This is a genomic window from Streptomyces sp. NPDC030991, assembly GCF_055571235.1.
In genome coordinates, this window is sequence record NZ_JBVIFR010000032.1 from 1 (window position 1) to 56305 (window position 56305).

A 56305-nucleotide genomic window follows, 5' to 3' on the forward strand; every position below is an offset into this window, starting at 1 on the left:
GTTTCCCCCCCCCCCCCCCCCCCACCCCCTCTCCTCCCTCCCCCCCTCCCCCCTCCCTCCCCTCTTCTCCCCCCCCCCCCCCTCCCCCACCCCCCCCCCCCCCCCCCCCCCCCCGGCACCACCCGCGGGCTACGGGACGACGACGATCTTGCGGCCCACGCCCGACGCGAACTGGTCCAGCGCCTGCGGATACGCGTCGAGGGGAAGCCGGTCGCTGATGAAGACCTCCGGGTCGAGGACCCCGCCCGCGAACAGCTCCGCGGCCCGCTCGTAGCTGTGCAGGACCGCCATCGAGCCGGTGATGGTGATCTCCTGGTTGTAGATGCGGTACGGGTCGATCGTCACGCGGGTCGCGTAGTCCGCGACGCCGAACTGAAGGAACGTGCCCGCCTTGGCGACGCGGCCGAGGCCGTCCTGGATCGCCGCCGCGTTGCCCGTCGCGTCGATCACCACGTCCCAGCCCTCGGGGCGGTCCAGCTCGTCGGGTCCGGCGGCGGACGCCGAGACCCCGAGCCGCTGGGCCGTCGCGAGGCGCTCCGGGTTCAGGTCGACGACATCGACGCTCGCCGCGCCGGTGCGCTTGGCCAGCTCCAGCATCATCAGCCCCATGGTCCCCGAGCCGTAGATCAGCACGTGCGAGCCGAGCCGCGAGCGCAGCACGTCGTAGCCGCGGACCGCGCAGGACAGCGGTTCGATGAGGGCCGCGTCCTGGGTGCGTACGTGGTCGGGGAGGCGGACGCAGTTGGCGACGGGGGCCAGCGCGTACTGGGCCGCGCCGCCCGCCGTCGTCACGCCGATCGCCGCCCAGCGCTCGCAGAGGTTGCCGCGTCCGGCGCGGCAGAAGCGGCACTCGTGGCAGTGCAGCGACGGGTCGACCGCGACCCGGTCGCCGACCCGCACCTCCGTGACGGCGCCGCCGACCTCGGCGACCGTGCCCGCGAACTCGTGGCCGGGCACGACCGGCAGCGTAGGGGCGAACTCGCCCTGCCTGATGTGCAGATCGGTGCCGCACAGGCCGCAGGCCGCCACCTCCACGACGACGTCGCGGGGGCCGGGCGTGGGGTCGGGCACCTCGCCGACGACGACCTTGCCCACTGACTCGACGATCGCGGCCTTCATTTCACTGCTCCCAACGACAGGCCCTGGACCAGCTTGTCCTGGGCGGCGAACCCTGCCGCGAGCACGGGCAGGGAGATGACGAGCGACGCGGCGCACACCTTCGCCAGGAACAGGCCCTGGCTGGTGATGAAGCCGGTCAGGAAGACGGGCGCGGTCTGGGCGACGACGCCCGTCAGCACCCGTGCGAAGAGGAGTTCGTTCCAGCTGAAGATGAAGCAGATCAGCGCGGTCGCCGCGATGCCGGGCAGCGCGATCGGGGCGACGACCCGGGTGAGGACCGTGGGCAGGCGCGCGCCGTCGATCTGGGCCGCCTCGATGACCGCGACCGGTACCTCGGCGAGGAACGACTGCATCATCCACACGGCGATCGGCAGGTTCATCGACGTGTAGAGGATGACGAGCAGCCAGATGTTGTCGAGGAAGCCCGTGTTCTTCGCGAAGAGGTAGATGGGCAGCAGGCCCGCGACGACGGGCAGCATCTTCGTGGAGAGGAAGAAGAAGAGGACGTCCGTCCATTTCCTCACCGGGCGGATCGACAGCGCGTACGCCGCCGGGAGGGCGAGGAGCAGGACGAAGAGCGTCGAGGCCAGCGAGGCGACCGTGGAGTTGATCAGCGCGGGCCAGGGGCTCGCGCCGCCGCCCGCGCCGAAGAAGTCGCGGTAGCCGTCGAGGGTGAGCGCGGCGGCGAAGGACGGCGGGTTGGTCGCCGCGTCCTCCTCGGAGTGGAAGGACGTCAGGGTCATCCACGCGATGGGCAGGAAGAAGATGATGCCGAGCAGCCAGGCGGCCAGTCCGAGACCTTTGCTCCTGAGAGAGGTCGAGTGGCTCATCCGCGTGACACCTCCTCGCGGAACAGGGACGACACGACGCGCAGCGCGAAGGTCGCGATGATGATCGAACCGATGACGACCAGGACGCCGGCGGCCGAGGCGAGGCCGTTCTCGTGCGCCTGGTAGAAGCTCTGGTAGACGGTGTAGGGCAGGTTCGCGGTGCCCAGGCCGCCGGAGGTGAGGGTGAAGACCGCGTCGAAGTTCTGCACGATGTAGATCGAGCCGAGCAGGGCGCCGAGTTCGAGGTAGCGGCGCAGGTGCGGCAGCGTGAGGTGGCGGAAGACCTGCCAGGGGCCCGCGCCGTCCATCCGGGCCGCCTCGATGAGTTCGGGGGAGCGCGACTGGAGGCCCGCGAGCAGGATCAGCATCATGAACGGGGTCCACTGCCAGATCAGCGACATCTCGACCGCGATCAGCGGATTGTTGGAGATCCAGTCGGGCTGCGGGCCGCCGACGTAGTGCAACACGCCGTTGAGCAGCCCGTACTCGGGGTTGTAGAGGACGTGCTTCCACAGCAGGGCGGCGGCCACCGGCACCACGAGGAACGGTGCGATGAGGAGCGTACGGACCAGACCGCGGCCCCGGAACCTCCGGTCCAGGAGCAGCGCGAGGCCGAGGCCGGCGACGAGGCTCACCAGGACCACCGTGACGGTCAGGACGATGGTCGTCACGACGGACTTGCGCAGGTCGGGATCGGTGAGGACCTCCGAGTAGTTTCCGAACCAGGTGAAGTGGCGGGCGTCCGGGTAGAGCGCGTTCCAGTCGAAGAGGGAGATCACCAGGGTCGCCACGAACGGCAGCTGGGTCACGATGATCATGAAGACGAGAGCGGGCAGGAGCGGCGCGCGGGTGGCCCAGGCGCGGAGCCGCTGCGGTGGGCGCCGGGCGGCGGAGGTGCGGGGGCGGGCCGCGGGGGCCGAGGTCAGGGTGGTCATCGGCCCTCGTACTCCTTCGCGATCTCGGCGGCGAGTTTCTGGGACTTGTCCAGGGCCGTGTCGACGGACTGGCGTCCGGCTATGGCCGCGCTGATCTCCTGCGACACCTTGGTGCCGAGGTCGGTGAACTCGGGGATGCCGACGAACTGGATGCCGGGCGCGGGCCGCTTCTGCACCCCGGGGTCGCGCGGCTCGGCGCCCTCGATGGCGGTGCGGGTCACGTCCACGAAGGCGGCGGCCTGCGAGCGGTAGTGCGGGATCTCGTAGGTCGAGGCACGCTTGCCCGCGGGGACGTCGGACCAGCCGACCTTCTCGCCGACGAGGTTCTCGTACCCCTTGCCCGACGCCCAGGAGATGAACTTCCAGGCGTTGTCGGGGTTGTGGGACGCCTTCTGCAGGCCCCACGCCCAGGTGTAGAGCCAGCCGCTGCTCTCCGTCTTCTCGACGGGCGCGGAGACATAGCCGATCTTGCCCTTGACGGGGGAGTTGGCGGACTCCAGCGAGCCCGCGGCGGAGGTCGCGTCATACCACATGGCGGTCTTGCCCTGGGTGAGGTTGTTGAGGCACTCGGCGAAACCGGACTGGGCGGCGCCCGCCTCGCCGTGCTCGCGGACGAGGTCCACGTAGAACGTGGTGGCGTCCTTGAAACCCTTGTCGTCCAGGCGTGCGGTCCAGTCCTTGTCGAACCAGGTGCCGCCGAAGGTGTTCACCACGGTGGTCAGCGGCGCCATCAGCTCGCCCCAGCCGGGCAGGCCGCGCAGGCAGATGCCCTTCATGCCCGACTGTGCGCCGTCCACCTTCGCCGCGAGCTCCGCGACCTGCTGCCAGGTCGGGTGCGCGGGCATCTTCAGGCCCTTCTTCGCGAAGACGTCCTTGCGGTACATCAGGAAGGACGACTCGCCGTAGAAGGGCTCGCCGTAGAGCTTGCCGTCGTCGCCGGTGAGCGACTCCCGCATGGGCCGCAGAATGTCCTGCTGGTCGAAGCCGCGGTCCTTCCGCACGTACGGGCCGAGGTCGCGCAGCCAGCCGTTGCGGGCGTAGATGGGTATCTCGTAGTTGCTGAGCGTCGCGACGTCGTACTGGCCCGCCTGGTTGGCGAAGTCCTGGCTGATCTTGTCGCGGACGTCGTTCTCCGGCAGGACGGTGAAGTTCACCTTGATGCCGGTCTCCCGCGTGAAGTGGCGGGCGGTGAGCTTCTGCAACTCGGTCATCTGCGGGTTGTTCACCATCAGTACGTTGATGGCGTCGCCGCCCGTACCGAGCCCGCCCGCGCCGGCCCAGCAGCCGGACAGGAGGGGGGTGAGCAGCGTCCCTGCGGCGGCCGTCGCGAGCAGGGCGCCCGGTGGCCTCCGTCGGCTCTGGGTTCGCATGGATGCTCCTGGACTTATGTCGCGTATGGGGATGGAAGGGGCACGCCTGGGCAGGCGGATGCCGACGGGTGGTGCGGCGGTGGTGTCGTACGGGGGTGGCGGGTGGCGTCGTGCGGGGGCGGTGGGTGGCGGTCAGACGCGGATGACCTGGGGGCCCATCAGCGAGTAGCGGTGTGCCTCGGACGTGGGCAGCTGGCTGCCCGTGACGATCGCCTCCAGCGCGCCCACCGGTGCGAACCGGCAGAAGCTGACGGCCCCGAACTTCGTGTGCACACCCGCGAAGACCGTGCGCCGCGCGGCCCTGATCGCCTGTGCCTTCACCTCGCTGACCGCGGGATCGGGGGTGGTCAGGCCGTGGTCGCGGGTGATGCCGTTCGCGCCGATGTAGGCGAGGTCGATGACGAAGCCGGCCAGCATCTTCGTCGTCCAGTGGTCGACGGTGGCGAGGGTGCCCGGGCGCACCCGGCCGCCGAGCAGCAGCACGGTGGTGTTGTCGGCCTCGGCGAGCGTCCCGGCCGTGGCCAGTGACGCGGTGACGACCGTCAGCGGCCGGTCGCGGGGGAGCGCCTCGGCGATCAGCTGCGGGGTGAACCCCTCGTCGACGAAGACGGTCTCGGCGTCGCCCAGCAGCTCGGCGGCGGCCGTGGCGATCCGCCGCTTCTCGGGGACGTGCATCGTCGTACGGAACGCGAGGGTCGTCTCGAACCCGGCGCTCTCCACCGGATACGCCCCGCCGTGCGTGCGCCGGACCAGGCCGTGGTCCTCCAGGGCGCGCAGATCCCGGCGGACGGTTTCCTTGGCGACGCCCAGCTCCGCCGCGAGCTCCGTGACGTCGACGGAACCGGTGCGGCGTGCCGTACGCACGATCTCCCGCTGCCGTTCCTCCGCGCTCATGCCGACCCGCCTCCCTGAAGAGCCCCGTTGCCCGTTCGGGCCCGGAAGGGCCCGCACCGGAAGTTCTACCGGCGTCGGGCCGCGGTGACCAGGTCTGTTGCGGGCCCGATGCTGCCCGCCTCGGCCCGTTCGGCGATCCCGTCGCCCGCCTCGGACCTGCGGGGGAGCGGAAGATCATGTGGGTTCGGGCAGCGCGGATGCCCGAACAGGACGGCGGACGGGCCCGTTCGGTGCCCGCCCGCCGTGTGGAGCGCCTGATCGCGTGGGGGTCAGTGGGGCCAGATCGGCGGGTCGTTGACGAAACGGCCGCCCATGTACCGGTGGGCGGGGTTCTCGTCGGAGAGCGGGCCGAACTCGGCGAGCAGGTTCTGCGCGTACTCCTCCGAGTCGTCCTGCGGCTCGTAGCCGAGCGCCCGGGCGCTCGACAGGTCCCACCACAGGCGGGTGTTGGCGGAGGAGCCGTAGACGACGGTGTGCCCGACGTGCTCGGCGCTGAGCGCCGCGTGGAAGAGGCGCGCACCGTCCGCCGGGCTCATCCACACCGACATCATGCGTACGTCGGTCGGCTCCTTGAAGCAGGACCCGATGCGCACCGACACCGTCTCCTGGCCGAACTTGTCCCAGTAGAACTGCGCGAGGTCCTCGCCGAACGACTTCGACAGGCCGTAGTACGTGTCGGGGCGGCGCAGCGTCTCCACCGGGACCACCGGGTCGCCGTCCTCGGGGCGCGGGCGCGGGGTGAAGCCGATCGCGTGGTTGGAGGAGGCGAAGACGATCCGGGGGGCGACGCCGTCCGCGCGGCTCTCGCCCTCGGCGCGCACCGCCTCGTAGAGGTGGTAGGTCCCCTTGATGTTCGATTCGAGGATCTTGTCGAAGGTCGACTCCAGGGAGATCCCGGCCAGGTGCAGCACGCCGTCGACGCCGCGGACCGCCTCCCGGAGCGCCTCCGTGTCGTTCAGGTCGGCGACGATCGCGTCCGGCGCGTCCGGGATGGGGCGCACGTCGAGCAGGCGCAGTGCGTAGCCGTGCTCGGGCAGCAGCTCCCGCATCAGGGTGCCGAGTCCGCCGGCGGCGCCGGTGAGCAGGATGGTGCGGGGCGCGGACGGCGTGGGCGGCCCTGACGGTGCTGACATGTGCGTGATCTCCGTATGTGTGAGCGATATTCACATTCGTGGACACGCTAAGGAGGAGGGTCCGGATCCGTCAAGGGTCGCGCGTACCCGCACGCGTATGCGGGGTGCGGTCCGGGGGTGCGCGCGCGATGTGATGCGTAGGGGGAAGTTCCGCTGGTTCCGGGCGAGTTCGGACGCTTGACCGCCTCCTTCGGCGCGGCTTACGGTGAGCGCGTTCAGAAATATAGACGCGGATCAGAAACGTGCACATGTTCAGGGAGAGCCCGTGACGTCAGCGCCCCTCGCCGATCGACTCAGCGTCCCCAGCGGGCCGCTGTTCTTCCCCGTCACCGCGTACGGACCCGACGGCGGCGGCGCCGTCCTCGACCTCGACACCTACCGCACCCATGTGCGGCGCGGCGTCGAGGCCGGGGCCGCCGCCGTGTTCGCCTGCTGCGGCACGGGGGAGTTCCACGCGCTCACCCCCGAGGAGTTCGAGGCCTGCGTCGCGGCCGCCGTGGAGGCGACCGAGGGCCGCGTGCCCGTCATCGCCGGCGTCGGATACGGCACGGCACTCGCCGTCCAGTACGCGCGCCTGGCCGAACGGGCGGGCGCCGACGGCCTGTTGGCCATGCCGCCCTACCTCGTCGTCGCCGGACAGGAAGGTCTGCTGCGGCACTACAGCCAGCTGGCCGAGGCGACCCCCCTCGACATCATCGTCTACCAGCGGGACAACGCCGTCTTCACCCCGGAGACCGTCGTCGCACTCGCCCGGCACCCCAAGGTCCTCGGCCTCAAGGACGGCCTCGGCGACCTCGACCTGATGCAGCGCATCGTCAGCGCCGTACGCACCGAAGTCCCGGGCGACTTCCTCTACTTCAACGGGCTGCCGACCGCCGAACTCACCGGTCTCGCCTACCGCGGCATCGGCATCACCCTCTACTCCTCCGCCGTCTTCTGCTTCGCGCCCGACCTCGCGCAGGCCTTCCACAAGGCGCTGAACACGGGCGACGACGCGACCGTGAACAAGCTGCTCGACGGCTTCTACCGACCGCTCGTCGAACTCCGCAACCAGGGCAGGGGCTACGCCGTGTCCCTGGTGAAGGCCGGTGTACGGTTGCGCGGGCTCGACGTCGGCGAGGTGCGCCCGCCGTTGCAGGAGCCGACCGAGGAGCACATCAAGCAGCTGACCGAACTCATCGAGCGCGGGCAGGCGTTGCTGGAAGGAGCCGACGAGTGAAGGCCTCCGCGTTCGTCTACCCCTGGGACGTGAACGGCGACCCGGACGCCGCCCGCCGCATCGCCGACCTCGGCGTCCGGCAGGTGACCCTCGCCGCCGCCTACCACTCCACCCGCGCCCTCACCCCGCGCCACCCGCGCCACCGCATCGTCACCGCCGAACACGCCGCCGTGCTCTACCCGGCCGCCGAACAGCGGTGGCAGGGACGGGAACTGCGGCCGTACGCCGCCGGGGAGTGGGCGCCCGCGGACGCGTACGGGGAGGCGGCAGCCGCCCTCGCCGACGCCGGGCTCGCCGTCCACACCTGGGTCGTCCTCGCCCACAACTCCCGCCTCGGCGCCGAACACCCGGACACCTCGGTCCGCAACGCCTACGGCGACCGCTACCCGTGGGCCCCCTGCATCGCCCAGCCCGCCACCCGCGCCTACCTCGTCGACCTCGCCGCCGAGGCCGCCACCCGGCCCGGCGCCGAGGGCGCCGAACTGGAGTCGCTCGGCTGGTACGGCCTCGCCCATCTGCACGCCCACGACAAGACGGCCGGCGTCGGGCTCGGCGAGGCCGGGCAGTACCTGATGTCGCTCTGCTTCTGCGCCGACTGCCGTCAGGGGTACGCACAACACGGCCTGGACAGCGAGGGGTTGGCGCACGCCGTGCGGGCCGCGCTGGAGCCCCTGTGGCGCGGGCAGGCGGACGACGAGGGCTGGACGACCGTCGAGAAGCTGCTCGACGCCGAGACCGCGGCGGCCACCCGCGCCTACCGCGACGCGACCGCCCGAAGCCTCCAGGAGGCCGCGGTGGCGGCGGTACGGGACGCGGCCCCCGCCGGGTTCCAGGTACTGCTCCACGCCGACCCGGTCTCCTACCACTGCGGCGCCAACGCGGGCGTCGACCCCGCGCACATCCTGTCCGTCGCCGACGGGGTCGTCGTGCCGTGCACGGGCGGCGCGGACCTGGTGCGGCCGTTCGCCGCGCAGGGCAGGGGCGTCGTCGCCGCGAACCTGACCGTCGTACGCGGCATGGGCGGCAGCCCCGGCACCCTCGCCGAGGACGCCCGCGCCGCCCGTGACCAGGGCGCGGACCAGCTGCGGCTCTACCACGCCGGGCTCGCGTCGGACGCGGATCTGAAGGCGGTGACCGAGGCGCTCGCGGAGCTCTGACGCGCCGCACCGATGACTTCCGGGACGCGGGCGGGTCCATACCGGTGGAGAACCCCGCACACCCACCGGAAGGCTCGCCATGAGTGACATCCAAGTGGACCTCGGCCCGCAGGCCCGCGTCGTCGCGCGCCTCGTCCACGGCGTCCGCGACGACCAGCTCGACCTGCCCACCCCCTGTCCCGACTACGCCGTACGCGAGCTGCTCGGCCACCTCATCGGCCTGTCCGCCGGGCTGCGCGCCGCCGGACGCAAGGAGCCCGAGGAGGCCGGGGGCGGCCCCGGCTCCGCGCTGCCCGCACTCGGCCCCGACTGGCGCGCCGCCCTCCCCGAGGCGCTGGACGCCCTCGTCGCCACCTGGCGGGACCCCGCCGCCTGGCAGGGCATGACGCGGGCCGGCGGCCTCGACCTGCCCGGCGCGGTCACCGGTCTGGTCACCGCCGACGAGCTGGTCGTGCACGGCTGGGACGTGGCCCGCGCCACCGGCCAGGAGTACGTCCCCGACGAGGCGGCGCTGCGGGCCGCCCGCGACCTCCTCGCGCCGGACGAGCGGAGCGAGGACGACGGCGACGACGGCGATGGCGGCGACGGCCTGTTCGGGCCGATCGTGCCGGTCCCCGACGGCGCCCCGCTGCTCGACCGCGTCATCGGCCTGAGCGGCCGCGACCCGGCCTGGAAACCCTAGGGCCTGTCTGACGATTCCCGTCTGCCCCCAGCCCGCCCGCCCGCCGTCGAAGAACGGACAGCTCCTCCCGTGCGCACGCCCGACGTCCAAGTCGGCCGTGCGCACGTTCAGTTGGGGCACCGGGGAAGTCCGCCGAACTTCTTTTGGCAGAAGCGTTGACGAAACATCGCGGTGCTTCTAGCTTCAACGCGTCGTACTTCGTACGTCATATATGAGACGCGATACGAGATACGCCATACGAGATACGCGATACGCGTCACGTCAGCCATCAGACGCGACGTACCCCCACGCCAGACCCGAGAGGCGCGCATGACCTCAGTGCCCACTCCGATCCCCTCCCGCACGCAGTACGTGCAGGAGGAGATCAAGCACCGCATCCTGACCGGGCAGTTGAGACCGGGACAGGCTCTGGTGGAGACCGACCTCGCCGCGCAGTTCGGGGTCTCCAAGACGCCGGTGCGCGAGGCGCTCAAGACGCTGGCCGGGACCGGACTCGTCGTGATGAACCAGTACAAGGGCGTCACGGTGCGCATGGTGGACGCGGACATGGCCCGCGAGGTCTACGACGTGCGGCTGCTGCTCGAACCGGAGGCGCTGCGCCGCACCGTGCACCGCCGTGCCTCCCTCGACGCCGCCCGCTCGGCCCTGGAGAGCGCCGCCACCGCGGCCGACACGGCCCAACGCTCGCTGGCCAACCGGGAGTTCCACCGCGCGCTCTACGTGCCCTGCGGCAACCCGCTGCTCGGCAAGATGCTCGACGAGGTCCGCGACCAGGCGGCCCTGGTCTCCGCCGTGGCCTGGGCCGCCGACCCGTCCTGGGAGCGGGAGGCCGCCGAGCACCGGGAGATCCTGGAGCTCGCCCTCGCCGGTGACGCCCAGGGCGCCTCGCGCGCGCTGCGGGACCACATCGCGTCGTTCGTACAGCGGGCCTTCCCCGAGGTCCGGGAAGAAGAGGGTGGACAGCACTCATGACAGCGCAGTCTGTTTCGTTCGAGACCCAGCGGGCCGCGCTGGCCGATGTCGTCGCGATCCCGGTGACCCCGTTCGCCGAGGACGGATCGGTCGACGAGGCCACGTACAAGGCACTGTTGGGGCGGCTGCTCGACGCCGGGGTGCGCACGCTCACACCGAACGGCAACACCGGCGAGTTCTACGCGCTGGCTCCGCGGGAGCGGCGCCTGGTCACGGAGTTGACCCTGGCAGAGGCGGGGGAGCGGGCCGCGATCCTGGTCGGTGTCGGCCATGACGTGCCGACCGCGGTCGACGCGGCGCGCCACGCCCGCGACCTCGGCGCCCACATGGTGATGGTGCACCAGCCCGTGCACCCGTACGTCTCCGAGGGCGGCTGGGTCGACTACCACCGGGCCATCGCCGAGTCCGTCCCCGAGATCGGCGTCGTGCCGTACCTCAAGAACGCCGCGCTGCCCGGCGCCCGCCTCGCCGAACTCGGCGCCGCCTGCCCGAACGTGATCGGCGTCAAGTACGCCGTGCCGGACGCCGCGCGGTTCGCCGCCTTCGCCCGGGACGCCGGCCTGGACCGGTTCGTCTGGGTCGCGGGGCTCGCCGAACCCTACGCGCCGTCCTACTTCTCGGCCGGCGCCACCGGTTTCACCTCGGGGCTCGTGAACGTGGCGCCCAGTGTCTCGCTGTCCATGATCGAAGCGCTTCGATCCGGCGACTACCCCGGCGCCATGAAGGTCTGGGAGCAGATCCGCCGCTTCGAGGAGCTGCGCGGCGCCGACGCCTCCGCGAACAACGTCACCGTCGTCAAGGAGGCCCTCGCCTCGCTCGGCCTGTGCCGCCGCGAAGTCCGGCCGCCCAGCCGGGAGTTGCCCGAGTCCGAGCGCGCCGAGGTCGCCGACATCGCGGCGGGGTGGTCCATATGAGCACCGCCCCGAGAGAGCGGCTCGCACCCGCCGAGCTCCGCTCCCACCAGTGGTACGGCACCGAGGGCACCCTGCGCACCTGGTCCCACAACGCCCGGATGCGCCAACTCGGCTACGAGGCCGAGGAGTACCGGGGCCGTCCGGTCATCGCCGTCCTCAACACCTGGTCCGACATCAACCCCTGCCACGTGCATCTGCGCGAGCGCGCCGAGGCCGTCAAGCGGGGCGTGTGGCAGGCCGGCGGCTTCCCGCTGGAGTTCCCCGTCTCCACGCTCTCGGAGACGTACCAGAAGCCGACCCCGATGCTCTACCGCAACCTGCTCGCCATGGAGACCGAGGAGCTGCTGCGCTCCTACCCCATCGACGCGGCGGTGCTGCTCGGTGGCTGCGACAAGTCGACGCCGGCCCTCCTCATGGGCGCCACCTCCGCCGACGTGCCCGCGCTGTTCGTGCCCGCGGGGCCGATGCTCCCCGGGCACTGGCGCGGCGAGACCCTCGGCTCCGGCACCGACATGTGGAAGTACTGGGACGAGCACCGCGCGGGCAACCTCACCGACTGCGAACTGCGCGAACTCCAGGGCGGACTGGCCCGCTCGCCCGGGCACTGCATGACCATGGGGACCGCCTCCACGATGACGGCCGCGGCCGAGGCGCTCGGTATGACGCTGCCCGGCGCCTCCTCCATCCCGGCGGTCGACTCGGCGCACGAGCGGATGGCCGCCGCGTCCGGCCGGCGCGCCGTCGAACTGGCCTGGACGGCGCTCAAGCCGTCCGAGATCCTCACCGGGGACGCCTTCGAGGACGCCGTCACCACGGTCCTCGGGCTCGGCGGCTCGACCAACGCGGTGATCCACCTGATCGCCATGGCGGGCCGGGCCGGGGTGCGCCTCACGCTCGACGACTTCGACCGGATCGCGCGCACCGTACCGGTGCTGGCGAACGTGCGGCCGGGCGGACAGACGTACCTGATGGAGGACTTCCACTTCGCCGGCGGCCTGCCCGCGTTCCTCTCGCGGATCACCGATCTGCTCCACCTGGACCGGCCGACCGTCAACGGGCGCCTCGGCGAGCAGATCGCGGACGCCGTCGTCCACGACGACGACGTCATCCGCACCCGGGAGAACCCGGTCGCGCCCGAGGGCGGGGTCGCCGTACTCCGCGGCAACCTGTGCCCCGACGGCGCCGTCATCAAGCACATCTCCGCCGAGCCGCACCTGCTGAGGCACACCGGCCCCGCCGTGGTCTTCGACGACTACAGGACCATGCAACGCACCATCAACGACCCCGAGTTGGACATCACCGCCGACAGCGTGCTGGTGCTGCGTGGCTCCGGGCCCAAGGGCGGCCCCGGCATGCCCGAGTACGGGATGCTGCCGATCCCCGACCGGCTGCTGAAGCAGGGCGTCCGGGACATGGTGCGGATCTCCGACGCCCGGATGAGCGGCACGAGCTACGGGGCGTGCGTGCTGCACGTGGCCCCCGAGTCGTACGTCGGCGGGCCCCTGGCACTGGTGCGCACCGGTGACAGCATCACCCTCGACGTGGTCGCCCGCGCCCTGCAACTCAACGTAGAAGATGCGGAGTTGGGGCGACGCCGCGCCGAGTGGACCGCACCACCCGAGCGGTACGAGCGCGGCTACGGGGCGCTCTACAACGAGCAGATCACGCAGGCCGACACCGGCTGCGACTTCACTTTCCTGGCCGGGCCGGGCAAGGTCCCCGACCCGTACGCGGGCTGACCCGCCCGCCCGCCCCGCACCTCCTGGCCGATATACCGAACAGCGTCTGCGAAGCGCTTCGAAGAACGGAGTCCCGTCATGGCCCAAGCCACTGCCGTGGCGAAAGCCCCGCCCGCCCGGCGCCGCAAGTCGGCCACCCCCCGCAGGCTCCCCTACCTGCTGATCGCCCCCGCCGGGCTGCTGATGCTGGGCTTCATCGCGTACCCCGTGATCAGCGTCTTCTACTACAGCCTTCAGCACTACAACCCCACCAAACCGTGGCGGAACGGCTTCGCGGGCCTGGACAACTTCGTCACCGCGTTCACCGACGACCCCGACTTCTGGAGCACGCTGGGCTTCAGCCTCCAATGGGTCGTCGTGCAGGTGGTGCTCCAGCTGCTGCTCGGCCTCGGCCTCGCACTCGTCGTCAACCAGACGTTCGTGGGCCGCGCGATGGCCCGCGCGCTCGTCTTCTCGCCGTGGGCCGTCTCCGGCGTGCTCACCTCCGCCGTCTGGATGCTGCTCTACAACTCCCAGACAGGCGTCACCCGCTACCTCGCCGACCTGGGCGTGGGCAGTTACGGCACCTCGTGGCTCTCGGACACTGCGACCGTCTTCCCCGCCGTCGTCACCGCCGAGCTCTGGCGCGGCGTCCCCTTCTTCGCGATCCTCATCCTCGCCGACCTCCAGTCCGTCTCCAAGGACCTGTACGAGGCCGCCGAGGTCGACGGCGCCAGCCGCTTCCGGCAGTTCCTGCACATCACGCTGCCGCACCTGAAGGACGCGATCATCCTGTCCACACTGCTGCGCGCCGTGTGGGAGTTCAACAACGTCGACCTGCTCTACACCCTCACCGGCGGCGGGCCCGCGGGTGAGACGACCACCCTGCCGCTGCGCATCGCCTCCATCGCCGTCGACAGCCACGACTTCGGCTACGCGTCCGCGCTGACCTCCATCGCCTTCGTGATCCTCCTGTTCTGCTCGATGGTCTATCTGCGGCTGAGCAAGTTCGGGGGCGAGGACAAGTGACCGTCAAGGAAGCCCAGTTGACCGCCACCACCGCACCCACCACCACGACCGGGGGCCGGCACCGGCACCGGTTCGACGCCGTCCCGCCCAAGAAGGGCCGCTCCTACGACGACGTGCCGCGCTGGCAGATCTACGTGCCGCTCGGCGTCTACCTCCTCTTCACGCTGATCCCGTTCTACTGGATGCTGCTGTTCGCGTTCCGGCCCACCGGCTCCACCTCGCTGGTGCCGTGGCCGCTGACCCTCGACCACTTCGACAAGGTCTGGAACGAGCGGTCCTTCGCGATCTTCTTCCAGAACAGCCTGCTCGTCGGCGTCGCCTCGATGCTGATGACGACCGTCGTCGCGCTGGCCGGCGGCTACGCCCTCGCCCGCTTCAACTTCAAGGTCAAGCAGGGCTTCATGCTGGCCCTGCTCTGCTCACAGTTCATCCCCGGCGCCCTGATGCTGGTCCCGCTCTTCCAGATCTTCGCCAACCTGAAGATGATCAACTCGCTCGGCAGCGTCATCATCGCCGAGACCGTCTTCCAGCTGCCGCTCACCATGATCCTCATCAGCGGCTTCATCAAGAACGTGCCATACTCCCTGGAGGAGGCCGCCTGGGTCGACGGCTGCGGCCGCTTCCGCGCCTTCTGCGCCGTCGTCCTGCCGCTGCTGCGGCCGGGCCTGATCGCGGTCGGCTCCTTCGCCTTCGTGCACAGCTGGAACCACTTCCTGTTCGCCCTGATGTTCCTCTCCGACCAGGACAAGCAGACGATCCCCGTCGGCCTCGCGACCCTCATGGGCGCCGACTCCGTCGACCTCGGCGCGCTCGCCGCGGGCGGCGTCGTCGCGGCCGTCCCCGTCGTGATCGTCTTCGCCTTCATCCAGAAGTGGCTCGTGACGGGCTTCAGCGCGGGGGCGGTGAAGGGATGAGCGCCGCCCCGCACGTCACGGAGCCCGTCCCCGTCGTCCTCGCCGGGGCGCGCGGGCACGGCCGCTGGCATCTGAACAACCTGCGACGCCTCGCCGACGCCGGCCGCGTCACCCTCGCCGGCGTGTGCGAACTGAAGCCGCTGGACGCCGAGGAGCTCGCGGAGTTCGGCTCCCAGCTCCCCCCGGTCGCCCAGGACGACGACTTCGGGGCGCTGCTCGACGCGACCGGCGCCCGCGCCGCGATCATCTGCACCCCGATCCCCACCCACACCGAGCTGGCCCTGACCGCCGCGCGCCGCGGCGTGCACCTCCTCCTGGAGAAACCGCCCGCGCCGTCCTACGCGGAGTACGAGCGGCTGGCCCGGGGCGTCGCCGAGGCCGGGATCGCCTGCCAGATCGGGTTCCAGTCGCTCGGCTCGCACGCCATCGACTCCATCAGGGAACTCGTCCGGGACGGGCTCATCGGCGAACCGCTCGGCATCGGCGCGGCCGGCGCCTGGGCGCGCGACGAGGCGTACTTCCGGCGCGCGCCCTGGGCCGGTCGCCGCCGCCTCGACGACCCCGCCGGCGCCGGACACCTCGACGTCGTCGACGGGGTCCTCACCAACCCGCTCGCGCACGCCGTCTCCACCGCCCTGGCCCTCGGCGGCGCGACCGGCGCCGACGACCTCGCCGCCATCCGCACCGAACTGTTCCGCGCCAACGCCATCGAGGCCGACGACACCTCGTTCGTCGAACTCACCACGCGGGGCGGCGCACGCGTCACCGTCGCCGCGACGCTCTGCGCCGAGCGCCCCGACGAGCCGTACGTCGTCGTGCACGGCAGCCGCGGCCGGATCACCTTCTGGTACAAGCAGGACCGGGTCCTCGTGCAACGCGCGGGGCACGGCCCGCAGGAGACCGTGCACGGGCGCACGGACCTCCTGGAGAACCTCCTCGACCACCTGAGTGCGGGCACGGAACTCCTGGCGCCGCCCGCCTCGACCGGCGCCTTCATGCGCGTCGTCGAGGCGATCCGCAGCGCCCCCGACCCCCGCCCCCTGCCCGCCGGGGCGTGGACCACCGCGCCCGGCGCGGGCGTCGGCACCGTCCGCCGCGTCGTGCGCGGCATCGACGGACTGGTCGCCGCAAGCGCCGACTCCCTCACCGGATACGCCGAGCTCGGAGCGGACTGGGCCCGGCCAGGACTGGAGGCAGCATCGTGAGCAGACTCGCCACCGCACCCCTGACGCTGAGCTGTGGGGGCCGCCCCGTCGCCCGCTACGACCTGCGCCCCGACGTCGGGCACGACCTGGCGCCCCGGCCGTGCCTGCACCCGGTCCACACCCTCGGCGGCACCCCGGTCACCGAGTTCGCCCCCGCCGACCACGTCCACCACCTCGGGGTGAGCGTCGCCGTGCCGGACGTCGCCGGGTACAACTTCTGGGGCGGTCGCACCTACGTCCGCGGCCAGGGCCCCACCGCCCTCGACAACCACGGCGAGCAGCGGCACCTCGAATTCAAGCTGTGCGACCCGGACGGCTTCGTCGAGGACCTGGAGTGGACCGCGGGCGGCTGCCTCGTGCTGCGCGAGCGGCGCACGGTCGCCGCCTCCCCGCTCGGCCCCGACGCCTGGGCGCTGGACCTCACCTTCACCCTGACCAACCCGGGCGCCGATGACCTGACCATCGGCAGCCCCGCCACCAACGGCCGGCCCGGCGCCGCCTACGGCGGGTTCTTCTGGCGCGCCCCCAAGGAAGCCGCCGCACCCGCCGTCTTCACCGCGACCGCCGAGGGCGAGGCGGCCGTGCACGGCCGCACCGCCGACTGGCTGGCCCTGGCGGGCGACGGCTGGACCCTGGTCTTCGCCGGGGCCACCGCCGAGACCCGCCGCGACCCCTGGTTCGTGCGCACGGGGGAGTACCCGGGCGTCGGCTCCTCGCTCGCCTCGGACGCCCGCCTGCGGATCGCCGCCGGGGCCACCGCCGTACGCCGCGTCGTCACCGTCGTCGCCGACGGCCGCCTCGACCGGGCCCGCGCCGCGGCCCTGGTCCGCAGGGCGGTGACCGCGTGAACGGGGACCGGCGCACCGGAGACCTGGGCGACGGGACGTACCGCAATCCGGTCCTCGCCGCCGACTGGTCCGACCCCGACGTGGTCCGCGTCGGCGACGACCACTACCTCACGGCGTCCAGCTTCGGCCGCGCGCCGGGACTGCCGCTCCTGCACTCCCGCGACCTCGTCAACTGGACGCTGGTCGGGCACGCCCTCGACCGGCTCGAACCCGCCGAAGCGTTCGCCACGCCCCGGCACGACTGCGGGGTCTGGGCACCGTCGCTGCGCCACCACGCGGGCCGCTTCTGGATCTTCTGGGGCGACCCCGACCACGGCGTCCTCCAGATCAACTCGCCCTCGATCAGGGGGCCGTGGTCCAAGCCGCACCTCCTCAAGGCGGGCAAGGGCCTCATCGACGCCTGTCCGCTCTGGGACGAGGAGAGCGGCGAGGCGTTCCTGGTGCACGCCTGGGCCAGGTCCCGGTCCGGGATCAAGAACCGGATCACCGGCCACCGCATGAGCCCCGACGGCACCGAACTCCTGGACGAGGGTCAGCTGTTGATCGACGGCGACCTGCTGCCCGGCTGGTTCACCATCGAGGGCCCCAAGGTGTACCGGCACGACGGCTGGTACTGGATCCTCGCCCCCGCCGGGAGCGTGGAGACCGGCTGGCAGGGCGCGTTCCGCTCCCGCTCCTTCTTCGGCCCCTACGAGGAGCGTGTCGTCCTGGAACAGGGGGACACCGACATCAACGGCCCCCACCAGGGCGGCTGGGTGCGGACCGGCGCGGGCGAGGACTGGTTCCTGCACTTCCAGCAGCGGGGCGCCTACGGACGCGTCGTGCATCTGCAACCGATGCGCTGGGACGCGTCCGGCTGGCCGGTCCTCGGCGACGGCGGCGCCCCCGTGCGCGTACACCGGAAGCCCGCCCTGCCGGCCCAGCCGGTGACCGCGCCCGCCACCGACGACGACTTCCCCGGCGGCCGCTTCGGACGGCAGTGGCAGTGGACCGCCAACCCCCGTGACGGCTGGGCCAGTTCCCACGCGGACGACGGACTCCGGCTCGCCTGCGTGCGGTCCGCGGAGGGGGTGCGCGACCTGCGCCGCGTCCCGCATCTGCTCACCCAGCGGCTGCCGCTGCTGCCGTCCCGGGTCGAGGTCGACCTCCGGCTCACCAGCACGACACCCGGCGCCAGGGCCGGACTCGTGGTCCTCGGTGACGCCTACTCGTGGATCGGACTCGAACGCGCCGGGGACGGCACCGCCCGCGTCGTGCACCGGTTCGCCGAGGCCGTCGCGGACGCCGAACGCGACGCCGCCGCCGGGCGCGCGGCGCCGGAGGGGACGGCGCGGCTGCGCGTCGACATCGCCGAAGGCGCGCGCTGCCGTTTCTCCGTCGACACGGGCGACGGCGCCGGATTCCAGCGCTCGGGCCAGGTGTTCGCCGCCGCGCCGTGGCGCTGGGTGGGGGCGCTGCTCGGCCTGTTCGCGGCGGCGCCGACCGGCCCCGGACCCGCCGGGACGGCCCTGTTCCGGCACTTCCGGATCGCCGCCACCGACTGACCGCCCCCGCCCCAGCCGCACGACCTGCCCGTTGATCGACCCTTCGCTTGTCGGGAGCCGCAACGATGCACCTCAACCGCGAGAACAGCTACTACGACGGGCTCCAGCACCCCTACCAGGCGGAGGCCACGGCCGAGCTGGTGCGGCGCGGCGCGATCCTGAGGAACACCGTCGGACGCACCGACACCCGGGGCGACGCCTTCGACCCCCGCGACTTCTACCGCTACCACCTCGACCCGGCGGCCGTCGTGTCTGCCCCGGTCAAGAGGTTCTCCGGCCCGCAGGCCGCCCTGGGCTCGCCCAGAACCCGCTAGTCACACCCTCAGTCGGATCCAGAAGAAGAGAGCCGATCATGAACATCCGTATGCGCAAAGGCGCGCTCCGTACCGGCACCGCCCTCGCCCTGACCACTGTCCTCGCGCTCACCGCGACCGCCTGCGGCGACGACGGCAGCGGCGCCGGCGGCGACAAGGGCGACGAGGGTTCCGGCAAGGGTGAGATCACCTTCTGGGACAACAACACGGCCGTGCGCCGCGACGTCTGGATGGAGATCATCAAGGACTTCGAGAAGGCGAACCCCGACATCAAGGTGAAGTACGTCGGCATCCCCGCCGAGAACGTGCAGTCCAAGTACGACACCGCGATCCAGGGCGGCGGGCTGCCCGACGTCGGCGGTGTGGGCACCGCGATGCTCGCCGCCATCGCCGCGCAGAACGCCCTCGAACCGCTCGACGACCGGCTCGCCACCAGCTCCCTCAACGGCAAGCTCAACGACGCCTTCGTGGACTCGGTGAAGGCCGCGGGCGGCTCCGGCTCGAAGCTGTTCACCGTCCCGACCTCCGCCAACAACGGGGTGCTGTACTACCGGACCGACCTGTTCAAGACGGCCGGCCTGACCGCGCCGACGACGTGGACGAAGTTCTTCGACGCCGCCGGCAAGCTCACCGACACCGGCAAGAACCGGTTCGGGTACACCATCCGCGGCGGCGAGGGCTCCATCGCCCAAGCCCTCGACGTGATGTACGGGCAGAGCGGCATCACCACGTTCTGGGACGCGGACAACACCAAGACCACGGTCAACGACCCGAAGAACGTGGCCGCGCTGGAGAAGTACGTCGGCCTGTACAAGAAGGCCACGCCCTCCGCCGACGTCAACAACGACTTCACCAAGATGGTCGCGCAGTTCGACAGCGGTCAGATCGGCATGCTCAGCCACAACCTGGGCTCCTACGGCGACCACGTGAAGGCGTTCGGCGACAAGTTCCGCGGGCTGCCCAACCCGACCGGGGACGACGGCACCCGCGTCCAGGTCTCCAACCCCGTCGACGGGCTCGGCCTCTTCAAGTCCAGCAAGAACAAGCAGGCCTCCTGGAAGTTCATCGAGTTCGCCGCCTCCCACGCGGAGAACAGCAAGTGGAACGAGTCGGCCAAGCAGATCCCGGCCAACACCGACGCCGCCAAGGACGCCTGGGTGCGCAAGTCCGAGCCGACCCGGCTCGCCGCCGAGGCCCTGACGTCCGGCTCCACCAAGATCGTGCAGCTGCCGTACTACCTGCCGGACTGGAACACCATCTCCAAGGCCGACAACGAGGACGACCTGCAGAAGGTGATGCTCGGCAAGCAGTCGGCGAAGAAGTTCCTCGACACGCTCGCCGAGCAGCTGAACAAGGCGCAGGACGAGTGGAAGGCGCAGGCCAAGTAGGGCCGCCGCGCCCGGCCGACCGGTCCGGCGGCGGGATGTCACCTGTCCCGCCACTCCCGCCGCCGGACCCTCCACCCCACCCCGTACGTCGACGAAAGGACGGCACATCGTCGTGTCGACCACCCGAAGAGCGACCCTGGCCGCGCTCGCAGGACTGCCACTGGCCGCGGCGGCCGCGTCCCCGGCGGCCGCCCGGCCCGCCCCGGACGGCAGGAAGGACGGCAGCCGGACCCTGTTCATCGCGGGGGACTCCACCGCCGCCCAGAAGTACGCCGACGCCGAACCGGAGACCGGCTGGGGCATGGCCCTGCCGTTCTTCCTCTCCTCGCGGGTCGAGGTCGCCAACCACGCCGTCAACGGCCGCAGTTCGAAGAGTTTCGCCGACGAGGGCCGCCTGGACGCGATCCTCGCCGCGATCCGCCCCGGCGACCTCCTGCTGATCCAGTTCGCGCACAACGACGAGAAGAGCGCCGACCCCGCGCGCTACACCGAGCCCTGGTCGACGTACCAGGAGTATCTGCGGCGCTACGTCGAAGGGGCGCGGGCCTCAGGCGCCCGGCCGGTGCTCGCCACCTCCGTCGAGCGCAGGAAGTTCGACGCCGACGGCACCGCGCTGCCGACCCACGGCGACTACCCGGCGGCGATGCGGGCCCTGGCCCGGCAGGAGGGCGTCGCGCTCCTCGACATCCAGGCGCTCTCCCTCGCCCTGTGGCAGCGGCTCGGCGTGGAGAGGACGAAGGTCTACTTCAACTGGACCGCCACCGAGCAGGACAACACGCACGCCAACCCGCCCGGCGCGATCGCCGTGGCCCGGCTCGTCGCCGGTGAGCTGCTGCGCCGCCGGGTGCTGCCCGCACGCGACGTGCGCCGCCTCGGCGACGCCGTCGACGAACTCTCCGAGGTCTGGCGGTCCCGGCTGACCTGGCTGCCCGGCACCACCCCGGCCTGACTTCCGTCCATGGCCCGGCTCCCGTCCCCGGGAGTCCCCGAACCCTGAGACGTACCGAAACCCGCAAGGAGCGCACAGTGAACGCACCGAGATGTCATGGCCGTGTCATGGCCGGGATCGTGGGCTGCACCGCCCTCGTCCTCGCCGTCACCGCCACCGGTACCGCCCAGGCGCACGGCCACGACCCCGCCCGCCGGACGCTGGCCGCCGGCGACGGCTGGGGCTCGGCGACGACCGGCACCACGGGCGGCGCCGCCGCGAGCCGCGTGTACACGGTCACCACCTGGGCCGGTTTCAAAGCGGCCCTCGCCGAGAGCGGCACCGCCCCGCGGATCATCAAGGTCAAGGGTGTCCTCGACGCGGACGGCGCGGACTGCTCCGAGTTCGCCGTCGCCGGCTACGACTTCGAGAAGTACCTCGCCGCCTACGACCCCGCCGTATGGGGCTACGACGAGGACCTGGAGGGCGAGAAGGCGACCGCCGGCACCCAGGAGTACCTGCGCAACCAGTCCGCCACCGCGCAGGCCAAGGCCATCAAGGCGGCCGTCCCCGCCAACACCACGATCATCGGCGTCGGCAAGGGCGCCGGCATCGTCGGCGGCAGCCTCCAGATCAACGGCGTCGACAACGTCATCGTGCGCGGCCTGACCCTGGAGTCCCCGCTCGACTGTTTCCCGCAGTGGGACCCGACCGACGGCGACACCGGCAACTGGAACTCCGAGTACGACGCGGCCGTCGTCTACAACGCCACCCACGTCTGGCTCGACCACAACACGTTCACCGACGGCGCCCACCCCGACTCGACGCTGCCCTCGTACTACGGGCGGATCTACCAGCAGCACGACGGTGAGCTCGACGTCGTCAGGGGCGCCGACTACGTGACCGCGTCCTGGAACGTCTTCGAGGACCACGACAAGACGCTGATGATCGGCAACAGCGACAGCGCGGGCGCCACCGACGAGGGCAAGCTGCGCGTCACCCTGCACCACAACCTGTTCAGGAACCTCGTCGAGCGCGCCCCGCGCGTCCGCTTCGGACAGGTCGACGTGTACAACAACTCCTATGTCGCGAACGGTGACTTCGCGTACGCCTTCGGCATCGGGTTCACATCGCGGCTCGTCGCCGAGAAGAACGCCTTCACCCTGCCGAAGGGCATCGACGCCGCGTCGGTCCTCTACCGGTGGAGCGACTCCCCGCTCACCGCCGAGGGCAACGTCGTGAACGGGGCCAGGACCGACCTCGTCGCCGCCTTCAACGCCGCCCACCCGGACACCCCGCTGGCCTCGGGCGCCGGCTGGAAGCCGACGCTGCGTACGCAGGTGGACCCGGCGAAGGCCGTACCCCGGGTCGTGGCCCGGGGCGCCGGGGCGGATCGCCTCCGCTGAGCGCTGTTGTCGTCCGCGAGCGCGCGGGGACCGGCCGCCCGGTCCCCACGCGCCCCCGGCGGGGGCCGGCCGGCCCCCGCTCCGAGCCGCACCAAGGAGCACCGGTATGTCCCCTGAGCACCCCCGACCGCCGTTGCCGCGGCGGGCGTTCCTCGCCACCGGCGCCGGAGCCGCCCTCGCGGTCGCTCTCGCCACCACCCCCGCCGTCGCGCGGCCCCGCCGCCCCTTCGGTCCCTACGGTTCGCCCGCGCGCCGCCTGGACGCCCGCACCCTCTACGTCGACCGGGACGGCGCCGGGGACTTCACCACGGTCCAGGCCGCCGTGACCGCCGCCGAAGGAGCCGGCCGGACCCTCGTCATCGCCCCCGGCGTCTACCGGGAGACCGTCTCCGCCCCCCTTACCGCCACCGGCGCCACCTGGATCGGCGCGGCCGGCGACCCGCGCCGCACCGTCATCGTGTACGACAACGCGGCGGGCACGCCCAGACCCGACGGCTCGGGCACGTACGGCACCACGGGCTCGGCCACCGTGACCCTGCGCGCCGACGGTTTCACGGCGCGGGGCATCACCTTCGCCAACGACTGGCTGCGCGCCGACCACCCGGGCGTCACCGGTACCCAGGCCGTCGCCGTCAAGGTCATGGGCGACCGCTCGGCCTTCTTCGACTGCCGCTTCCTGGGCCACCAGGACACCCTGTACGCCGACTCGGCCGCGCTGACCACGTTCGCCCGCCAGTACTTCCACCGCTGTTACGCCGAAGGGGACGTCGACTTCGTCTTCGGGCGCGGCACCGCCGTCTTCGACCACTGCCACTTCCGTACGCTGCCCCGCACCGACCTGCCGGGCGCCCCCTACGGGTTCGTCCTCGCACCGTCCACCGCGGGCGCCAACCCGCGCGGCTACCTCGTCATCCGCTCCCGGATCAGCTCCGCGGCCCCGGACGCCTCCTACAAACTGGCCCGCCCGTGGGTACCCAGCTCCGACACCACGGCCCGCCCGATGCTCACCGTCCGCGACACCCGCATCGGCTCCGGCATCGACGCGGCCGCGCCCTACACGAACATGTCCGACGCCTACCCGTGGCAGAGTCAGCGCTTCGCCGAGTACCGCAACTGCGGCCCGGGCGCGGCGATCCCGGTGCCCGCCGAGCGCCCGCAGCTCAGCCGCGAACAAGCCGCGCTGCACACCCGCGAGAGCTACCTCGGCGACTGGCGGCCGTATGCGTGAGGTCTCCGCGCTACCCCAGGTGCCATAGAACGTAGGCGATGACCAGCAGGACGACCCCGGCGCAGGCCAGCATCGCGCCGAGGAACCGCAGCTGTCCCACGGGCTGGGAGCGCCGGACGGCGAGCCCCCGTATGTCGAGGGCCCAGCTCAGTCCCGCCCCCAGGGCGACGACGCCGCCCACGGCGAAAACGGTGAGGAGCACGGGGGACGGCCCGTGCGTCGAGGCGGCGACGGTGAACTGCTGGTCCACGGGGTTCCTTCGCGCGGGCGGGGCGCCGCTCCGCGCTCTTGTCGTTGGCGTGTGCAGTCAACGAGCCTAGGGCGGAGCCCTCCAAGCCCAGGTCAAGCGGCTGCCATGGGTGGGCAATGGATCGGCCGACGGGTCCGGGAACGCAGGAACGGATCGTATATCGATCGCGTAAACCCTCTCGCGCACGCCCGTGTGATGCGCGTAGACAAAGGGGCTCCTGCTACCGACGGCCGTTTCGGGCCATGATCCGGAGAAACGATTCATGCGGAAGTCCATCAGAGTCGCGGGTATCGCCGCCGTGTGCGCCCTGGCCGGCGGAGCCCTGTACGGCACCGGCGCGGCGGGCGCCGACGCCCCCACCGCGCGCACCACCGCCGAGCCGTACAACATCGGCAGGCTGGTCGGCGACATCAAGACGTACTACGGCGCCACCCAGGACGCCGACGGCACCTGGCAGGCCGCGCCCGACAGCGCCTACGCCGACGATCTGGCCCGGATCGAGGCGGGCGCCAGGAAGGACATCGCCAAGGCGGCGAAGCAGGCGAAGCACCACCACGCCAAACCGGCGGTCGTCTTCGACATCGACGACACACTGCTGCTCAGCCTCGACTACGAGGTGTCCACCAACTACGTCTACAACAGCGCCACATGGGCCGCCTACGTGGCCGAGGCCGACCGTCCGGCGGTCTTCGGCACCCCCGCCCTCATCGAGTACGCCGAGAGCAAGGGCGTCGAGGTCTTCTACAACTCGGGGCTCAACGAGTCGCAGCGCGCCTCGGCCGTCGAGAACCTCAAGAAGGTGGGCATCGACAGCAACCTCGACGCCCGCCACATCTTCCTGAAGAACGCCGACAACCCGCCCGCCTACCTCGGCGGCTGCGCCACCGCCGGTGCCTGGAAGTGCACGACCGTGCAGTACAAGTCCGGCACCCGCAAGCACATCGAGTCGCTCGGCTACGACATCGTCGGCAACTTCGGCGACCAGCAGTCCGACCTCGACGGCGGCCACGCGGACAAGACGTACAAGTTCCCGAACCCGACGTACTTCGTGGGCTGACGGATGCCGGGCGCCGGCCTGCGCCGGCGCCCGGCGACGGCTCAGTCGTAGGTCAGGTCGGAGGCGGTGTACTGGCAGTACGTGCCGTCGGGGCCGCTGCCGGCCTCGGTGGGCTCGGCGCCGGTGCTGTTGCCGTTGTAGCGGATGCACGGCTTGATCTTCTTGCTGCTGTCGCCGTGGATGCGGATGTTGCGCAGGGCGGCCGTGTCGCCGTAGTTGGAGTTGATGCCGACGATCGACTTGCCCGGGGCGCTCACGTCGACGTCGTTGACGATGATGTTGCGGTTCTTGTACTGCGTCGAGCAGTTGCCGCAGGAGCGGACCAGCTTGCCGAAGTCCGACACCTGGAACTTGGTGATGACGAGCTTGCCCGCGCCGTTGAACTGGAAGACCTTGTCGGACGCCTTCTTCGCGCCGCCGCCGTACACGGTGTAGACGGACGACGTGGACTTGCCCTTGAAGGTCGCGGCGTCCTCGCCGACATCCTCCCACCAGATGTTCTGCAGGGTGCAGGTGCCCGCGCAGTGCACGCCGTCGGCGGCGGGGGAGCCGATGATGACGTTCTTCAGGGTGGCGCCGTCCTTCAGGTTGAAGATCGGGTCCTGGCCCTCCTCCTGGCCGTCGCCGCCGAGGTCGCCGGAGCCGTAGAACCGCTTGTAGGAGCCGTCGTAGGTGCCCGACACCGAGATGCTGCTGCTCACGGCCTGGGTGCCGGTGGCCGTCGGCCAGGCGGTCGCGGCCCTTGCGGGGGTGAGCATGCCGGTCGTGGCGAGGGCGGCGCCGGTGAGGGTCAGCGCGGCGAGTCCGCCGAGGGTGGCCCGGCGGCGGGAGACGCGGCGGCGGTGCGTGTGTGGGGATCGGTCGGCTTTCTTGGTCATGCCCGGTAGTCGCCGGGCCGCCGGGAAAGGTTGCCGCCCTCTCGAACCGGTGCCGGTCCGGATGCCCGGTGCGGCCCGTGCAGGCCCTAGGCGAAGCCCCCGCCCACGGCGGCCCGGTCGCCCTTCGCCGTCCGTGCCGTCACGGAGTACGTGTCGTCGCCCGCGTCCCGGCCGCCCTGGGCGTGGTCGTACTGCCCGGCGAACACGTACTGCCCGGGCGGCACCGTGCGGCCCTCCTTCAGGACCCACCGGTAGACCAGGAACCCGTCCCGCTCGGCGACGGACACCGTGAAGTCCTCCGCGGACAGGGAGCGCCAGTTGCCGGTGTCGGAGACCTTCCCGGTCTGCGCGATCTGCAACTCCACGGTCAGCGCCGACAGTTGACGCCTGGTCTTGAAGGTGATGTCGCTCTGCGCCCAGTAGTCGTTCGAACCGGGGTCGACCGACCCGTCCGACCACAGCGGCCCGTCGGCGGTGGCGGTGGCGGCGGGCGCCCGCGAGGTGGCGTCCGTCGTCGGCGTCGGCACAGCCGTGGGCGTCGGGGTCACGGCGACCGTCTGGCGCGGCCCGTCGTCCTGGCGCAGCGCGCCGCCGACCGCGAACCCGCCCACGGCCAGCACCCCGGCGACCCCGGCCGTGGCCCCTGCGATCCGCACCCAGCCGGCGGCGGGCCGGCGCCGCTCCGGCCGGGCCGGGTGCGGTTCGGACATGCCGCGCTCGATCCGGGCGAGCATCCGCTCCCGGTCGGGACGGTGCGCGCCGGCGGCGTCGCGCAGCCGCTGCCGCACTTCGTGGCTCACCGCCGGCCCCCTTCCGCCGTCGCCCCGATCGCCCGCACGTGGCGCGGCGTCCGCCCGCCCTGCTCGTCGGGCCCGAGCCGCCGTTCCAGCTCGGCCATGCCCTTCGACGTCTGGCTCTTCACCGTACCCACCGAGATGCCGAGGGTGAGCGCGGTGTCCTTCTCCGACAGGTCGAAGGCGTGCCGCAGCACCACGCACGCCCGCTTGCGGAACGGGAGTTCACGCAGGGCGCCCTGCACATCGACGACGGCCGGCACGTCGGGGTCCTCGGCCCGCTCCTGCCGGCCCGACCAGAACAGGGCGACGCGCCGCCGCTCACGGACCGCGCTGCGGATCCGGGTGCGGGCGAGGTTGGCGACGACGCCGCGGGCGTACGCCACCGGGTGATCGGCGTCCCTGACCCGGTCCCAGCGGTGCCAGAGTGCGAGCAGGGCGTCCGCCGCGAGATCGTCGGCGGCGTCCGGCTCACCCGTCAACAGGTGGGCGAGCCGGGCGAGTTCGCAGTGGTGCCGTTCGAAGAAGGCCTGGAACTCGGCGGAGGCGTCGTCGTCCACGACGGTGCTCACGCGGATCCCTCCCCTCACTGTGCGGCTCGACGGGATGCGAGAGCGTACCAGCGTTGCGTACGACCTCTCGAAGGTCGTGCGGGATTTCGTATCCGGCGGAGGAAAGGGTTCCGGAGAGCGGTATTCCGCGCAAGGGGGAGGACTTCACGGCGCCCCTGGCGCTCGGGCGGTCACTCCTTCAGCGCCGCCGTCATCATCGCCTTCGCGATCGGCGCCGCAAGGCCGTTGCCGCTGACCTCCGAGCGCGCCGCGCCCGACTGTTCCACGACCACGGCCACCGCGACCTCCTTGCCGGACGAGTCGTCCTTCGCGTACGACGTGAACCAGGCGTACGGCGTCTGGCTGTTGTTCTCGCCGTGCTGGGCCGTGCCCGTCTTGCCGCCCACGGTCGCCCCGGAGATCTGCGCGTTGGTGCCGGTGCCCTTCGTCACGACGGTCTCCATCGCCGACCGGAGCTGCGAGGCGGTCGACTCGCTGACGACCCGCTCACTGTCGGAGTCCGGGTAGCTCTTGACGGCGTCACCGTCGGCGTTCGTCACCTCGGAGACCATGTGCGGGGCGGCCTGCTCGCCGCCGTTGGCGATCGTCGCGGACACCATCGCCATCTGCAGCGGCGTGGCCGTCACGTCGAACTGCCCGATGGCGGAGAGCGCGGTCTGCGCCTTGTCCATGCCGGAGGGGTAGACGCTCTCGGCGGCGCGCACGGGCACGTCCAGCTTCTTGTCGTCGAAGCCGAACTTCTCGGCCATCGCCCTGACCTTGTCCTGCCCCAGCTCGACGGCCATCTTGCCGAACACGTTGTTGCACGAGTACTGCAACGCGGTGCGGATGGAGGCGTCCTCGCAGGGCGCGCTCGCGCTCTCGTTCTTCAGGTACGTGCTGGTCCCCGGCAGCAGATAGGGGTTCGGGGAGTCGGTCCTGTCGTCGACCGACGTGTACAGCCCGTCCTCCAGGGCGGCCGCGGCGACCACCAGCTTGAACGTGGAGCCCGGCGGCAGCGCCTGCTTCAGGGCCCGGTTCATGGTGGGCACGTCCTTGTCGTCCGACAGCTTCTTCCACGCCTCGGCGTCCGCCGTGCCCGAGCCGGTGATCTTCGAGGGGTCGTACGACGGCGACGACACCATGCCGAGGATCTTCCCCGTCCGCGGATCGATCGCGACGGCGGCGCCCTTCGTGTCGCCGAGCGCCTCGGCGGCGGCCTTCTGCACGCCCGGGTCGATGGTCGTGACCACGTCACCGGGGGCGGAGTGCTTGCCGGTGAGCGTGTCGACGGGGTTCCGCACCCGGCTGTCCGTGCCGTCGAGCACGTCCTGGTACAGGGCCTCCAGCTGCGTCGAGCCGTACACCTGCGAGGTGAAACCGGTGACCGCCGAGTACAAGGAGCCGTCCTTGTAGGTCCGCTTGTACTTCAGGTCGCTGCCGCCACCTGTCCTCTGTGAGCCCGTCACCGCCTCTCCGCCCACGATGATGTCGCCGAGCGGATACGCGTACTGCGCGATCGTGTTCCGCCGGTTCTTGTCGTTGTCCGCGAGGGCCTGACCGTCGTAGAACTGCACCCATGTCGCCCTGATCAGCAGAGCGAGCACGAGGAGCAGACTGAAGACGGAGGCGCGCCTGATCGTCTTGTTCATCCCGCAGACAAGGACGAGCGGCCCGGAGCGATTCGTTCCGTTGGACCGGTTTTTCTCAGAAATCTCTCACGAGCCGGAGAAGCTCGCACGAGCCGGACGTCAGAGGCGGCGGGTGGCCAGGGTCAGCCGGTCCCGGGCGTCGAAGAGGGCGTCCTTCACCATCTGCTCGTGCGCGGGCGTCAGGCGCGCCACCGGCACCGAGCAGGAGATCGCGTCCCGGGCGGGCGTCCGGTACGGGATGGCGACGCCGAAGCAGCGCAGGCCCAGCGTGTTCTCCTCGCGGTCCACCGCGAAGCCCTGCTCCCGCACCGCGTGCAGCTCCTCGATGAGCTTCTCGCGGTCGGTGATCGTGTGCTCCGTCAGCGCGGGCAGCGTCTCCGGGAGCATCTTGCGGACCTGCTCGTCGGTGTGCGTGGCGAGCAGCGCCTTGCCCAGCGACGTGGAGTGCGCGGGAAGGCGCCGTCCCACGCGCGTGAAGGGACGCAGGTAGTGCTGCGACTGGCGGGTGGCCAGATAGACCACGTTCGTGCCGTCGAGCCGCGCCAGGTGGATGGTCTCCGTGGTGTCGTCGGAGAGCCGGTCGAGCGTGGGCCGCGCCGCGGCCACCACCTCGTCACCGTCGATGTACGACGTCCCGACGAGCAGAGCCCGCACCCCGATCCCGTACCGCGTCCCGGTCGCGTCCGTCTCCACCCAGCCGAGCTCGACGAGCGTACGCAGCAGCATGTAGAGGCTCGACTTCGGGTACCCGACGGCCTCCTGGACCGCCGCGAGGGAGTGCATGCCGGGGCGCCCGGCGAAGTATTCGAGCAGTTCGACCGTGCGCACCGCCGATTTGACCTGCGCGCCCCCCGTTGCAGTGCCCGCAACGGCCCCCGTCTCGCCTGCCGACATCGCCCTTGACCCCTTCGTTCGACGAGAAATAGTCTCCGTACAGTTCATCATCAGAGACAGCGTTCAGTATATCGAACGACCCTCGCGGCCCGTCCGGCGAGCCGCGAGAAAAGCTGGAGGAATTCGCCGTGGCAGCAGCACCAGTCTGGAGTGTCGACCCCCGAACCGGGAAGCAGCGGGAGCAGGTCGCGGTCGAGGCCACGGCCCATGAGGTGGACCAAGCGGTCCGCGCCGCCCATGGAGCCCGCTCCGCCCTCACCGACCGCACCGTCCGCGCGGCCTTCCTGCGCACCGCGGCCGACCTGCTCGACGAGGCCAAGGACCACCTGGTCGAGGCCGCCGACGCGGAGACCGCCCTCGGCCCGGTCCGGCTCACCGGCGAACTCGCCCGTACGAGCTTCCAGCTGCGGGCGTTCGCGAAGGTCGTCGACGAGGGCGCCTTCCTCGGCGTCGTCATCGACCACCCCGACGACACCGCGACCCCGCCCATCCCCGACCTGCGCCGCTACAAGATCCCGCTGGGCGTCGTCGCCGTCTACTCGGCGTCGAACTTCCCCTTCGCCTTCTCCGTGCCCGGCGGTGACACCGCGAGCGCGCTCGCCGCGGGCTGCCCCGTCGTCGTCAAGTCGCACCCGGACCACCCGGCCACCTCCGAGCTGGTCGCCTCCGTCATCCGCCGGGCCGCCGTCCAGCACGGCATCCCGGAGGGCGTGCTCGGCCTCGTGCACGGCTTCGAGGCCGGCGTCGAGCTGGTCAAGCACCCGCTGGTCGCGGGGGCCGGCTTCACCGGTTCCATCCGCGGCGGCCGCGCGCTCTTCGACGCCGCCGCGGCCCGCCCGGTGCCGATCCCCTTCCACGGCGAGCTGGGCTCCCTCAACCCGGTCGTGATCACCGAGGCGGCCGCCGCCGAGCGCCCCGAGCAGATCGGTACGGGCCTTGCGGGCTCCATGACCCTGGGCGTCGGCCAGTTCTGCGTGAAGCCGGGCCTCGTCCTCGCCCCGAGCGGCGAGGCGGGCGACAGCCTCGTCAAGTCCCTCACGGCCGCCGTCAGCTCCACGGCCGCGGGTGTCCTGCTCGACCACCGCATGCGGGAGAACTTCGTCGCGGGCGTCGCCGAGCGGGCGCAGCTCCCGGACGTGGACGCCCCGGTGACGCCCGGCGCGGGCGGCGAGCACACCGTCAGCCCCGGCTTCCTCACGGTCCCGGCCGCGAAGCTCGCCACCGAGGGCGGGGCGCACGACCTGCTCCTGGAGGAGTGCTTCGGCCCGGTCACCGTGGTCGCCCGCTACGAGACGCCGGACGAGATCACGGCCGTCCTCTCCCGGCTGCCCGGCAACCTCACGGCCACCGTCCAGCTCTCCACCGAGGAGGCCGCCGGTGAGGGCCGCGGCACCGAGATCCTCGCCGAGCTGACCCCGATCGCCGGCCGCGTCCTGGTCAACGGCTGGCCGACCGGCGTCGCCGTCGCCCCCGCCCAGCACCACGGCGGCCCCTACCCGGCGACGACCTCCACCTCCACCTCGGTCGGCGGCACCGCGATCGAGCGCTGGCTGCGCCCGGTCTCGTACCAGACGACCCCCGAGGCCCTGCTCCCCCCGGAGCTGCGCGACGACAACCCGCTGGGCCTGCCGCGCCGCTACAACGGCCGCCTGGAGAACTGAGCACGATGGAACTCCACCTGCCCGAACTGCCCTTCCCGCTGCGCGCCCACGGCCCCGACGGGCACTGGTCGTACGCGGACGGCGTGCTCACCGGCCGGGCGGGCGCCCGGCAGGACCGCTTCGTGCCGCCGGGCGGCGACGCCCTGGACCCGGCCTCCGACGCGCCCCGGCTGCTCGGCGCGCCGGAAGGCGACTTCCAACTGATCGCGCGAGTCACGGTCGGCTTCGCGGCCGCGTTCGACGCGGGCGTCCTCTACCTCCACGTGGGGGACCGGGAGTGGGCGAAGCTCTGCTTCGAGCGCTCCCCGGACGAGCCGACGATCTGCACCGTCGTCACCCGCGGACGCTCCGACGACGCGAACTCCTTCGTGGTCCCGGGCTCCTCGGTCTGGCTGCGGATCAGCCGCACCGGCCCGGCCTTCGCCTTCCACGCCTCGACCGACGGCGAGAGGTGGACGTTCGTCCGCGTCTTCTCCCTCGGCGACGAGAAGTCCGCGGGCGCGGCCCTGGTCGGCTTCCTCGCGCAGTCACCGGTGGGCGAGGGGTGCGAGGTCCGCTACGACCGCATCGAGCTGCGTCCGCACGCGCCGCGGGAGCTGCGCGACGGCTCCTGACCTGCCGGGACCGAGCCGCGGGGAATGAGCGGAGGGACCATCCGGTTGAGGTACGGCGCAGGGCACCCCCCGTGCCGTACCCCAACCGGAGCGAGAAACCTCATGCGCGTCGAGATCTGGACCGACATCAACTGCCCGTTCTGCTACATCGGCAAATCCCGGTTCGAGCAGGCCCTCGACGCCTTCCCGCACAAGGACGAGGTCGAGGTCGTCCACCGCTCCTTCGAGCTCGACCCGACCATCGCCAAGGGCGACACCGGCCTCGTCGTCCCGCACATCGCGAAGAAGTACGGCATCCCCGAGGCCCAGGCCGCCGCCAACGAGCAGGGCCTCGGGCAGCAGGCCCAGGCGCTCGGCCTGCCCTACCTCACCGAGGGCCGCGACTACGGCAACAGCTTCGACCTGCACCGCCTGCTCCACCTCGCCAGGGCCAGGGGCGTCCAGGACGCCATGATCGACGCCCTGTACCGCGGGAACTTCGCCGAGGCGGGCTCCGTCTTCGCCGACGAGGAGCACGTGGTGCGCTTGGCCGTCGACGCCGGACTCGACGAGACCGAGGTCCGCGAGGTGCTCGCCGACGGGAACGCCTACGCCGACGAGGTCCGCGCCGACGAGCGCGAGGCCGCCGAGCTGGGCGCGACCGGCGTGCCGTTCTTCGTCCTCGACCGCAAGTACGGCGTCTCCGGCGCCCAGCCCGCCGAGGTCTTCACCCAGGCCCTCACCCAGGCGTGGGAGAACCGCTCACCGCTCACCGTCCTCGACGGCACCACCGGCGGCGACGCGTGCGGCCCGGACGGCTGCGCGGTTCCCCAGACCTGAGCGGCAGGGGACGGGCGTCCAGGCCTGAGCCGCGCGGCGGCGGGGCAGGGTGGAACCATGCAGACAACCGGTGCACACCCGCCCGCCGCCCCCGCCCTGGATCTCGACGTCGTCCGCGCGCAGTACGCCCCGGCCACCACCTACCTGAACACCGCCAGCTCGGGGCTGCTGCCCGCGCGGGCAGCCGACGCGATGCGCATCGCGATCGACACCATGGCGCAGGGTCGCCCCGTCGACTCCCTCTTCGCCGACGTCGAGGAGGCCCGCGCCGCCTTCGCCCGGATCGCCGGGGTCCCGGTGGCCCGGGTCGCGACGGGCGCCTCCGTCGCCGTGTACACGGGGCTGATCGCCGCGTCGCTGCCCGCAGGCGCCGAAGTCCTCGTGGCCGAGGGCGAGTTCAGCTCCACGATCAACCCCTTCCACGTCCGCGGGGACCTCAGGGTCCGCACCGTCCCGCTGGACGCGCTCGCCGAGTCGGTCCGGCCCGGCACCGCCCTGGTCGCCGTCAGCGCGGCCCAGTCGGCGGACGGCCGGGTCGTGGATCCGGTGGCCCTGCGCGCCGCCACCCGCGCCCACGGGGCCCGCCTCTACGTCGACGCCTCGCAGGCCGCCGGCTGGTTCCCGCTCGACGAGTACGCGACGAGCGCCGACTACATGGCCGCCGTCGCCTTCAAGTGGCTCACCTGCCCGCGCGGCGCGGTCTTCTTCGTCGGACCCGAGGACCCGGACGAGCTGACGCCCGTCTTCGGCGGCTGGGTCGCGGGGGAGAAGCCGTGGGACAGCTGCTACGGGCCCGTCACCGAACTGGCCCGCTCCGCCCGCCGGTTCGACGAATCACCCGGCCTGATCGCGTACGCGGGCGCCCGCCAATCGCTCGCCCTCATCGAGGAACTGGACCCGGCCGCCGTCCGCGCCCACGACCTGGCGCTCGCCGATCGCTTCCGCGCGGGCCTGGCCTCCCTCGGCCGTGAACCGATCCCGGCGCCCGGCTCCCCGATCGTCTCTGTTCCCGAACTCGGCTTCCGGCAGGCCGAGTTGCACGCGGCGGGCATCGAAGTCTCCGACCGGGCCGGCAATCTGCGGGCCTCCTTCCACCTCTACAACACGGCCGGAGACGTCGACCGCCTGCTGGACGCCCTGTCTCACTGAGTACGCCACGCAACTGGCGGCGGGCCCGCGCGCCGCAACACCTGGCGCCCGGGCCCGCCGGACGCTAGGGCCTGTCTGACAATTCCCGTCGTCGCCCGAAGGGCGGCCCCGCGGCGTCTGGTGCGTGCTCTGGGGGTCCCCCCGGCCGGAGGCTGGGGGAGTGGCGGGTGCTAGGCCTCGTACTGGACGTACTTGGCCTGGTGCCCGGTGCGGCGAGAGTGCGTGCCAGGCGTCGTGGGGCTGGGGGCACCTCCCGGCCGGAGGCTGGGGGAGGGAATTGTCAGACAGGCCCTAGGAAGGCACTACGAGGTGGTGGTGCCGGTGGCCCGCAAGGACGGGACAGGACCGACGGCCGACGCCGAGCTGCACCAGCGGCTCATCTACGGCGACGAGGCCGCGCTCACCGAGGCGTACGACACCTACGGCGGGCTCGTCCGCGGCGTCGCCGTCCGGGTGACCCACCAGCCCGGCGCCGCCGCCGACGTGGCACAGGAGGTCTTCGCCCACCTCTGGGCCCGGCCCTACGCCTATGACGTGCGCCGCCGCGGCACGCTCCGCACCTGGCTGACCGTGCTGGCACACCGCCGCGCCGTGGACTGGGTGCGCGGCGAGGCCCGCCACCGCAAGGCGGCCGCCGCGGACGACGAGGTCCTGCACGCCGTCCCCGCCCGGGATCCGGGCCCCGACGAACGGGTTCTGGACCGCGAACGCGCCCTCCTGCTCCACGCCGCCCTCGCCGAACTCCCGCTGCCCCAGCGGCAGGTGGTCCACTTGGCGTACTTCGCGGGGCGGACGTACCGTCAAGCGGCGGCGGAGCTCGGGATCCCCGAGGGCACCGCGAAGACCCGGCTGCGCACGGCCCTGCACCGGCTGGCCGAAACCCTCGCGGACCCACCCGACCCGCCCAGGGAGAGGAGCGCGTGATGGCGACCGACGCCTACGACCACGCGGCCGTCTGTGAACTCCTCGGCGCCTGGGCCGTGCACGCCCTGCCCGCCTCCGAACAGGACGCCGTCCCCCGGCACGTGGCGGACTGCGCCCCGTGCGCGGCGGAGGCGGAGCGGCTGTCCGGGACGGTACGGCTCCTGGACGGCCCGGCGGCCGCCGGCACCGCCCCGCCCGCGCCCGCCCCGCTGAGCGGCGTCCTGGCCCGCGCCCTGGCCGCACGCCCGGCCGTGCCCCGCACCGCGCCCCACGCCGAGCCGTACGCCGCCGCGGTCGCCGCGCTCCAGGCGCTGCTGGCCGAACTCGACCCGGAGCCCGCCGCCGCGCCCGACCTCGCCGCCTGGCGGACCCCCGTGGTCCACGACTGGACCGTGCAGGACACCCTCGCCCATCTCGTCGCGGCCGACGAGCACCTCGCCGTCCACCTGGGCCTGCCGGCCAACGACCCGCCGGCCCCGGCCGCCGCCCCGACGTCGCGGGACACCGGTTGGCGCACCGCCTGGGCCACCCGCACCCGCCGCGTCATCGCCCACGAACGCACCCGCAACCCGCGGGCCACCCTCGCCGCCTGGCGCCTGCAGGCGGCCGCGCTGCTCACCTCCCCGGCCGCCCGCGACCCCGAACTCGCCGCGTCCGCCGCCACGTTGTCCGGGGCGCGGCTCCCGGTCGCCGATCACTTCCTGGTCCGCGCCTTCAAGACGTGGATCCACGCCGACGACATCGGCCGCGCGCTGGGCCGCCCGGTTCCGCCGCCACTCGCCGCCCACCTGTGGCGCCTGGTCCGCCTCGGTATCCGGCTGCTGGGCCTCGCGCTCGGCCCGGCCGCCGAGCCGGTCGCCCTCACCGTCACGGACGCCGGCGGGGGCACGGAGTGGGTCCTCGGCGCCGAGGGCGCCCCGGTACGCGCCGAACTCACCCTGGACGCCGTCGACTTCTGCCTGCTGATCGGCGGCCGGGTCGCCCCGCAGGACGTCCCCAGGGCCGCCCTCGGCGACGAGGACACCGTGCGCGGCGTCCTCGACCGGGCCGCCCGCCTCGCCTGGCTCTGACCACGGCCCCGGGCCCCACACGTGAGCGGGGGCGGGACCGGCATCCGGTCCCGCCCCCGCTCACGTGCGACGACTGCGTCACTTCACCGGGGTGAAGTCCCGCGCTCCGATGAACTCGGGACGCCGCACGGGCGCCGCGAACGGCTCCACCGCCGTGTTCTCCACGCTGTTGAACACGATGAACACGTTCGAGCGCGGGTACGGGGTGATGTTGTCGCCCGAGCCGTGCATGGCGTTGCAGTCGAACCAGGTCGCCGAGCCGGCCTTGCCGGTGAACAGCTTGATGCCGTGACTGTCGGCGAACTTGGTGAGGGCCTCGTCCGAGGGCGTGCCCGCGTCCTGCATCTGCAGCGACTTCTTGTAGTTGTCCCTCGGCGTCTCGCCCGCGCAGCCCAGGAACGTCTTGTGCGAACCCGGCATGATCATGAGGCCGCCGTTGGTGTCGTAGTTCTCCGTCAGCGCGATGGAGACGGACACCGTGCGCATGTTCGGCAGACCGTCCTCGGCGTGCCAGGTCTCGAAGTCCGAGTGCCAGTAGAAGCCACTCGCCCCGAAGCCGGGCTTGACGTTGATCCGCGACTGGTGGACGTAGACGTCTGAGCCGAGGATCTGCCGCGCCCGCCCCACGATGCGCTCGTCGCGCACCAGGTTCGCGAACACCTCGCTGATCTTGTGCACCTCGAAGACGGAGCGCACGTCCTGCGACGTCGGCTCGACGATCGAACGCTCGTCGGCCTTGATCGCCGGATCGGTGATCAGCCGGTTCAACTCGGCCTGGTACGTGCCGATCTCGTCCGCGCCGATCAGCTCCTCGATCGCGAGGAAACCGTCCCGCTCGAAGCCCGCGAGATCCGACTCACGGATCGGGCCCCGCGCCCCCGGCGGCGACCAGACCACCGGGTCGACGCGCGGGGTGGCCACCTCGGAGGTGCCGCGGGTCGGGTACAGATCGGTGATGCCGGGGTCCGCAGAGATGGCGGTCATGGGGATCAGGCCTCCTCGGGTTCGGTCAGCAGCGGGTAGACGCCGTTCTCGTCGTGGTCCTCCCGCCCGGTCACAGGCGGGTTGAACACGCACACGCAGCGGAAGTCCGTCTTGGGCCGCAGCGTGTGGTGCTCGTGGCCGTTCAGGAGGTACATGGTGCCCGGCTCGATCCAGTGCTTCTCGCCGGTCTCCTCGTTGGTGAGCTCGGCCTCGCCCTCGACGCAGAGTACGGCCTCGATGTGGTTGGCGTACCACATCTTGGTCTCCGTACCCGCGTAGAGGATCGTCTCGTGCAGGGAGAAGCCGACCCTCTCCTTGGCGAGCACGATGCGCTTGCTCTCCCACGTGCCGGACGCCGACTTCACGTGGCGGTCGGTGTTCTCGATCTCCTTGAACGAACGGACAATCACGGTGTTTCGCTGCCTCTCTCTTCTACGTTCCTGAGGGGTGTCAGGCGGTCTCGCGCACGGCCCTGGTGAGCGTGCGCAGCCCCTCCTCCAGCTCCTCGGGCGTGATCGTCAGCGCCGGAAGCAGCTTGACGACCTCGCTCTGGGGGCCGGAGGTCTCGATCAGCAGGCCGAGTTCGAAGGCGCGCTTGGCGACCTTGTCGGCCCGCTCCTTGTCACGGAATTCGAGCCCCCACACGAGCCCGCGGCCGCGGTACTCCACGGTGGCCTCGCGGAACTCGTCACGCAGCGCGCCGAGGGCCTCGTCGATCTGCTGGCCGCGGGCGAGCGTCTGCTTCTCCATGGCCGGACCGTCGGTCCAGTACGTCTCCAGGGCGGCGGCGGCCGTCACGAACGCGGGGTTGTTGCCGCGGAACGTGCCGTTGTGCTCGCCCGGCTCCCAGACGTCGAGCTCCGGCTTGAACAGGCAGAGGGACATGGGGAGTCCGTACCCGCTGATGGACTTCGAAACGGTCACGATGTCCGGTGTGATGCCCGCCTCCTCGAAGGAGAAGAAGGCACCGGTACGGCCGCAGCCCATCTGGATGTCGTCGACGATGAGCAGCATGTCCCAGCGCTCGCACACGTCGGCGAGCTTGCGCAGCCACTCGGCGCGGGCGACGTTGATGCCGCCCTCGCCCTGGACCGTCTCGACGATCACGGCGGCGGGCTGGTTGAGCCCCGAACCCTGGTCCTCGAGCAGCCGCTCGAACCAGATGAAGTCCGGCGTCTGCCCGTCCAGGTAGTTGTCGAACGGCATCGGGGTGCCGTGCACGAGCGGGATGCCCGCGCCGGCCCGCTTGAACGCGTTGCCGGTGACGGCGAGCGAGCCGAGCGACATGCCGTGGAAGGCGTTGGTGAAGGACACGATCGACTCGCGGCCCTTGACCTTGCGGGCCAGCTTGAGCGCGGACTCGACGGCGTTGGTGCCCGTCGGGCCCGGGAACATGACCTTGTACGGCAGGTCGCGCGGGCGCAGGATGATGTTCTGGAACGACTCCAGGAAGTTGCGCTTGGCCGTCGTCGACATGTCGAGGCCGTGCGTGACGCCGTCGCGCTCCAGGTAGTCGATGAGCGCGCGTTTCAGCACCGGGTTGTTGTGCCCGTAGTTGAGCGAGCCGGCGCCCGCGAAGAAGTCCAGGTACTCGTGGCCGTCCTCGTCGTACATGCGGCTGCCCTGGGCCCGGTCGAAGATGGTGGGCCAGCCTCGGCAGTAGCTGCGCACCTCCGACTCAAGGGTCTCGAAGACGCTCAGGTCCGGCTGGGTGATGGTCACAGCAAATGCTCCTCTTGGGAGGGGAGTTGAGGGGGTTGGCTTGGGGGGTGCCGGTTCGGCTAGGCGGCCGGCGCGAGCGGACCGATGCGGTACAGCTCCTCGGGCAGGTGTCCGTCGTCCGGGAAGAGCCCGGCGTCGAACAGGACCCGACGCTCCACCTCCGCCCCGTGCCTGCGGGCGAAGGAGAGGAACAGCGCCTGGGACGCCGCGTTGTCCGGCGTGATCGTCGTCTCGACCGTGGTGACCTGCCGCTCCGCGGTCACCTTGGCGGCCAGGCCGTCGAGCAGTTCTCCGGCCAGACCGTGCCCGCGGTGGGCGCTGTCCACGGCGATCTGCCACACGACCAGAGTGCCCGGGCGGTCCGGCCGTATGTAGCCGGTGACGAACCCGGCGACCTCCCCGTTCTCGTCGCGGGCCACCGCCGACGTGGCGGCGAAGTCGCGGCACCACAGCAGATAGCTGTAGGAGGAGTTGAGGTCGAGCACCTTCGAGTCACGTGCGATACGCCAGATCGCGGCGCCATCGGCCACGCTGGGCTGATCGAGCTGGAATTGCGCTTGTGCGGCGGTCATGCGAATTGAATTTACCGAGCAATTTCTGGGATTGCATCTGGGCGGGGGGTTACGTACCGGGGGCGACCTGTGTTATCGCGCGCAGGTGAGCCCGCGCATGAGCTGGCGGGGAAATAAGCCGATTTGAGACGAATATAAGGGGCAAAACACTGCGATTGTGGAGTACGTCACAGCTCTGCGACCGGTCGGCCGAGCGTCCGGATTGCGTCATTTTCCGTTGTTGGAATCTTAGTGTTTACGTCCCCGAAAAGCGGGCAGAAGCAGTACGGGAAGCTCATCTGATATTTACCTGAAGAATGCCTGAAAGAAGAAAAAGAAAAGCGCCGCCCGGAAAGGGCGGCGCCAGTGCGGAGGCGGAATGGGTTATGCCCAGGCGCCGGCCACAGCCTTTCGCGCGCCCTCCAGATCCACCGTGGACCCGGCCTCCGCGAGCGCCCCGCCGAGCGCGGCCAGCGAGGACTGCACGACACCGCGCGTGGCCTGCGGGCCGTAGTGGTTGACCCGGATCATCTCCGCGGCCAGCGCGCCGCCGCCCGCGACCAGAGGCAGCACCGGATCGGCGGCGAGCGCCCTGGCCACCAGTTCGCGGGCGTCGATCCCGGCGGGCGCCCGCAGCGTCGTGGCGACCGGAGCGGCGTCCCGGGCCTCCCGGACGTAGGGCTCGAGTCCGCCGCCCAGGGCCAGGGCCCCGGCCCGGGTCGCGGCCGCGGCGCTCGCGTGACGGGCCATCAGGGCGTCGAGGCCCTCACTCTCGATCCGCTCCACGCACGCCTCCAGGGCCAGCATCTCCAGCTGCGCCGGAGCGTGCAGCAGCGCCTTCCGGCCCCCGTCGATCCAGCGCTGCTTCCAGTCCAGCAGCGAGAGGTAGGAGTGGCGCGGCGCCCCCGGATTGGCGGCCATCCGCTCCCAGGCCCGCGCGCTCACCGACACGGCCGAGACACCGGCAGGACCGCCCATCGCCTTCTGCGCGCCGATCACACACAGGTCCACGCCCCACGCGCCGGGGAGCACCGGCTCGGCGGCGACCGATGCCACGGCGTCGAGATAGAACAGCCCGCCGTGCTCCCGCACCACCTCACCGATCTCGCCGACCGGGTTGGTGTTGCCCGTCGCGGCCTCCGCGTGCACCAGCGAGACGAAGTCGATGTCCGGGTGCTCGGCGAACGCCTCCCGCACCTGCCCGGCGGTGACGGCCGCGTCGAAGGGGACCGCCAGATCGTGCACGGTCGCCCCGCAGTCGCGCAGCCAGTCGCCGAAGGTCTGCCCGTACGGGCCGGTGATCACGTTGAGGGCCACGGTGCCGGGCCCCGCCGCCCCGCGGATCGCCCCCTCCAGCGGCAGCAGCGCCTCCCCCTGCATGATCACGACGTCCTGGTCCGCGGACGTGTTCATCAGACGGGCCACGCGGTCCTCGACGGCGGCGAAGTGCTCGGCGCTCAGGGGGGCCAGATCGAGAAACGGATGCGTCACGGTGGTGCTCTCTTCGCTCACGGGTTCGGACGGGATGCCGTTGTCGAGCGTACCCACCCCCCTCATAGGCTTCGCGCATGAGTGAGCTGAGCCAGCCGGGAGCGCTGCACGTGAGGGGCCGGGTCCTGGCCGGACCCGAGGACGTACGCGACGAACTGTGGGTGATCGGCGGCCGGATCACCTACGACCGCCCCGTCACCGCGGGCCTGGACGTGACCACGGTCGACGGCTGGGCCCTGCCGGGACTCGTCGACGCGCACTGCCACGTCGGCCTCGACACCCACGGCCCGGTCCCCGCCGAGACCGCCGAGAAGCAGGCCCTGACCGACCGCGACCGCGGCACGCTGCTTCTGCGCGACGCCGGCTCGCCCTCCGACACCCGCTGGATCGACGACCGCGAGGACCTCCCGAAGATCATCCGCGCGGGCCGGCACATCGCCCGCACCCGCCGCTACATCCGCAACTACGCCCACGAGATCGAGCCCGAGGACCTCGTCGCGTACGTCGCCCGGGAGGCCCGGCGCGGCGACGGCTGGGTCAAGCTGGTCGGCGACTGGATCGACCGCTCCACCGGCGACCTGAGCGCCTGCTGGCCGCGCGAGCCCGTCGAGGCGGCGATCGCCGAGGCCCACCGGCTCGGCGCCCGCGTCACCGCCCACTGCTTCGCCGAGGACTCGCTGCGCGACCTCGTCGAGGCGGGCATCGACTGCATCGAGCACGCCACCGGCCTCACCGATGACCTCCTCCCGCTCTTCGCGGAGCGCGGCGTCGCGATCGTCCCGACCCTGGTCAACATCGCCACATTCCCGCAGCTCGCGAAGGGCGGCGACGAGAAGTTCCCGCGCTGGTCGGCCCATATGCGGCGGCTGTACGACCGCCGCTACGACACCGTGCGCGCCGCCTACGACGCCGGGGTCCCCGTCTACGTCGGCACGGACGCGGGCGGCTCCCTCGCCCACGGCCTGGTCGCGGGCGAGGTCGCCGAACTGGTGAAGGCGGGCATCCCCCCGGTCGAGGCGCTCTCGGCCACGACCTGGCGAGCCCGCGCCTGGCTCGGCCGCCCCGCCCTGGAGGAGGGCGCCCCGGCCGACCTCGTCGTGTACGGGACGGACCCGCGCACGGAGATCGGGGTACTGGCGGCGCCCCGCCGGATCGTGCTGCGGGGGAACGTGGTGGGTTAGGGCCGGCCCTGGACCGGACACCGGATGCCGCGCGCCGGAGAGCCGGAGAAGCGGCATCGCCCCCGACTCCCGCGCCCCATAGGCTCATTGACGCAGCGTTACCTGCACGCGCGGCTGCTCGTTGCACACAACTTGCCTGCGCCCGCGCTGTCAACCGGCGTACGCGCGCCCCACGGTGGTCCGGGTGACAACAGGGTGACTTGAGGGAACAACCGAGCCCCCAGATTCGAAGACCTGAGCGGAAACCCCCCTTTGGGGTGAACTCACCCCAGGTTTCCGCCTGTTCACTCTCAGTGCGTAAAGATTCCTTCATCGATGACCGGTCGACGGCGTCGGCGGCGGCGCGTGATGTCCCCATGCGCCGAGCCCCGCGACACCCGCTTCGTTCATCGCCTGTCCTGCTTCTGTCCTCTCTGGGGGTCCCACCAGCATGCCCAGCTCCACTGTCACCACCGCCCTGCGCACGCCCGCCCGCCGCATCGCCGCGTCGGCCGTCGCGACCGTGCTCGCCGCCGGGCCCGCCCTGCTCGCGACCGCGGGCCCGGCCGCCGCGACGGGCGACCACGGAGGCAAGGCCGGCGCGGTCGTGCTCCGCACGGGCCTGGACGTCTCACTGCTCAACAAGACCGTGAACGTCCCGTTGAAGGTCGCGCTGAACGAGGTGCAGGCCCCCGCCAGCGCCGAGAAGACCGCGCTGACCGTGAACCTGGACGGCGTCGACGGCGGCCGGCCGTTCAGCGTGCTCCGCGCGGACGTGGCGAAGGCGAAGGCGACCGTCGACGCCGGAAGGGCGGAGGGCTTCACGCAGCTCGTCCACGCCAAGGTCCACGTCCCCGGCCTGCCGTTGCTCTCCCTGATCGAGGTCGACCAGGTCACCTCGAAGGCGCTGTGCGAAGCGGGGAAGAAGCCGGTCGCCGAGTCGAACCTGCTGGGCTCCGTCACCGTCCTCGGCAAGAAGGTGACGCTGAGCACGGGCGGCACCACGGAGATCAAGGTGCCGGGGGTCGGCGAGGTCTCGCTCGGCCTGTCGAACACGTCGACGACCTCGACCACGGCGGCCGCCTCCGCGCTGCAACTCAAGGTCTCCGTCAACCCGTTGAAGCTCAACGTCGCCGAGGTCAACGGCGAGGTCACACTGGCCGGCGCCACCTGCGAGGCCCCGAAGCCGGCGTCGACCCCGGCCCCGTCGAAGCCGGCCGACGACGAGATCACACCGCAGGGCGCCAAGGCGGACCGCCCCGTCGCCACCGCGCCCAAGGCCGACCTGGCGGAAACGGGCGGCAACTCGACGACGCCCTACATCGCGGGCGGCGCGCTAGCCCTCCTCCTCGCAGGAGGCACCGCGGTAGCCATGACCCGCCGCACCCGCTCACGCGGGTAGCGGTGCCCCGGGGGGACCGAGGGGGGAAACCGGGGGGGGGAGGGGAGGGGCGCCGCTGGGGGGCGGCGCCCCTCCGGGGAAGCCACCCTGCGCCGGGAGGGGGCGCGAGCAACCAGGACGGACCAAAGGCCGAGCGGATGGGGCGCATGGGGCCGCCCTGCGCTGGATCGCCGACCAGGGGCGCGGGGAACGGCGCGAGCAACCACGACGGACGGGAACTCGCCCACCCACCCCGACCCCGTCGCGCCCGCCGCACTCAAGCCCCGCCCAGCACCCCCCGCAACACCGCCACAAACCCCGCACTGGTCGCCCGGTCCCGCACAGCGACCCGCACCCAGTCCGCCCCGAGCCCCGGAAACGTATCGCCCCGCCGCACCGCGAAACCCACCCCCCGCGACGGCGACCGCAACCGCTCCCGCACCGCCGCCGCCCCCGGCACCCGGACCAACAGGAACGGCCCCCGCGCAGGCCCCGCCACCACCACCCCGAACCCGGCCAACTCCCGCAACAACCCCACCAGATACTCCCGGTCCGCGGCGACCGCCAGCGCCGCGTCGGCCGCCTCCGCGACCCCCCGCGCCGACACACACGCCCGCGCGGCCACCAGCGCGGGCGACGACACGGGCCACAACGGCTGCGCCCGCTCCAGCGCCGCCACCACCTCAGGCCCGGCCAGCACGTATCCGATCCGCAGCCCGGCCAGCCCCCACGTCTTCGTCAGGCTCCGCAGCACCACCAGACCCGGCACATCCGTCCGCCCGGCCAGGGACTCCCGCTCACCCGGCACCGCGTCCATGAACGCCTCGTCGACCACGAGCACCCGCCCCGGCCGCGCGAGCCGGGCGATCTCCTCGGCGGGATGCAGTACGGACGTCGGGTTGGTCGGATTGCCGACGACCACCAGATCCGCGTCCTCCGGCACCAGCGAGGCATCGAGCCGGAACCCGTCCGCCTCCCGCAACAGCACCCGCCGCACCGCGTGCCCGGCATCCGCCAGCGCCGCCTCCGGCTCCGTGAACTGCGGATGCACCACCACGGGCCGCCGCACCCGAAGCGCCCGCGCCAACAGCACGAACGCCTCCGCCGCCCCGGCCGTGAGCAGGACCCGCGCCACCGGCACCCCGTGCCGCGCGGCCACCGCCGCCCGAGCCGCCCGCCCGTCCGGATACGCCGCGAGACCCTCCAGGGAACCGGCGACGCACTCCCGTAGCCACGCGGGCGGCGTACCGGTACGTACGTTCACCGCGAGGTCGGTCAACTTCTCGCCGTCGTCCCGCACTTCGGCATCCCCGTGATGCCGCAGATCAGGCCCGGCGCCGGAGCCCTCCGCGACCGGCGGCCCGCCCGGGAACGCCCCGCGCACCCCGCGCACCACCGCCACCTCCGGATGCGCGTCGGCCCACCCCCGCGCCTGCGCCCAGCACAGATCCGACACGGACACCGGCGCCTCGTACGGCAGCACGACGACCCGGCGCGCCCCGAGCGCCGCACACCGGTCGAGCCCCGACGGCACATCGGGCACCGCCCCCGCCACGAAGGCCGGCTCCACCCCGGCGAACCCGCTGCCCTCCCACAACAGCCGGGCCGCCGCGACAAGTTCGGCATTGACCAGGGGGTCGGCCGAGCCGCGCCCCACGAGCAGGACCATCACATCGGCCCGCCCGTACGGAGCACCGTCCAGGACGTCATCGAGCCGCTGCTCCAGGGCGGCGAGCAGAGCCGGGGGAGGGGTGTGCACGGGACTGACTCCTTGCGGGGGAACGTACGGAACGGAACGGAAAGGACGGCACGAAGGAGAGCGAGGAGAGACGAGAACGAGGGCGAACGCAAACGGAGACGAAAACAAAGCGAGAGCGAAACCGAAGCGGAAGCGGAAGCGGGCGAAGGCGAGGAGCTGAAAGCGAACGGAAGCGAGGCGAAACCGAAACCGGCCAGAAGCGAGACGAAACAGAAGGCACACCCCCACCGACCAGCCGCCCCCTACCCGGCCCGAGCCACCGCACAGGTCACCCGTCCGGCCCCCCCACCCGCTCCCACCGAAGTCCGCTTGGGCACCAGCAGCTCACCCCCGCCGGCCAGCGCGGCGGCCTCGGCGACCGACGGCGTACCCGCCGCGCCGCGCACCCGCTCCGACGGATGCGGCACGGGCACGGCGGCGAGCCGCCCGGCGTCGTACGTCACCAGCGGCGCCCCGAGCGCCCCGGCCGCCGCGACGATCCCGGGCTCCCGCCCCTTCGCGTCGAGCGTCGCGAGCGCCGCCACGTCGCCCGGCCGGGCGCCCGCCTCCGCCAGCACCGCCCGGACCAGCCCGAGCACCTCGCCGGACGTCACTCCGGCGCGGGCGCCGACGCCGACGACCACCGCGCCGGGCCCGTGCGGGTGGTGTCGGATGTGCGCTCCGGGTACCGGATGGGTTAGGGAGGGCCCATGGCGGTGTTCGTGGCGCTCGGCGCCTTTGTGATGACGTTGGTCGGCGGCTGGACCGCGAGGCGGGTCACCGACCGGCGGCACCTGGTGCTCGGTCTCGCGGGTGGGCTGATGCTCGGCGTGGTCGGCCTTGATCTGCTGCCGGAGGCGCTGGACGCGGCCGACGGCCCGGTGTTCGGGGTGCCTGCCGCGCTGCTGCTGTTCGTGGCGGGGTTCCTCGCCGCGCACGTATTGGAGCATCTGCTCGCCCAGCGCCAGGCCGCCCACGGCGCGGGCGGGGCGGAGAACGGCGGCCGGGCGCCCGAGGTCGGGATCACGGCGGCCGGGGCGATGGTCGGGCACAGCATGATGGACGGCGTCGCGATCGGCGCCGCGTTCCAGGTGGGCGGCGGCATGGGTGTCGCCGTGGCGCTCGCGGTGATCGCGCACGACTTCGCCGACGGCTTCAACACGTACACGATCACGCGCCTGTACGGGAACGCCCGCCGCAAGGCGCTGATGATGCTGCTGGCCGACGCGGCGGCCCCCGTGGTGGGCGCCGCCTCGACGCTCCTGTTCACCATTCCGGAGCAACTGCTCGGCGGTTATCTCGGCTTCTTCGGCGGCGTGCTGCTCTATCTGGCCGCCGCCGAGATCCTGCCCGAGGCCCACCACGAGCACCCCGCCCGCTCGACCCTGCTGTGCACGGTCGCCGGAGCGGCGTTCATCTGGCTCGTGGTCGGCCTCGCCGGCTGAGTTCACGGCGCGCCGCCGCACCGGTCGACCAGGCGCGCCGCGATGTCCGGCCGGGCCGCCCAGTGGGTGTGCAGATAACTGGCGTGCACGCCCTGCTGCACGAAGCCCTCGACGCGCCGCTCCGGGAGCCGCATGCCCCACGCGGGGGCGGGGCCCGCGCCCGGCTCCATCACGGTCCGGTGGAACTCGTGGCCGCGCAGCCGGGCCCCGGCCGGGGCGAGGACGCTGTCCGAGACGGCCACCGCGTCCCGGTAGCCGAGGGTGAGGCGCGGCGACATCCGGGCGTCCGCCGCCAGGACGCCGCACATCTCCTGGCCGTCGAGGGAACGGGAGAGGTAGAGCAGGCCCGCGCACTCGGCGACCACCGGGGCGCCCGCGCGGGCCAGCTCCGCCACGGCCTTGCGCAGTTGCGCGTTGGCGGAGAGCTCGGGCGCGTAGACCTCGGGGAAGCCGCCGCCGATGACGACGGCGGCGGTGCCCTCCGGGAGGTGCTCGTCGTGGAGGGGGTCGAAGGTGGCGACCTCGGCGCCCGCCGCGGTGAGCAGTTCGGCGTGTTCGGCGTAGGAGAAGGTGAAGGCGGGGCCGCCCGCGACCGCCACCACCGGCCCGGTGCGCGACCGTGGGCCCGCCGTGGCCGTGCGCGCGGGTTCCCGCGCCTCCGACAGGGCGGGGCTCCACGCCTGCGTCGTCAGCGGCGGGGCCGTCCTCGCCAGCGCCAGCAGTCCCTCCAGGTCGCAGCCCTCGCGCACCATCGCGGCTGCCGCGCGCACCGAGTCCACCGCGTCACCGCTGCGCTCGGCCACCGGTACGAGCCCCAAGTGCCGTGCCGGAGTGGCCACTTGAGGCGTGCGGCGCAAGGACCCGTAGACGGGGATGCCGACCTCCTCCAGGGCCTCGCGGAGCAGCAGCTCGTGCCGCTCCGAGCCCACCTTGTTGAGGATGACGCCCGCGAGCCGCACCTGCGGGTCGAACGAGGCGAAGCCGTGCACCAGCGCCGCCACCGACCGCGACTGCGACGACGCGTCGACGACCAGCACCACGGGCGCCTTCAGCAACTTGGCGACGTGCGCCGTCGACGCCAGTTCGCCCTGTCCCGACGCCCCGTCGAAGAGGCCCATCACACCTTCCACGACGGCGAGTTCACAGCCCCGGGCGCCGTGCGCGAAGAGCGGCCCGACGAGATCGGGCCCGCACATGTACGCGTCCAGGTTCCGGCCGGGGCGCCCGGTCGCCAGGGCGTGGTAGCCCGGATCGATGTAGTCGGGCCCGACCTTGTGCGGGGACACGGCGAGGCCGCGCTCGGCGAACGCGGCCATCAGGCCGGTCGCCACCGTCGTCTTGCCCGACCCGGACGCGGGCGCGGCGACGACCAGCCGCGGCACGTCCACGGTCAGCCCGGTCACCACTCGATGCCCCGCTGGCCCTTCTGGCCCGTGTCCATCGGGTGCTTCACCTTCGACATGTCGGTCACGAGGTCCGCGAACCCGACCAGTTTCTCCGGGGCGTTGCGGCCCGTGATGACGACGTGCTGCGTGCCCGGACGTGCGCGCAGCACCTCCACCACCTCGTCCACGTCGATCCATCCCCAGTGCAGCGGATACGCGAACTCGTCCAGCACGTACAGCTTGTAGGTCTCCGCGGCCAGGTCCCGCTTCACCTGCTCCCAGCCCTCGCGGGCCTTCTCCTCGTTGTCGGCCTGGTCGTCGCGCTGCACCCACGACCAGCCCTCGCCCATCTTGTGCCAGTCGACGGTGCCGCCCTCGCCCGAGGCGCCGAGGACCTTGAGCGCGTTCTCCTCGCCGACCTTCCACTTCGCCGACTTGACGAACTGGAACACCCCGATCGGCCACCCCTGGTTCCAGGCGCGCAGCGCGAGCCCGAACGCGGCCGTCGACTTTCCCTTGCCGACGCCCGTGTGCACGAACACCAGCGGACGGTTGCGTCGCTGACGAGTCGTCAGCCCGTCGTCCGGTACGACACTCGGCTGTCCCTGCGGCATCAGGCGGCCCTCCTGCGGTTCTGGTTCGTTCCCTGTACGTCCTTGACGAGTCCGGCGATGGCGTCGGCCCGCAGTTCCTCCAACGTGACGGCGCTGCCCCCGAGTTCACCGGCGAGCTGCCCGGCGAGCCCGAGCCGCACCATGCCGCTCTCGCAGTCGACGACCACGCTGGCCGTGCCCTCCGCGGCGTGCAGCCCGGCCGCGCGCCTGGCCAGCTTCACCGGCTCGGGGCCGCCCGTGGCCCGCCCGTCGGTCACCACGACCATCAGCGGCCGGCGCGCCGGGTCCCGCAACCGCTCCACGCGCAGCACCTCGTGCGCTTTGAGCAGCCCGGCCGCCAGCGGCGTACGCCCACCGGTCGGCAGCGACTCGAGGCGCGCCGCGGCCGTGTCCACGCTCGACGTCGGCGGCAGCGCCACCTCGGCGCCCGCCCCGCGGAACGTCACGAGCCCCACCTTGTCGCGCCGCTGGTAGGCGTCGAGCAGCAGCGACAGCACGGCGCCCTTCACGGCGCCCATCCGCTGCCGGGCGGCCATGGAGCCGGAGGCGTCCACGACGAAGAGCACCAGGTTGCCCTCCCGGCCCTCCCGGGTCGCCTGCCGCAGATCGTCGCGGCGCACCACGAGCCCGGGACCGGAGCGGCCGCGCGCCCGCTGATGCGGCGCCGCCGCGTGCACCGTCGCCGCCAGATGCAGCTTGGTCAGGGCGCCCCGGGGCCGGACGGCGCCGGTCGTACGGCCGTGCTCGGTCCGCGCCCGCGAGCGCCGCCCGGCGGCCCCCTCGCCCAGGCCCGGGACGCTCAGCATCTTCGTACGGAACGGCTCGCCCGCCGAGACGGCCCGCTGCTCAGGACCGCCGTCGGCCGCCGGCGCACCCGCCGGCCCCTCCGGGGTCCCCTGCGGCTCGGCGCTCCCCTCCGAGGGGGGCCCGTCCTGCCCGGAATCCGCAGAACTTTCAGAACTGTCAGAACTCTCGGAACCTTCGGGTCCCTCGGGCCGGGGACCGTCCTGCGGCGGCAGCCCACCGCCGCCGTCGGGGCCCCCGTCGTCCGGACCCCCGCCGCCGGGGCCGTCCGGCTCGGGATCATCGTCGGGGTCGCCGGAGTCGCCGGAGTCGCCGGAGTCGGCGGGGTCGTCGGGGCCGAACTCGTCCAGGGTCTCGTCGAGCTTCTCCTCGTCGAGCCCCGGCGCGTCGAAGGGGTTCCGGCGTCGGCGGTGCGGGAGCGCGAGCAGCGCGGCCCGGCGCACGTCCTCCGCGAGCACCTCGGTGCGCCCCGCCCACGCGGCGAGCGCGGTCGCGGTCCTGGCCATCACGATGTCGGCCCGCATCCCATCCACCTCGAACGCCGCGCAGATCGCCGCGATCCGGGTCAACGCCCCGTCACCGAGGCGCACGTGGGGCAGCAGGGCGCGGGCGGCGACGATGCGCTCCCGCACCTCGCTCTCGTCCCCGGCCCAGCGCGCGGCGAACCCCTCGGGGTCGTCGTCGTAGGCGAGCCGCCGCTTGACGACCTGCACGCGCCGCTCCGGCTCCCGGGACGCGGCGACCTCGACCGTGAGACCGAACCGGTCGAGCAACTGCGGCCGCAGCTCGCCCTCTTCGGGGTTCATCGTCCCCACGAGGAGGAACCGCGCGGCGTGCCGCACGGAGACGCCCTCCCGCTCGACATAGGAGGCGCCCATGGCCGCGGCGTCGAGCAGCAGGTCGACCAGATGGTCGTGGAGCAGATTGACTTCGTCCACGTACAGGATCCCGCGGTGCGCGTCCGCGAGCAGCCCCGGCTCGAACGCCTTCACGCCCTCGGCGAGCGCCCGCTCGATGTCGAGCGCCCCGACGAGCCGGTCCTCGGACGCGCCGACCGGCAACTCGACCATGCGCGCCGGGCGCAGCACCCCGGGCCCGACCTCGTGCGGGCCGTCCGGGCACTGCGGGTCGGGGGCGCCCGGAGCGCAGGAGAACCGGCATCCGGCGACGACGTCCACCGCGGGCAGCAACGCCGACAGGGCGCGTACGGCGGTGGACTTGGCGGTTCCCTTCTCGCCGCGCACGAGCACACCGCCGACGGCCGGCGACACGGCGTTCAGCAACAGGGCGAGCCGCAGGTCGTCCTGGCCGACGAGAGCGGTGAACGGGTACGGGGTGGGCATCGATCCTCCAGAGAATTGAACAGGCCGGGCACGGGAACCGGGGCGCTGGCTACGGCGCTCCCGGCGGAACGAACGGCAACCCCTTCGGTGCTCCGCCCTCGATCAACCGCCACAACGCGTCCGTGTCGGCATACCGCTCGATCAGATCCCCGAGCCGGTCGAGCTGCTCCTCCCGCAGCGCGGCGAACGACGTGTCCGGCGCCGGCACGAACCGCCGCCCCGCGGCCTCGGCGACCTGGCGCAGGAACGCCCGCCGGAACCCGTCGGATTCCAGCGAACCGTGCCAGTGCGTCCCCCACACCGCCCCCACCCGGCAGCCGTCCAGGAAGGTCTCCCCGCCGAGGACGTCGGCGACGCCGTGATGGATCTCGTACCCCTCGACCGGCTCCCCGAGAGCCACCCCGGCCGGCCGTTCCAGCGTCTTGTCCGCCGCGAACCGTACGCGCACCGGAAGCAGCCCGAGCCCGTCCACGACCCCGGCTCGCGATTCGACCTCGTCCTCGATCCGCTCCCCGAGCAGCTGGAAGCCGCCGCAGATGCCGAGCACCGGGCGCCCCTCGGCGGCCCGCCGCACCAGCGCGTCGGCGAGCCCGCGCTCGCGCAGCCACTCCAGCGCCCGCACCGTGCCGCGCGTCCCCGGCACGATCACCAGGTCGGCGTCGGCCAGCTCCTCGGCGCGGTCCACGAACCGCACGACCACACCCGGCTCGGCGGCCAGCGCGTCGACGTCCGTGAAGTTCGACATCAGCGGCACCGCGCACACGGCGACCCGCAGCACGTCCGCGCCGACGGGCGGCGCCACGACCGACTCGCGCACCGCGCCCCGCAAAGAGACCCGCAGGCCGTCCTCCTCGTCGATCCCGAGACCGTGCTGGAACGGCAGCACCCCGTAAGTGGGCCGCCCGGTAAGGGACTTGAGCATGTCGAGCCCGGGTTCGAGCAGCGTCACATCACCCCGGAACTTGTTCACCAGATACCCGGCGAGCAGCTCCTGGTCCTCCGGCGCGAGCAGCGCCGTCGTCCCGAAGAACGAGGCGAAGACACCACCCCGGTCGATGTCCCCGACCACCAGCACCGGCAGCCGCGCGGCCCGCGCGATCCCCATGTTCACGATGTCGGTCCGGCGCAGATTGATCTCGGCGGGAGAGCCCGCCCCTTCACAGATCACAGCGTCATGGCTGCTCCGCAACTCCTCCAGGCACCCCACGACGGTGTCGAGCAACGCGCCCTGCCGCGCCCCGTGATAGCCCCGCGCACTCATCTCGCCGACGGGCTTGCCCATGAGCACGACCTGGCTGCTGCGGTCGCTGCCCGGCTTGAGCAGCACCGGATTCATCAGCGCGCTCGGCTCGACCCGCGCCGCCTGCGCCTGCATCGCCTGCGCCCGCCCGATCTCGGCGCCCTCGCGCGTCACGAACGAGTTCAGGGACATGTTCTGCCCCTTGAACGGCGCGACCTTCACACCCTGCCGTACGAGCCACCGGCAGATCCCCGCCGTGACCACGCTCTTGCCCGCGTCCGACGTCGTCCCCGCGACGAGCAGCCCGCCGCCCCGCCGCCCGCTCATCGGCGTCCTCGCAGACGTCCCAGCACCAACCGCCCGGCCACACAGACTCCCCACGCCGTCACACCGACCCGCCGCGACAACCGCGCGGCCCGTTCCACGTCCGACACCCGCACCGCGCGCCCGCCCGCGTTCAGCACGGGCCGGTGCTCGACCCTGCCCCCGTACGCCAGCGTCCCGCCCAGCCGCACCCCGAGAGCCCCCGCGAACGCGGCCTCGACGACCCCCGCGTTGGGGCTGGGGTGGTGCCCCGCGTCCTGGCGCCAGGCCCGGGCCGCCTCGCGTGGACGCCCGCCCGTCAGCACGGCCAGCGCTCCGGTCAGCCGCGCCCCCGGCCACCCCGCGACATCGTCGAGCCGGGCCGAGGCCCAGCCGAACCGGCGGTACCTGGCCGACTTGTGCCCGACCATCGCGTCGAGCGTGTTCACGGCACGGAAGGCGAGGAGGCCCGGCACACCGCCCACGGCCCCCCACACCAGCGCCCCCACGACGGCGTCCGAGGTGTTCTCGGCGACGGACTCGACGACGCCCCGCGCGATCCCGTCGGCGTCCAGGCCCTGCGGATCCCGCCCGCACAGGCGCGGCAGCAACTCCCGGGCCAGCTCCACGTCCCCCGCGTCCAGCGCGGATCCGACGCCGCGCGCCTCCCGGCCCAGCGAGGTCCCGCCGACCACGGCCCAGGTGGCGGCGGCGGTCAGCGCGACGGAGGCGACGGGGGAGTTGCGTACGGCACGAGCGGCGAGGGCGCCCGCGGCGGCGGCGCCACCCGCGCAGACCACGGCGTGCGCGGCGCCCCACCCACGGTGGTCCCGCCACAGCAGACGCTCCACGGCCCCCGCGGCCCGGCCGAAACCGGCGACGGGGTGCCCGCGGCGCGGATCGCCGAACAGAGCATCGGCAAGGAGACCGGCGGCGGCACCGTACGCGAAGACGCGCTCGGCCCGCGCCGCGCCGCGCAGGGCGAACATGGCGGTAGTTGTCCTCACTCAGGGTGTCCACGCCCTGGTTCGACGAGACCGGCAGCGAGAGTTCCTGGCTCGCCCCTCCCGGCTTCCCGGCGGAGGGCTCACAGTGGCGGGACCGCGCCGGACTCGCACCGGCTTCCTCGTACTGCTGCCGTATATGGCCCGCGAAGTCCACCACGGTGCGCGAAGGCGCGTCAACTTGCTGTTGACCTGGGGGGCGGAGTGTGGGGAGGTCCACAGCCCGGCCGTCGCGGTGCCGCCCACAGGGCCGGAATTCCTCTAGGTGTCGAAAAGCGGCCTATCTAGACTGGGAAGCGGCAGACGGAGAGCGGTCCACGCATGGTTGAGGGCGCCTTGCGACGTCGTACGGCGGATCCGTCCGGTATCCCTGGGCGGGCCGTCGCAGCGGCGCTATGGTGCCTGCACGCGGGCGTGCAATGACGGGGGACGCCGGCTCTCGAGCAGGAGGAGGCCGGTGTGTCCCGAGCGGCAGAGCACGCGCGGCCATGGCACGGACAGTCCATCGGGCCATGGCGGAAGAGCAGTTACTCGGGAGTGACCGGGGACTGCGTGGAAGTGGCGCTCGGCGAGGCAGAGGTCCTGGTCCGCGACTCCGGGAACCGGGATGCGGCCGCCCTCCTCTTCCGGGGCGCCCGATGGCAGGCGTTCCTGAGGGCTCTGAGCGGCCCCGGCCCGGGCAGGGCAGACCGCTGAGCCCGCCGCGGGGGGAGGAGAGCGCGATGACCATTCATTACCTGACCGAGGCGCGGGAGCGGGCGCACGGGGCGGTGAGCCGTACGGCGCGCGGAGTCGTCTCCCCGCGCGGACTCGTGGGGTTCTGCCTGGCGTGCGGCCTGACGGCGAGCGTGGTCGGAGCGCTGGCCGCCGCGCTGGTCCCGGCGGGGCGGCTGCGCGTCGTGGTCTGGGTGCTGGCCGCGGCGGTGTTCGCCGCGGCGGCCGGACTCCGCGCCGGTCTGCGCAGTGTCAGGGGCGGGTCGTCGCGCCCGGGTCCGGTGCCGGATCGGGGCCGGGCGGCGGAGCGTCGGCGCTGAGCGGGGACCGTATGCCGTCGGCGCACCGCAGCAGGAGGCGCGCGAAGCCGTAGGCGATAGCGGTCACCGGTGAGGTCGCCGCCGCCACGACCGAGCCCATCGCCCAGGGCGAGGTCACCCCGAGGGCCTGCACCACCACGACGAGCCCCGCAAGACCGCCGAGCAGCACCAGAGCGCCGCCCATCGCACCGAACAGCAGGAGCCGCGTGTGGCGGCGGTTCTCGTTCAGGATCTGGGCGTACATCATTCCGGCCCGCCGGGTCTGCCCCTCGTCGGCCGCGACATGGATGACCACGGCACCGAACGAGGGCCGCTCGCCGGGGGACCGCACCGCCTCACCGGCGACCGGATCGGCCGCCGTGGGCTCCGGGGTCGGCGCGTAAAGGGGAGCGGCCGGCTCCGCGCGGCCCGGCGTGCCCGTGGCGCCGACTGCGCCCGCAGCACCCGGGGCCTGCGCACCACTCGTCGCACCCGGCGCCTCCGTACCACCCGTGGCACCCGAGACGCTCGCACCGGCCGCACCACGCGCCTCACCGGCCCCCTCGGTGTCGTCGAGCCGGGGAACGGCGGCCGCGGGGAGCCGCCACCACCACTCGTCGCCTGCGGCCGGCATGTGCGCCTCCTACACGGGCTCTCCAGGGCCCGGCCCGTTCCTCACCTCACGAGGTGTCGAGCCCGTCCCTGATCTTGCTGATGAGATCGATGGCCAGGTCGCCGCTGTACGCGATCTCGCGGAGCGATTCGAAGCACTCCTGGTGCTGCACGATCAGTTCATGGTCGTCACGGATCGACTGGTTGCCCTGGGACTCCAGGTACAGCAGGTCCTCGTCGTCCGTGAAGCCCAGCAGGATGAAGCTGTTGAGCGTGGCGAAGTGCGCGCCATGGGTGAACGGCAGCACCTGGACCGAGACCCGGGGCCGCTGCGCCATGTCGACCAGGTGCTGCAACTGCCCGCGCAGCACCCGGGGGCCGCCGATCTGCCGGTGCAGGGCCGCCTCGTCCAGGACGAAGAACGTCCAGGGCGGAGTGTCGCTCTCCAGCGCGCGCTCCTGCCGCTCGGTCCGCAGCTCGACGATCCGCCGGGCCCGGGCCTCCTCCACGTGCGGCTCCAGCATGGCCATCGCGTACTCCTCGGTCTGCAGCAGACCGGGCACCACGATCGGGTGGTACGTGCGGATCGACGCGGCAGCGCTCTCGTACCCCAGGTACTGGCGGAAGGCGGGGGTGAGCACGTCGTTGTACCCCGTCCACCAGCTCGGGCCGCGCGACCCGCGAGCGGCCTCCTCCAGCTCGTGCCGCAGCGGGTCCTCCACCACCCCGTAGTGCTGGAGCAGAGCCCGCAGATCGGTCACCGAGACGCTCACCGTCCCCGCCTCGATCCGCATGATCTTGGACAGCGACCAGTCGAGCGCCTGGGCCGCGTCGGTCTGCGTCTGCCCGGTCGCTTCACGGGCCTTGCGCAGTTCGAGGCGCAGCCTGCGTCGATTGAGGCTGGGGTCGATGTCGCGGGCCATCATCTCTGTCTCCTTGCCGACCGTGTGCCAGGCCCAGTTCGTCAGACGAGAGCTGGCCAAGTAGTGAACGGAAGCTAGCAGACGGCTGAAGGCAGTTTGCTGGTGGCTGTTGGAGCCTGGCTAGGCGGCTCACGTCAGTCTGCCATATGTCACATCAGCGGTGGCCTGGTGAGGCGCCCTTTCCCTGCCGCCTGCGCCGGGTTGCGACATTTGGCAGCGCCACACCCGTTCCGGTGACAAGTCGAACGCGAAAGCGGGGTGCGGGACGCCGTACGTCCCGCACCCCGCTCGGGTGCCGCTGAGCCCCCGCCGCGTTCAGAAGATGAACGCGGCGGGGGCCGAATCGGCCGTCAGGCCACGATCAGGAAGATCCCGTACGCCACGGCCGCCGCGCACAGTGCGAAGCACAGGTACGCGCCCGAGGTGACGGCCGTCGCCGAGCCGCCCCGCTGCGCCGCCGACTCCCGCTTGGAGAGGCCGACGATGCCGAGGGTGAACAGGCCCACCAGGGCCACGGTGGTCACGAGGCTGA

Annotated in this window: 54 protein-coding genes, 2 pseudogenes and 1 riboswitch (1 of these 57 cut by a window edge); of the genes and pseudogenes, 28 read left to right on the forward strand and 28 right to left on the reverse strand. The window is 72.3% G+C overall.

What is annotated here, in order from left to right:
- Positions 1 to 129 precede the first annotated feature (129 nt).
- The 6 genes from ACZ45E_RS36535 to ACZ45E_RS36560 all read right to left on the reverse strand — a co-directional run bounded on the left by ACZ45E_RS36535 (position 130) and on the right by ACZ45E_RS36560 (position 6281).
- A complete protein-coding gene (locus ACZ45E_RS36535; protein WP_468229838.1) occupies positions 130 to 1119 on the reverse strand; it encodes a zinc-dependent alcohol dehydrogenase family protein in 990 nt (329 codons plus the stop codon).
- On the reverse strand, positions 1116 to 1949 hold the full coding sequence (locus tag ACZ45E_RS36540) for a carbohydrate ABC transporter permease (protein WP_468229841.1): 834 nt from the start codon (positions 1947 to 1949) through the stop codon (positions 1116 to 1118). The genes ACZ45E_RS36535 and ACZ45E_RS36540 overlap by 4 nt, the downstream gene beginning before the upstream one ends.
- Complete coding sequence (locus tag ACZ45E_RS36545) at positions 1946 to 2884, reverse strand: carbohydrate ABC transporter permease (protein ID WP_468229844.1); 939 nt, start codon at positions 2882 to 2884, stop codon at positions 1946 to 1948. The genes ACZ45E_RS36540 and ACZ45E_RS36545 overlap by 4 nt, the downstream gene beginning before the upstream one ends.
- Positions 2881 to 4254: an ABC transporter substrate-binding protein gene (locus tag ACZ45E_RS36550; protein ID WP_468229847.1), complete on the reverse strand. Its 1374-nt coding sequence runs from the start codon at positions 4252 to 4254 to the stop codon at positions 2881 to 2883. The genes ACZ45E_RS36545 and ACZ45E_RS36550 overlap by 4 nt, the downstream gene beginning before the upstream one ends.
- A gap of 132 nt (positions 4255 to 4386) precedes the next feature.
- Complete coding sequence (locus ACZ45E_RS36555; RefSeq protein WP_468229850.1) at positions 4387 to 5148, reverse strand: DeoR/GlpR family DNA-binding transcription regulator; 762 nt, start codon at positions 5146 to 5148, stop codon at positions 4387 to 4389.
- Positions 5149 to 5417: 269 nt separating this feature from the next.
- Positions 5418 to 6281, reverse strand: a complete 864-nt coding sequence (locus ACZ45E_RS36560) for an NAD-dependent epimerase/dehydratase family protein (protein WP_468229853.1) — start codon at positions 6279 to 6281, stop codon at positions 5418 to 5420.
- 265 nt (positions 6282 to 6546) lie between these two features.
- Here ACZ45E_RS36560 and ACZ45E_RS36565 point away from each other — a divergent pair, with 265 nt between their 5' ends.
- The 16 genes and pseudogenes from ACZ45E_RS36565 to ACZ45E_RS36640 all read left to right on the forward strand — a co-directional run bounded on the left by ACZ45E_RS36565 (position 6547) and on the right by ACZ45E_RS36640 (position 23747).
- Complete coding sequence (locus ACZ45E_RS36565; protein WP_468229856.1) at positions 6547 to 7500, forward strand: 5-dehydro-4-deoxyglucarate dehydratase; 954 nt, start codon at positions 6547 to 6549, stop codon at positions 7498 to 7500.
- Positions 7497 to 8657, forward strand: coding sequence for a hypothetical protein (locus ACZ45E_RS36570; protein ID WP_468229859.1), 1161 nt, complete (start codon positions 7497 to 7499; stop codon positions 8655 to 8657). Before ACZ45E_RS36565 ends, ACZ45E_RS36570 begins: the two co-directional genes overlap by 4 nt.
- 79 nt (positions 8658 to 8736) lie before the next feature.
- Entirely contained in the window at positions 8737 to 9339 is a 603-nt protein-coding gene (locus tag ACZ45E_RS36575; RefSeq protein WP_468229861.1) for a TIGR03086 family metal-binding protein, read from the forward strand.
- Positions 9340 to 9648: 309 nt separating this feature from the next.
- Positions 9649 to 10311: a GntR family transcriptional regulator gene (locus tag ACZ45E_RS36580; RefSeq protein WP_468229863.1), complete on the forward strand. Its 663-nt coding sequence runs from the start codon at positions 9649 to 9651 to the stop codon at positions 10309 to 10311.
- Positions 10308 to 11225, forward strand: coding sequence for a dihydrodipicolinate synthase family protein (locus ACZ45E_RS36585; RefSeq protein WP_468229867.1), 918 nt, complete (start codon positions 10308 to 10310; stop codon positions 11223 to 11225). Before ACZ45E_RS36580 ends, ACZ45E_RS36585 begins: the two co-directional genes overlap by 4 nt.
- The gene (gene araD, locus ACZ45E_RS36590; protein ID WP_468229869.1) at positions 11222 to 12964 is read left to right on the forward strand and encodes an L-arabinonate dehydratase; all 1743 of its coding nucleotides are present in this window, start codon (positions 11222 to 11224) and stop codon (positions 12962 to 12964) included. The genes ACZ45E_RS36585 and araD overlap by 4 nt, the downstream gene beginning before the upstream one ends.
- A gap of 78 nt (positions 12965 to 13042) precedes the next feature.
- On the forward strand, positions 13043 to 13972 hold the full coding sequence (locus ACZ45E_RS36595; protein WP_468229872.1) for a carbohydrate ABC transporter permease: 930 nt from the start codon (positions 13043 to 13045) through the stop codon (positions 13970 to 13972).
- On the forward strand, positions 13969 to 14886 hold the full coding sequence (locus tag ACZ45E_RS36600) for a carbohydrate ABC transporter permease (protein WP_468229875.1): 918 nt from the start codon (positions 13969 to 13971) through the stop codon (positions 14884 to 14886). The genes ACZ45E_RS36595 and ACZ45E_RS36600 overlap by 4 nt, the downstream gene beginning before the upstream one ends.
- Positions 14883 to 16091 (forward strand): Gfo/Idh/MocA family protein, encoded by a 1209-nt coding sequence (locus ACZ45E_RS36605; protein WP_468229878.1) that lies wholly within the window; start codon positions 14883 to 14885, stop codon positions 16089 to 16091. Before ACZ45E_RS36600 ends, ACZ45E_RS36605 begins: the two co-directional genes overlap by 4 nt.
- Positions 16088 to 16939: a DUF6807 domain-containing protein gene (locus tag ACZ45E_RS36610; RefSeq protein ID WP_468229882.1), complete on the forward strand. Its 852-nt coding sequence runs from the start codon at positions 16088 to 16090 to the stop codon at positions 16937 to 16939. The genes ACZ45E_RS36605 and ACZ45E_RS36610 overlap by 4 nt, the downstream gene beginning before the upstream one ends.
- A complete protein-coding gene (locus ACZ45E_RS36615; RefSeq protein ID WP_468229884.1) occupies positions 16936 to 18483 on the forward strand; it encodes a glycoside hydrolase family 43 protein in 1548 nt (515 codons plus the stop codon). The genes ACZ45E_RS36610 and ACZ45E_RS36615 overlap by 4 nt, the downstream gene beginning before the upstream one ends.
- An 80-nt stretch (positions 18484 to 18563) precedes the next feature.
- Positions 18564 to 18782, forward strand: a pseudogene (locus ACZ45E_RS36620) (hypothetical protein); the annotation flags it as partial.
- Positions 18783 to 18835: 53 nt separating this feature from the next.
- Positions 18836 to 20185, forward strand: a complete 1350-nt coding sequence (locus ACZ45E_RS36625; RefSeq protein WP_468229886.1) for an ABC transporter substrate-binding protein — start codon at positions 18836 to 18838, stop codon at positions 20183 to 20185.
- 112 nt (positions 20186 to 20297) lie between these two features.
- Positions 20298 to 21134: a rhamnogalacturonan acetylesterase gene (locus ACZ45E_RS36630; RefSeq protein WP_468229889.1), complete on the forward strand. Its 837-nt coding sequence runs from the start codon at positions 20298 to 20300 to the stop codon at positions 21132 to 21134.
- A gap of 77 nt (positions 21135 to 21211) precedes the next feature.
- Entirely contained in the window at positions 21212 to 22519 is a 1308-nt protein-coding gene (locus ACZ45E_RS36635; RefSeq protein ID WP_468229892.1) for a pectate lyase family protein, read from the forward strand.
- Between the two features lie 106 nt (positions 22520 to 22625).
- The gene (locus tag ACZ45E_RS36640; RefSeq protein WP_468229894.1) at positions 22626 to 23747 is read left to right on the forward strand and encodes a pectinesterase family protein; all 1122 of its coding nucleotides are present in this window, start codon (positions 22626 to 22628) and stop codon (positions 23745 to 23747) included.
- A gap of 10 nt (positions 23748 to 23757) precedes the next feature.
- Here ACZ45E_RS36640 and ACZ45E_RS36645 read toward each other — a convergent pair whose 3' ends face one another.
- The gene (locus ACZ45E_RS36645) at positions 23758 to 23997 is read right to left on the reverse strand and encodes a hypothetical protein (protein ID WP_468229897.1); all 240 of its coding nucleotides are present in this window, start codon (positions 23995 to 23997) and stop codon (positions 23758 to 23760) included.
- 262 nt (positions 23998 to 24259) lie between these two features.
- On the opposite strand from ACZ45E_RS36645, the gene ACZ45E_RS36650 reads away from it, so the two are divergent.
- Positions 24260 to 25054, forward strand: coding sequence for an HAD family acid phosphatase (locus tag ACZ45E_RS36650; RefSeq protein WP_468229900.1), 795 nt, complete (start codon positions 24260 to 24262; stop codon positions 25052 to 25054).
- A gap of 41 nt (positions 25055 to 25095) precedes the next feature.
- On the opposite strand, the gene ACZ45E_RS36655 is transcribed toward ACZ45E_RS36650, so the two are convergent.
- The 5 genes from ACZ45E_RS36655 to ACZ45E_RS36675 form a co-directional block, all read right to left on the reverse strand.
- Positions 25096 to 25932 carry a pectate lyase gene (locus ACZ45E_RS36655; protein WP_468229903.1) on the reverse strand — a complete coding sequence of 279 codons (837 nt, stop codon included), beginning with the start codon at positions 25930 to 25932 and terminating at the stop codon, positions 25096 to 25098.
- Between the two features lie 86 nt (positions 25933 to 26018).
- Positions 26019 to 26732 carry a hypothetical protein gene (locus ACZ45E_RS36660; protein WP_468229906.1) on the reverse strand — a complete coding sequence of 238 codons (714 nt, stop codon included), beginning with the start codon at positions 26730 to 26732 and terminating at the stop codon, positions 26019 to 26021.
- The gene (locus ACZ45E_RS36665) at positions 26729 to 27298 is read right to left on the reverse strand and encodes a SigE family RNA polymerase sigma factor (protein WP_468229909.1); all 570 of its coding nucleotides are present in this window, start codon (positions 27296 to 27298) and stop codon (positions 26729 to 26731) included. Before ACZ45E_RS36665 ends, ACZ45E_RS36660 begins: the two co-directional genes overlap by 4 nt.
- A gap of 170 nt (positions 27299 to 27468) precedes the next feature.
- A complete protein-coding gene (locus tag ACZ45E_RS36670; RefSeq protein WP_468229912.1) occupies positions 27469 to 28929 on the reverse strand; it encodes a peptidoglycan D,D-transpeptidase FtsI family protein in 1461 nt (486 codons plus the stop codon).
- 99 nt (positions 28930 to 29028) lie between these two features.
- The gene (locus ACZ45E_RS36675) at positions 29029 to 29823 is read right to left on the reverse strand and encodes an IclR family transcriptional regulator (protein WP_468229915.1); all 795 of its coding nucleotides are present in this window, start codon (positions 29821 to 29823) and stop codon (positions 29029 to 29031) included.
- 128 nt (positions 29824 to 29951) lie between these two features.
- Here ACZ45E_RS36675 and ACZ45E_RS36680 point away from each other — a divergent pair, with 128 nt between their 5' ends.
- The 6 genes from ACZ45E_RS36680 (at position 29952) to ACZ45E_RS36705 (ending at position 36060) form a co-directional block, all read left to right on the forward strand.
- Positions 29952 to 31484: an aldehyde dehydrogenase (NADP(+)) gene (locus ACZ45E_RS36680; protein WP_468229918.1), complete on the forward strand. Its 1533-nt coding sequence runs from the start codon at positions 29952 to 29954 to the stop codon at positions 31482 to 31484.
- A 5-nt stretch (positions 31485 to 31489) separates the two neighbouring features.
- The gene (locus ACZ45E_RS36685; RefSeq protein WP_468229921.1) at positions 31490 to 32098 is read left to right on the forward strand and encodes a DUF1349 domain-containing protein; all 609 of its coding nucleotides are present in this window, start codon (positions 31490 to 31492) and stop codon (positions 32096 to 32098) included.
- 102 nt (positions 32099 to 32200) lie between these two features.
- Complete coding sequence (locus ACZ45E_RS36690; RefSeq protein ID WP_468229924.1) at positions 32201 to 32917, forward strand: DsbA family oxidoreductase; 717 nt, start codon at positions 32201 to 32203, stop codon at positions 32915 to 32917.
- Positions 32918 to 32974: 57 nt separating this feature from the next.
- A complete protein-coding gene (locus tag ACZ45E_RS36695; protein WP_468229926.1) occupies positions 32975 to 34066 on the forward strand; it encodes an aminotransferase class V-fold PLP-dependent enzyme in 1092 nt (363 codons plus the stop codon).
- Between the two features lie 309 nt (positions 34067 to 34375).
- Positions 34376 to 34990: an RNA polymerase sigma factor gene (locus ACZ45E_RS36700; protein ID WP_468229929.1), complete on the forward strand. Its 615-nt coding sequence runs from the start codon at positions 34376 to 34378 to the stop codon at positions 34988 to 34990.
- Positions 34990 to 36060, forward strand: a complete 1071-nt coding sequence (locus ACZ45E_RS36705; RefSeq protein ID WP_468229931.1) for a maleylpyruvate isomerase N-terminal domain-containing protein — start codon at positions 34990 to 34992, stop codon at positions 36058 to 36060. The genes ACZ45E_RS36700 and ACZ45E_RS36705 overlap by 1 nt, the downstream gene beginning before the upstream one ends.
- Positions 36061 to 36138: 78 nt before the next feature.
- On the opposite strand, the gene thpD is transcribed toward ACZ45E_RS36705, so the two are convergent.
- The 5 genes from thpD to ACZ45E_RS36730 all read right to left on the reverse strand — a co-directional run bounded on the left by thpD (position 36139) and on the right by ACZ45E_RS36730 (position 40808).
- On the reverse strand, positions 36139 to 37044 hold the full coding sequence (gene thpD / locus ACZ45E_RS36710; protein ID WP_468229934.1) for an ectoine hydroxylase: 906 nt from the start codon (positions 37042 to 37044) through the stop codon (positions 36139 to 36141).
- Positions 37045 to 37049: 5 nt separating this feature from the next.
- Complete coding sequence (locus ACZ45E_RS36715; protein ID WP_164559138.1) at positions 37050 to 37454, reverse strand: ectoine synthase; 405 nt, start codon at positions 37452 to 37454, stop codon at positions 37050 to 37052.
- 40 nt (positions 37455 to 37494) lie between these two features.
- Positions 37495 to 38766, reverse strand: coding sequence for a diaminobutyrate--2-oxoglutarate transaminase (gene ectB / locus ACZ45E_RS36720; protein ID WP_468229937.1), 1272 nt, complete (start codon positions 38764 to 38766; stop codon positions 37495 to 37497).
- A 59-nt stretch (positions 38767 to 38825) separates the two neighbouring features.
- Positions 38826 to 39338 carry a diaminobutyrate acetyltransferase gene (gene ectA, locus ACZ45E_RS36725; protein WP_468229941.1) on the reverse strand — a complete coding sequence of 171 codons (513 nt, stop codon included), beginning with the start codon at positions 39336 to 39338 and terminating at the stop codon, positions 38826 to 38828.
- Between the two features lie 363 nt (positions 39339 to 39701).
- Positions 39702 to 40808 (reverse strand): aminotransferase class V-fold PLP-dependent enzyme, encoded by a 1107-nt coding sequence (locus ACZ45E_RS36730; protein WP_468229944.1) that lies wholly within the window; start codon positions 40806 to 40808, stop codon positions 39702 to 39704.
- A 77-nt stretch (positions 40809 to 40885) separates the two neighbouring features.
- Between ACZ45E_RS36730 and ACZ45E_RS36735 the strand changes: the two genes are divergently transcribed.
- Complete coding sequence (locus ACZ45E_RS36735; RefSeq protein WP_468229947.1) at positions 40886 to 41989, forward strand: amidohydrolase family protein; 1104 nt, start codon at positions 40886 to 40888, stop codon at positions 41987 to 41989.
- 430 nt (positions 41990 to 42419) lie between these two features.
- Positions 42420 to 43370, forward strand: a complete 951-nt coding sequence (locus tag ACZ45E_RS36740; RefSeq protein WP_468229950.1) for an SCO1860 family LAETG-anchored protein — start codon at positions 42420 to 42422, stop codon at positions 43368 to 43370.
- A gap of 256 nt (positions 43371 to 43626) precedes the next feature.
- Here the strand turns inward: ACZ45E_RS36740 and cobC are convergent, their stop codons facing one another.
- The 3 genes and pseudogenes from cobC to ACZ45E_RS36755 all read right to left on the reverse strand — a co-directional run bounded on the left by cobC (position 43627) and on the right by ACZ45E_RS36755 (position 45731).
- Positions 43627 to 44733, reverse strand: coding sequence for an Rv2231c family pyridoxal phosphate-dependent protein CobC (gene cobC, locus ACZ45E_RS36745; RefSeq protein WP_468230009.1), 1107 nt, complete (start codon positions 44731 to 44733; stop codon positions 43627 to 43629).
- A 147-nt stretch (positions 44734 to 44880) separates the two neighbouring features.
- A pseudogene (locus ACZ45E_RS36750) lies at positions 44881 to 45018 on the reverse strand (sirohydrochlorin chelatase); the annotation flags it as partial.
- Between the two features lie 332 nt (positions 45019 to 45350).
- Complete coding sequence (locus tag ACZ45E_RS36755) at positions 45351 to 45731, reverse strand: cobalamin biosynthesis protein (protein ID WP_468229952.1); 381 nt, start codon at positions 45729 to 45731, stop codon at positions 45351 to 45353.
- Positions 45732 to 45797: 66 nt separating this feature from the next.
- Here ACZ45E_RS36755 and ACZ45E_RS36760 point away from each other — a divergent pair, with 66 nt between their 5' ends.
- Positions 45798 to 46532, forward strand: a complete 735-nt coding sequence (locus tag ACZ45E_RS36760) for a ZIP family metal transporter (RefSeq protein WP_468229955.1) — start codon at positions 45798 to 45800, stop codon at positions 46530 to 46532.
- 2 nt (positions 46533 to 46534) lie between these two features.
- On the opposite strand, the gene ACZ45E_RS36765 is transcribed toward ACZ45E_RS36760, so the two are convergent.
- The 5 genes from ACZ45E_RS36765 to ACZ45E_RS36785 are packed head-to-tail and all read right to left on the reverse strand — an operon-like array spanning position 46535 to position 53210.
- A complete protein-coding gene (locus tag ACZ45E_RS36765; RefSeq protein ID WP_468229958.1) occupies positions 46535 to 47938 on the reverse strand; it encodes a cobyrinate a,c-diamide synthase in 1404 nt (467 codons plus the stop codon).
- Complete coding sequence (gene cobO, locus ACZ45E_RS36770) at positions 47932 to 48531, reverse strand: cob(I)yrinic acid a,c-diamide adenosyltransferase (RefSeq protein ID WP_468229961.1); 600 nt, start codon at positions 48529 to 48531, stop codon at positions 47932 to 47934. The genes ACZ45E_RS36765 and cobO overlap by 7 nt, the downstream gene beginning before the upstream one ends.
- Entirely contained in the window at positions 48531 to 50678 is a 2148-nt protein-coding gene (locus ACZ45E_RS36775; protein WP_468229964.1) for a putative cobaltochelatase, read from the reverse strand. Before ACZ45E_RS36775 ends, cobO begins: the two co-directional genes overlap by 1 nt.
- Positions 50679 to 50727: 49 nt before the next feature.
- Positions 50728 to 52245, reverse strand: a complete 1518-nt coding sequence (locus ACZ45E_RS36780; RefSeq protein WP_468229967.1) for a cobyric acid synthase — start codon at positions 52243 to 52245, stop codon at positions 50728 to 50730.
- The gene (locus ACZ45E_RS36785; RefSeq protein ID WP_468230012.1) at positions 52242 to 53210 is read right to left on the reverse strand and encodes a cobalamin biosynthesis protein; all 969 of its coding nucleotides are present in this window, start codon (positions 53208 to 53210) and stop codon (positions 52242 to 52244) included. Before ACZ45E_RS36785 ends, ACZ45E_RS36780 begins: the two co-directional genes overlap by 4 nt.
- A gap of 58 nt (positions 53211 to 53268) precedes the next feature.
- A riboswitch (cobalamin riboswitch) is annotated at positions 53269 to 53349 on the reverse strand.
- A 335-nt stretch (positions 53350 to 53684) separates the two neighbouring features.
- Between ACZ45E_RS36785 and ACZ45E_RS36790 the strand changes: the two genes are divergently transcribed.
- Positions 53685 to 53921, forward strand: coding sequence for a DUF397 domain-containing protein (locus ACZ45E_RS36790; protein WP_468229970.1), 237 nt, complete (start codon positions 53685 to 53687; stop codon positions 53919 to 53921).
- A 26-nt stretch (positions 53922 to 53947) separates the two neighbouring features.
- Positions 53948 to 54259, forward strand: coding sequence for a hypothetical protein (locus tag ACZ45E_RS36795; RefSeq protein WP_468229973.1), 312 nt, complete (start codon positions 53948 to 53950; stop codon positions 54257 to 54259).
- Here the strand turns inward: ACZ45E_RS36795 and ACZ45E_RS36800 are convergent.
- The 3 genes from ACZ45E_RS36800 to ACZ45E_RS36810 form a co-directional block, all read right to left on the reverse strand.
- On the reverse strand, positions 54192 to 54872 hold the full coding sequence (locus tag ACZ45E_RS36800; protein WP_468229976.1) for a hypothetical protein: 681 nt from the start codon (positions 54870 to 54872) through the stop codon (positions 54192 to 54194). The two genes, ACZ45E_RS36795 and ACZ45E_RS36800, sit on opposite strands and share 68 nt — an antisense overlap.
- A 46-nt stretch (positions 54873 to 54918) precedes the next feature.
- Positions 54919 to 55773, reverse strand: a complete 855-nt coding sequence (locus ACZ45E_RS36805) for a helix-turn-helix domain-containing protein (protein WP_468230014.1) — start codon at positions 55771 to 55773, stop codon at positions 54919 to 54921.
- 350 nt (positions 55774 to 56123) lie between these two features.
- Positions 56124 to 56305: the 3' portion of a hypothetical protein gene (locus ACZ45E_RS36810; protein WP_468229979.1), read on the reverse strand. The gene runs 40 nt beyond the window's last position; only the last 182 of its 222 coding nucleotides appear in the window; its start codon lies off the right edge, out of view; its stop codon occupies positions 56124 to 56126.

Excerpts from the sequence above, each read along its gene's own strand:
- ACZ45E_RS36580 (WP_468229863.1), top strand. The coding sequence starts at position 9,649 with ATGACCTCAGTGCCCACTCCGATCCCCTCCCGCACGCAGTACGTGCAG.
- ACZ45E_RS36740 (WP_468229950.1), top strand. The coding sequence starts at position 42,420 with ATGCCCAGCTCCACTGTCACCACCGCCCTGCGCACGCCCGCCCGCCGC.
- ACZ45E_RS36545 (WP_468229844.1), bottom strand. The coding sequence starts at position 2,884 with ATGACCACCCTGACCTCGGCCCCCGCGGCCCGCCCCCGCACCTCCGCC.
- ACZ45E_RS36550 (WP_468229847.1), bottom strand. The coding sequence starts at position 4,254 with ATGCGAACCCAGAGCCGACGGAGGCCACCGGGCGCCCTGCTCGCGACG.
- ACZ45E_RS36800 (WP_468229976.1), bottom strand. The coding sequence starts at position 54,872 with ATGCCGGCCGCAGGCGACGAGTGGTGGTGGCGGCTCCCCGCGGCCGCC.
- ectA (WP_468229941.1), bottom strand. The coding sequence starts at position 39,338 with ATGACCGCCGCACAAGCGCAATTCCAGCTCGATCAGCCCAGCGTGGCC.
- ACZ45E_RS36555 (WP_468229850.1), bottom strand. The coding sequence starts at position 5,148 with ATGAGCGCGGAGGAACGGCAGCGGGAGATCGTGCGTACGGCACGCCGC.
- ACZ45E_RS36775 (WP_468229964.1), bottom strand. The coding sequence starts at position 50,678 with ATGCCCACCCCGTACCCGTTCACCGCTCTCGTCGGCCAGGACGACCTG.
- ACZ45E_RS36795 (WP_468229973.1), top strand. The coding sequence starts at position 53,948 with ATGACCATTCATTACCTGACCGAGGCGCGGGAGCGGGCGCACGGGGCG.
- ACZ45E_RS36535 (WP_468229838.1), bottom strand. The coding sequence starts at position 1,119 with ATGAAGGCCGCGATCGTCGAGTCAGTGGGCAAGGTCGTCGTCGGCGAG.
- ACZ45E_RS36760 (WP_468229955.1), top strand. The coding sequence starts at position 45,798 with ATGGCGGTGTTCGTGGCGCTCGGCGCCTTTGTGATGACGTTGGTCGGC.
- ACZ45E_RS36690 (WP_468229924.1), top strand. The coding sequence starts at position 32,201 with ATGCGCGTCGAGATCTGGACCGACATCAACTGCCCGTTCTGCTACATC.
- ACZ45E_RS36785 (WP_468230012.1), bottom strand. The coding sequence starts at position 53,210 with ATGTTCGCCCTGCGCGGCGCGGCGCGGGCCGAGCGCGTCTTCGCGTAC.
- ACZ45E_RS36585 (WP_468229867.1), top strand. The coding sequence starts at position 10,308 with ATGACAGCGCAGTCTGTTTCGTTCGAGACCCAGCGGGCCGCGCTGGCC.
- ACZ45E_RS36695 (WP_468229926.1), top strand. The coding sequence starts at position 32,975 with ATGCAGACAACCGGTGCACACCCGCCCGCCGCCCCCGCCCTGGATCTC.
- ACZ45E_RS36655 (WP_468229903.1), bottom strand. The coding sequence starts at position 25,932 with ATGACCAAGAAAGCCGACCGATCCCCACACACGCACCGCCGCCGCGTC.
- cobO (WP_468229961.1), bottom strand. The coding sequence starts at position 48,531 with ATGCCGCAGGGACAGCCGAGTGTCGTACCGGACGACGGGCTGACGACT.
- ACZ45E_RS36575 (WP_468229861.1), top strand. The coding sequence starts at position 8,737 with ATGAGTGACATCCAAGTGGACCTCGGCCCGCAGGCCCGCGTCGTCGCG.
- ACZ45E_RS36705 (WP_468229931.1), top strand. The coding sequence starts at position 34,990 with ATGGCGACCGACGCCTACGACCACGCGGCCGTCTGTGAACTCCTCGGC.
- ACZ45E_RS36670 (WP_468229912.1), bottom strand. The coding sequence starts at position 28,929 with ATGAACAAGACGATCAGGCGCGCCTCCGTCTTCAGTCTGCTCCTCGTG.
- ACZ45E_RS36675 (WP_468229915.1), bottom strand. The coding sequence starts at position 29,823 with ATGTCGGCAGGCGAGACGGGGGCCGTTGCGGGCACTGCAACGGGGGGC.
- ACZ45E_RS36560 (WP_468229853.1), bottom strand. The coding sequence starts at position 6,281 with ATGTCAGCACCGTCAGGGCCGCCCACGCCGTCCGCGCCCCGCACCATC.
- ACZ45E_RS36640 (WP_468229894.1), top strand. The coding sequence starts at position 22,626 with ATGTCCCCTGAGCACCCCCGACCGCCGTTGCCGCGGCGGGCGTTCCTC.
- ACZ45E_RS36540 (WP_468229841.1), bottom strand. The coding sequence starts at position 1,949 with ATGAGCCACTCGACCTCTCTCAGGAGCAAAGGTCTCGGACTGGCCGCC.
- ACZ45E_RS36595 (WP_468229872.1), top strand. The coding sequence starts at position 13,043 with ATGGCCCAAGCCACTGCCGTGGCGAAAGCCCCGCCCGCCCGGCGCCGC.
- ACZ45E_RS36685 (WP_468229921.1), top strand. The coding sequence starts at position 31,490 with ATGGAACTCCACCTGCCCGAACTGCCCTTCCCGCTGCGCGCCCACGGC.
- ACZ45E_RS36605 (WP_468229878.1), top strand. The coding sequence starts at position 14,883 with ATGAGCGCCGCCCCGCACGTCACGGAGCCCGTCCCCGTCGTCCTCGCC.
- ACZ45E_RS36735 (WP_468229947.1), top strand. The coding sequence starts at position 40,886 with ATGAGTGAGCTGAGCCAGCCGGGAGCGCTGCACGTGAGGGGCCGGGTC.
- ACZ45E_RS36805 (WP_468230014.1), bottom strand. The coding sequence starts at position 55,773 with ATGGCCCGCGACATCGACCCCAGCCTCAATCGACGCAGGCTGCGCCTC.
- araD (WP_468229869.1), top strand. The coding sequence starts at position 11,222 with ATGAGCACCGCCCCGAGAGAGCGGCTCGCACCCGCCGAGCTCCGCTCC.
- ACZ45E_RS36625 (WP_468229886.1), top strand. The coding sequence starts at position 18,836 with ATGAACATCCGTATGCGCAAAGGCGCGCTCCGTACCGGCACCGCCCTC.
- thpD (WP_468229934.1), bottom strand. The coding sequence starts at position 37,044 with ATGACCGCCATCTCTGCGGACCCCGGCATCACCGATCTGTACCCGACC.
- ACZ45E_RS36650 (WP_468229900.1), top strand. The coding sequence starts at position 24,260 with ATGCGGAAGTCCATCAGAGTCGCGGGTATCGCCGCCGTGTGCGCCCTG.
- ACZ45E_RS36780 (WP_468229967.1), bottom strand. The coding sequence starts at position 52,245 with ATGAGCGGGCGGCGGGGCGGCGGGCTGCTCGTCGCGGGGACGACGTCG.